We start from the raw sequence: 57,034 nt of genomic DNA on the forward strand, positions 1-57,034 counted from the left end.
CGCGCGGCTTGAGCCCGGCCGAGCGCAGCACGCCCGCGATCAGCTCGGTGGTCGCGTACTCGTGCCGCGACAGCTCCGGGTGCGCGTGCAGGTGCCGGCGCCAGGCGACGACCTCGGCCGCGTTGGCCGCCAGCCAGCCGTCCAGCCACGAGGGTCCTCGACCCTCACCGGGATCATCCACAGGGGCAATGCTGACCCCGTGCTCGGTCAACAGCACCTCGGCACCCTCCTCCGGCAGACGTGAGTCCACAACCGTCATGCCGCACCCACCAGCAGTCGAGAACGCTGCGCACCGTCGGTGGCAGCGGAAATTGTGGTCCAGGCCAGGGCGAGTGCCCCGTCGAGGACGGCACGGTCGGCCGAAGCCGACGCGCAAGCGGTCGCGAACTCGATTTGGTGGTTCACCGCGTCTCCGCAGTCGATGGCGATGGTCGGGTGGATGGCCGGCAGCGCACGGGTGATGTTGCCCATGTCGGTGCTGCCGATCTTCTCCTGGAGCTCCTGCTCGGGGCTCATCGGATGCCTGCCCAGCTCGACGGCGGCACGCCGGTAGGCGTCCGCCAGCCAAGGGTCCGGGGTCAGCTCGGCGTACACCGGCGAGACCTTCACGACCTCGTGGGTGCAACCGGTGGCGACCGCGCCGGCCTCGAAGCAGCGGTTGATCCGCTCCTCCAGCCGGCGCAGCGAGTCGAGGTCGTCGGCACGCAGGTCGAACATCGCCGACGTCCGCGCGGGCACCACGTTCGGGACGGTACCGCCGCGCGTGACGATGCCGCTCACCATCTGGCCCGGTTCGAGGTGCTGCCGGGCCAGACCGATGGCGACCTGGGCGACGGTGATCGCGTCCGCCGCGTTCACACCCAGGTGCGGCGCGGCGGCTGCGTGCGACGACTTGCCGGTGTAGTGGACCTCGACGTCGGTGATGGCCAGCGAGCGGGCGGCGACGGCCTCGTAGGGGGCCGGGTGCACCATCATCGAGAACGCCACATCATCGAATACCCCGCGTTCGAGCATCAGCACCTTGCCGCCGCCGACCTCCTCCGCCGGGGTGCCGATCACCCTGATCGTGAGGTCCAGCTCGTCGGCGAGGTCACGCAGCGCGAGGGCCGCGCCGGTGGACGCGGCGGCGATGACGTTGTGCCCGCACGCGTGGCCCACCTCGGGCAGCGCGTCGTACTCCGCGCACAGCCCCAGCACCAGCTCACCCGAGCCGAACGACGCGGTGAACGCCGTCTCCAGGCCCGCGACGCCGCGTTCGACCTCGAAGCCCTCGGCGGCCAGCAGGTCCGCGACCTTGGCCGCGCTGCGGTGCTCGGCGAACGCCTGCTCGGGCTCCGCGTGGATGCTGCGGGATAGGTCCACCAGCGCATCCGAGTACCGCTCGACGGCCGAGCGCGTGCTCATCTTGAAGTCGGTACCCATTTGCTTCCATCCTGCATCACGGCCCGGCGAGCACGACGCACCCCGGGTTGATCAACCGGCAACCGGTCGCGGGGCTGCGCCAAGCGGTGCGCGATGTTCGGTCAGACCGATCACGTCTGCGCAGGTCATGCTAGAAGCCGACCACAGGGCGCCGGAAAGCTCCCACCTGCTGGGAGTCACCCCTTCTTGCGGCCGGCCCGCCACTTCGACCACCGCTTCTTGTTCCGCCAGTAGACCAGGGCGAACAGCAGCACCGCGATGCCGCCGAGCCACATCTTCCGGCGGGTCTCGGCGCGCTCCTCGGCGGTCGGCTCCTGCGGCGCGTCGATGTCCGGACCGGGGGCGGGAGCGGGAGCGGGCTCGATCGTGCCGCCGGGTGCCAGGCTCTCCGTCTGCACGGCCGCGAGCTGCGACGATGTCGTCACGGCGGTCCCTGTCCCGGCTACGGTGAAGGCACCGGCCAGCACCAACAGGCACACCGCGAGCACTGATCGCCACATGGCCGCCAAGCCTAGCCACCGCCCCTACTGGTTACCACTGTCAGTGGTCATCCAAACCGGTGACCGCTCACGTCCCGTAATGGCCCAACTCGTTCACAGACCGTGTCCGAGCTCGCGGAACGCGGACAGGATGCGTTCGGCGGCCAGCGTGGCGGTCAGTTCGCCATCACGCACCTGCCGCTCGACCTCGGGCACGACCGCGCGCACGGCGGGCGCCGAGCGCAGGCTCCTGAGCAGCTGGTCGTGCACCATCGCCCAGGTCCAGTCCACCTGCTGGCGACGACGCCGTTCGGCCAGCTCACCGGCCTCTTCGAGGGCCGCCCGGTGCTTGCCGACCTGCTGCCACACGGTGTCCAGCCCGGTGCCGTCCAGACCGCTGCACGTCAGCACGGGCGGGTGCCACACGGCGTCCGGCGGGCGCAGCATCCGCAGCGCGCCGGCCAGCTCACGGGCCGCCTTGCGGGCGTCCATCTCGTGCGGCCCGTCGGCCTTGTTGACCGCGATCACGTCGGCCAGCTCCAGCACGCCCTTCTTGATGCCCTGGAGCTGGTCGCCGGTGCGCGCGAGGGTGAGGAACAGCGAGCAGTCCGTCATGTTCGCCACGGCGACCTCGGACTGGCCGACGCCGACCGTCTCGACCAGCACCACGTCGAAACCGGCGGCCTCGACCAGGACGATCGACTCACGGGTCGCCTTGGCCACGCCGCCGAGCGTGCCGGACGTCGGCGACGGCCGGATGAACGCCGCCGGGTCGACCGCGAGCCTGGCCATCCGGGTCTTGTCGCCCAGGATCGAGCCACCGGTCCTGGTGGACGACGGGTCGACCGCCAGCACGGCGACCCGGTGGCCCTGCGCGGTCAGCATCGAGCCGAACGCGTCGATGAACGTCGACTTGCCCACGCCGGGCACGCCGGTGATGCCGACGCGGTGCGCGCCACCCGAGTGCGGCAGCAGCTCGACCAGCAGCTCCTGCGCCAGCGCCCGGTGGTCCGCGCGCGTCGACTCGACCAGCGTGATGGCCTGGGCCAGCGTGCTGCGGTTGCCGGCGAGCACGCCCTTGGCGTACTCGCCGACGTCGATCCGCTTAGCCATCGTGTCCCGGCTGGTCAGCACCGGAGGCACCGAACTCCGGGTGGCCCAGCTGCACGGCGAGCTTGCGCAGCAGGTCGCCTGCCGCGTCGGCGATGACCGTGCCGGGCGGGAAGATCGCCGCCGCACCCGCCTCGCGCAGCGCGTCGAAGTCCTGCGGCGGGATCACGCCGCCGACCACGATCATGATGTCCTCGCGGCCGGACTCGGCCAGCGCCGAGCGCAGCGCGGGCACCAGCGTGAGGTGACCGGCGGCCAGCGACGACACCCCGACGATGTGCACGTCCGCCTCGACGGCCTGGCGGGCGACCTCGTCCGGGGTCTGGAAGAGCGGGCCGACGTCCACGTCGAAGCCGAGGTCGGCGAACGCGGTCGCGATCACCTTCTGGCCGCGGTCGTGCCCGTCCTGGCCCATCTTGGCGACCAGGATGCGCGGGCGGCGCCCCTCGGCCTCGGCGAACGCCGCCACGACCTCGCGCGTCGACTCCACGTTGGACACGGAACCGGCCTCCTCGCGGTACACGCCGGTGATGGTGCGGATCTGCGCGGAGTGCCGGCCCCACACCTTGCCCAGCGCCTCGGAGATCTCGCCGACGGTGGCCTTGGCGCGGGCCGCGGAGATGGCCAGCTCCAGCAGGTTCCCGTCCGCACCGGCCGCACGGGTCAGCGCGTCGAGCGCACCGTCCACGGCGGACTGGTCGCGTTCTTCGCGCAGCCGGGCCAGCTTCGCGAGCTGCTGCGCGCGCACACCGGCGTTGTCCACCTTGAGCACGTCGATGTGCTCGTCGAACTCCACCTGGTACTTGTTCACGCCGATCACCGGCTGCCGACCGGAGTCGATCCGCGCCTGGGTGCGCGCGGCGGCCTCCTCGATGCGCAGCTTCGGGATGCCCGCGTCGATGGCCTGCGCCATGCCGCCCGCGGCCTCGACCTCGCTGATGTGCGACCACGCGCGGTGCGCCAGGTCGTGGGTGAGGCGTTCGACGAACGCGCTGCCGCCCCACGGGTCGATCACCCGGTTGGTGCCCGACTCCTGCTGGAGCAGCAGCTGGGTGTTGCGGGCGATGCGCGCGGAGAAGTCGGTCGGCAGCGCCAGCGCCTCGTCCAGCGCGTTGGTGTGCAACGACTGCGTGTGGCCCTGGGTCGCGGCCATCGCCTCGACGCACGTGCGGGCGACGTTGTTGAACACGTCCTGCGCGGTGAGCGACCAGCCGGACGTCTGGCAGTGCGTGCGCAGCGACAGCGACTTCGGGTTCTTCGCGTCGAAGCCCTTCACGAGCTTCGCCCACAGCAGCCGGGCCGCGCGGAGCTTGGCGACCTCCATGAAGAAGTTCATGCCGACGGCCCAGAAGAACGAGAGCCGGGGCGCGAACGCGTCGATGTCCAGGCCCGCGTCGCGGCCCGCGCGCAGGTACTCCACGCCGTCCGCGAGCGTGTACGCCAGCTCCAGGTCGGCCGTCGCGCCGGCTTCCTGCATGTGGTAGCCGGAGATCGAGATGGAGTTGAACTTCGGCATCCGCTGCGAGGTGAACGAGAAGATGTCGGAGATGATCCGCATCGACGGCTGCGGCGGGTAGATGTAGGTGTTGCGGACCATGAACTCCTTGAGGATGTCGTTCTGGATGGTCCCGGCCAGCTGCTCCGGCGCCACCCCCTGCTCCTCGGCCGCGACGACGTAGAGCGCCAGGATCGGCAGCACCGCGCCGTTCATGGTCATCGACACGCTCATCTTGTCCAGCGGGATGCGGTCGAACAGTTGGCGCATGTCGTAGATCGAGTCGATGGCCACGCCCGCCATGCCGACGTCACCGGCCACCCGGGGGTGGTCCGAGTCGTAGCCGCGGTGGGTGGCCAGGTCGAACGCGACCGAGAGGCCCTTCTGGCCGGCCGCGAGGTTGCGGCGGTAGAAGGCGTTGGACTCCTCGGCGGTGGAGAACCCGGCGTACTGCCGGATCGTCCACGGCTGGTTCACGTACATCGTCGGGTACGGGCCGCGCAGGAACGGCGCGATGCCCGGGTAGGTGCCCAGGAAGTCGAGACCCTCGGTGTCCCCGGCCGTGTAGACGGGCTTGACGCCGATGCCCTCCGGCGTCTCCCACATCAGCGCGTCCGCGCCCTTGCCGGTCGCCTCCTGGAGCGCGGCCTGCCACTGCGCGGCGGTGGCGGTGGTGGGCTCGCCGAGGTCGACCTCGGCGAAGTTCGGGATCATCGCTGGACTCCGCTGGAGGTAGGGATGGCAAGTGCCTCGAACGCGTGCTCCAGCACGTCCAGTGCCGAGCAGCCCGTGAACACGTACTCGTCGACCTGCGCGTCCGATTTCCTGCCCGCCAGCAGGATGCGCTCGGCACCGGCGGCACGCAGCGCTTCCGCCACGGGCGCGGCCAGCTCCGCGTAGCTCGTCTCGCTGCCGCACAGGCACGCGATCCGGGCGCCGCTCTCGCGGAACCGCTCGACCACGTCCTCGACGGTCTTGGTGGGACCGGCGTTCGGCGTCTCGATGCCGCCCGCCTGGAACAGGTTCGCCGCGAACGACGCGCGCGCGGTGTGCGCGGCGACCGGGCCGAGGGTGGCGAGGAAGACCTTCGGGCGTTCCGGGGCGGCCTCCGCCGCGTCCCGCAGCACCTCGTACGGCTCGGCGTAGCGGATGCGCGGCAGGCCGCCGCCGGGCTCCGCCGGCGCGGGCGGGCGGATTACGGGCTGCTCGCCCAGGTTCGGGAACTCGCTGACGCCGGTGATCGCGTCGGACCGGTCGGCCAGGCGCGTCCGACGGTTCTCCCAGGTCAGGGCGATGCGCTCGGCGACGAGGTCGAACGCCGCCGGCAGCCCGCCCGCGGCCTCGATCTCCTGGAACCACGACCACGCGGCGTGCGCGAGGTCGTCGGTGAGCCGTTCCACGTACCAGGAGCCGCCGGCCGGGTCGATCACACCGGCCAGCCGGGACTCCTCCAGCAGCAGCGACTGGGTGTTGCGGGCGATGCGCCGCGAGAAGTCGTCGGAGAGGCCGATGGCCGCGTCGAACGGCAGCACGGTCACCGCGTCCGCGCCGCCGAGGCCCGCGCCGAAGCACGCCAGGGTGGTCCGGAGCATGTTCACCCACGGGTCGCGGCGGGTCATCATCGCGGGCGACGTGACCGCGTGCTGGAGCTGCGGGCTCGTCGCGCCGGCGACCTCGGTGACCCGCGCCCAGAGCCGCCTCCCGGCGCGGAACTTGGCGATGGTGAGGAACTGGTCGGCGGACGCCGCGTACCGGAACTCCAGCAGCCGCACGGCTTCCGCGACGCTCAGCCCGGTCCCGGTCAGGTGCCGCAGGTACGCGACACCGGCTGCGAGGGACGCGCCGAGTTCCTGCGCGTCCGAGCCACCGGCCTCGTGGAACGGAAGACCGTCCACGACGACCACACGCAGCTCGGGGAACGCCCGTGCCCTGCCCAGGAGATCGGTCAACGCGCCGAAGTCGGCGGGAAGTCCGGTGCGCGCCCGCACGCCCAGCGGGTCCGCGCCGAGGTTGCCCCGCACCTCGCTCGGCAGCACCGGCCGCTGGTCCCAGACCCGCAGCATGGCGCGGCCGGCGTCGAGGAAGTCCGCGCCCCCGTCGACCACCACCGGCGCGAGGTCCAGGTAGACGTCGGCCAGCACGTCGCCGTACGCGGACGGGTCGAGGCCCTTCAGCCACAGCGACGTGACGCCGTTCTCCAGGTCGGCCATGACCGCGTTGCGGTCCGCCACCCGGTGCTGTTGCCGCACGTCCCATCCCTCGACCGCGCCCTGCGGGCGACTGCCGCGGGTGAACGGCGCCAAGCCGGGGAAACCGGCGTCCGGCACCTGGTCACCGGCCGTGTAGAGCGGCTGGACCTCGATGCCGTCGTAAGTCGTGGTGATCAGTGAACCGAAGTCGGCACCCGACTTCCGCAGCACACCCTGGACCAGCTCCAGCCACTGCTCGCGGTCAGGGGTGGGGAACTCGGCGGCCAGCGCCAACTCGCCTGACGGCTCCATCATGCTCCGCAGTCTTGTTTACCGGTGAGTACGGCGGCTATGTGAGGTTCACCGCCGTGAACGATGCAGACGCCAGTCTTCCACGGGGGTGAATGATGGCGCAGTGGAAACGGAGCGTCTGATCGCCGGCCGCTACCGCCTGCTGCACGTGCTCGGGCGCGGCGCGATGGGCACGGTTTGGGCCGCACACGATGAAGTCCTGCGCAGGGACGTCGCCGTGAAGGAGATCCTGCGCCCTCCGGGCACGCCCGACGACGAAGCGGAGTTGCTTCGGGAACGCACACTCCGCGAGGCGCGCTCGGCCGCCGCCCTGGCCCATCCGAACCTCGTGACGCTCTACGACGTGGTGCAGGTCGACGGCGACCCCTACGTGGTGATGGAGCTGGTGCCGTCGTCGTCGCTGGCGGACGTGGTGCGGCAGCGCGGGCCGCTGACCGACGTGCAGGGCGCGGTCGTGGCGGACGCGGTCGCCGCCGCGCTGGAGGCCGCGCACCGGGCCGGGATCACGCACCGGGACGTGAAACCGGGCAACGTGCTGGTCGCGGACGACGGCCGGGTGAAGCTGACCGACTTCGGCATCGCGCGCAACGTCGCCGAGGCCACCCTGACCAGCCGCGGGATCATGCTGGGCACACCCGCGTTCATCGCGCCCGAGGTGGCGGCGGGCGGCGAGGTGTCGTTCGCGGCGGACCAGTGGTCGCTGGGCGCGACGCTGTTCGCGGCGATGACCGGGCAGCAGCCGTACGAGGGCGCGAACGTGCTCCAGACGATCAACGAGGTGGTGCACGGCGAGGTGCCGTCCGCGTCGGCGTGCGGCGCGTTGGAGCAGGTGGTCGCGGGCTTGATGACGAAGACGCCCGACGAGCGGATGTCCTTGGGCGAGGTGCGGCGGCTGGTCCGGCCGCTGCTGCCCGAGCTGGGGACCGACGTGTTCCCCGTTGCCGCCGCGCCCCGCCCGGTGGTGGAGATCGAACGGCCGCCGCCGGTCGTGCTCAAGCCGCCGATCGCGCCGGACACCCCGCTGGCGTCCGACCCCGGGCCCCTCCCGTTCGTCCTGGTGGAGCCGCCGACCCTTGAGCTGCTGCGGCGGCGTCCGACCGCGAGCGCGCTGGTGGCGCTGTCCGCGATGGTGCTGTTCGCCATCGGCAGCGCGTCTGGCTTCGCGCTGGCCAGGACCGTCGCCGGCGCGTCCCTGCTGCCGCCGCCCCCGCAGAGCACGCCGACCCTGCCCGTGATCACCGGGACGCCGTCGCTGCTGCCCGTCACCGCCTCGGCCGCCGCCGCGAACGGCGAGCAGGGCGCGGAGTTCACCATCGACGTCGGGCCGGACTGGACCAGCTTCCTGGAGCAGCGGACGAACAACGGGCTCGGACCGAGCACGGTCGTGCACCTGGTCGCGCCGAACGGGCTGTACGAGGTGGCGGTGCAGCGGTTCCCGGACTTCTACGACAAGAACACGATCACCGACTACGTGGAGCTGGTCCGGTCGAGGTGGGCGGAGGACCAGTACTTCGGCGAGTCGCTGGAGGCGACGGACGGCCTGCCGCAGGGTGGGCGTGAGCAGGCCCTCCAGTTCGGCTACCGGACCGTGGAACGGGCTACCACGTTGGCCCGCGGCGCCGCTCCCGCCGGCCCTGACCTGCGGCGCAGCCGGTATTCGCGGGTACTGCCACGGGGGAACGACCTGTGGGTGGTGGAGGTCGTGGTGCCGACCGAGCAGGAGGAGATGGGCCGGGACCGGCTGTTCGACACCATCGCCAACACGTTCACGGTGCGGGATTAGCGTCGGCGGCGACGGGCTGCGGGCAGCGCGCGGGGGCGGCTATTAGGCTCGCGGCCGTGACCGCCACCAGTGAGAGCACCACCCCCGAAGCCCTGGCCACCGACGCGGCGAAGGCCTTGGCCGAGCGGACCGGGGTGGCCAAGCACGACATCGCCGTGGTCCTCGGTTCGGGTTGGCGCCCGGCCGCCGACCTGATCGGCGAGCCCACCGCCGAGGTGCCGATGGGCGAGCTGCCCGGGTTCGAGCCGCCCACCGCCGTGGGCCACGGCGGCACCGTCCGCTCGGTGGTCGTCGGCGACAAGAACGTGCTGGTCATGCTGGGCCGCACGCACGGCTACGAGGGCAAGGGCGTGACCAAGGTCGTGCACGGCGTGCGCACGGCGGCCGCGGCGGGCGTCTCCACGGTCGTGCTGACCAACGCGGCCGGCGGCCTGCGCCAGGGCATGGCGGTCGGCCAGCCGGTGCTGATCGGCGACCACCTGAACCTGACCGCGTCGTCACCGCTGGTCGGCGCGCGGTTCGTGGACCTCACCGACCTGTACTCGCCGCGGCTGCGGCAGCTCGCGCGGGAGATCGACCCGTCGCTGGAGGAAGGCGTCTACGCGGGCCTGCCCGGTCCGCACTTCGAGACGCCCGCCGAGATCCGGATGCTGCGCACCATGGGCGCGGACCTGGTCGGCATGTCCACCGTGCTGGAGGCCATCGCGGCGCGCGCGGAGGGCGTGGAGGTGTTCGGCCTGTCGCTGGTGACGAACCTGGCCGCGGGCATCACGGGTGAGCCGCTCAACCACGAAGAGGTGCTGGAGGCCGGTCAGGCCGCGGCGAGCCGGATGGGCGCGCTGCTGCGCGACCTCGTGGAGCAGGCGTAGGACCTCCGGACGTTCCCCTCTCAGCGGAGGTTCGATGACGAACAGCCTGACCCCGGCCCTGCGTGACGCGGCGTTCCGCTGGATCGCCGACGACCCGGACCCCGTGACGCGCCTGGAGCTGCAATCCGTCCTGGCACGGGCGATGGGCGGCGACGCCTCGGCGGCCGACGACCTGGCGGACCGGATGGCGGGCCCGTTGACGTTCGGCACGGCCGGGCTGCGCGGGCCGGTGCGGGCCGGGCCGAACGGGATGAACCGGGCCGTGGTCATCCGCACCACCGCCGGGCTCGCCGCGTGGCTCAAGGCGAACGGGCACGTCGGCACGGTGTTCGTCGGCCGCGACGCGCGGCACGGGTCGGAGGACTTCGCCGCCGCGACGGCCGGTGTGCTGGCGGGAGCCGGGTTCACCGTGCGGGTGCTGCCGGGGCCGTTGCCCACGCCGATCCTGGCCTTCCTGGTCAAGCGGCACGACGCGGTGGCGGGCGTGCAGATCACCGCGTCCCACAACCCGCCCGCGGACAACGGCTACAAGCTGTACCTGGCCGGCGGTGGGCAGATCGTGCCGCCGGAGGACCGGGCGATCGAGGCGGCGATCCGGGGTGTGCCGGCCGCCGTGTCGGTGCCGCTGTCGGACGACTACCTGCCGGTGTCCGACGCGGAGGTGGACGAGTACCTGGACCGGGTCGCGTCGCTGCCGCGCGGTGTGGCGCGTGACCTGCGGGTGGTGTTGACGCCGATGCACGGTGTCGGCGGCGCGACGGCGGTGGACGCGTTGCGGCGGGCCGGGTTCAGCGACGTGCGGGTGGTGCGGGAGCAGGCCGTACCCGACCCGTCGTTCCCGACTGTGTCGTTCCCGAACCCGGAGGAGCCGGGGGCGGCGGACCTGGTGCTGGAGCTGGCGGCGGCCGAGTCGGCCGACCTGGCCATCGCGTTGGACCCGGACGCGGACCGGTGCGCGCTGGGCGTCCGGGAGCGGGACGGGTCGTGGCGGATGCTGCGCGGCGACGAGACCGGCGTGCTGCTCGGGTCGATGGTGTTGTCCACTGTGGACGTGCCTGATCCGTTGGTGGCCACGACGATCGTGTCGTCGTCGTTGCTGAAGTCGGTCGCGGCGGCGCGCGGCGCGCGCTACGCGGAGACGTTGACGGGGTTTAAGTGGTTGGTGCGCGCGGGCGAGGGGTTGGTGTTCGCGTACGAGGAGGCGTTGGGCAACTGCGTCGACCCGGCGTACGTGAACGACAAGGACGGCATCTCGGCGGCCGTGGTGGCGTGCGACCTGGCGGCCGGGCTGAAGGCGTCCGGGCGCACCCTGCTGGACGCGCTGGACCAGCTCGCCGTCGAGCACGGCCTGCACCTGACCGACCAGGTCTCACTGCGGTTCACCGACCTGAGTCGGATCGGGGCGCTGATGGCCCGGTTGCGCGCCGAGCCGCCGGCCGGCTTCGCCTTCGAGGACCTGCTGCCGGAGGCCGACGTCGTCAGGCTGACGGAGGAAGGCGTGCGGGTCGTCGTGCGTCCGTCCGGGACGGAGCCGAAGCTCAAGGCGTACCTGGAGGTCGTGGAACCGGTGTCCGACGACCTGCCGGCGGCCCGCGCGCGTGCCGAAGGTCGGTTGGCCGACCTGCGGGCTCAGGTGTCGGACCTGCTCACGACGCGATAGCGATCAGCAGGCAGAGCACGGCGACGGCGAGCGCACCGCCCGCCACCAGGTAAGGACGCCTGGTCGGCGGGCTCACCGGGCGGGACCGGTTCTGCGTGGCGGCGGCGACCGAGATCCGGCCCGCGATGTAGCTGACCGTGCACAGCGCCACACCGGCGGCCAGGATCATCGTGTTGACGTCCCACGGGCTGTGGTCGACCCCCGGCCACAGCGCGATGGCCACCAGCGGCAGGCCGATGAGCCCGACCCCGATGCCGACCCCGGCACCCCAGGTGATGCGCCGGTTCCGCTCCATCGTGGCGATACTTCGAGTTTCCATGACTCCCTCCCGTGCACTGCTACTACTGAAGACGCACAACGGCCCCGTCGGTTCCCGGCGGCTGAGAACCGGCTCGTCACGACGCGTGACCATGCTACCGAGCGGTTGCGCGGGGGGCCGGTGCGCGGCAGCCTGTCCCGCGTGCCCCGCCTGTTGATCGTGCACCACACGCCGTCACCCGCCATGCACGAACTGTTCGAGGCGGTCGTCAGCGGTGCGACGGACCCGGAGATCGAGGGTGTCGAGGTAGTCCGCCGGCCCGCGCTGTCGGCGACGGCGTCCGACGTGCTGGAGGCCGACGGCTACCTGCTCGGCACGCCCGCCAACATCGGCTACATCAGCGGCGCGCTGAAGCACTTCTTCGACACCGTCTACTACCCGTGCCTGGACGCGACGCGCGGTCGGCCGTTCGGGGCTTACGTGCACGGGAACCTGGGCACCGAGGGTGCGTTGAAGGCGTTGCGGGACATCACGACCGGGCTCAAGTGGAAGCCCGTGGTGGAGCCGCTGTCGCTCACCGGGGCGCCGGACGGCGCGGCGCGGCAGCAGTGCCGGGAGTTGGGCGCCACCATCGCGGCGTCCCTGATGTGACCTGTGTCGGCGCTGACGTGCCGCGTCAGCGCCGACGTGGTCGGTCGCGCCGTCCGTGATCGGCCCGGCGCTGTCGTGGCCTACCGGCCGAGCGAACCCATGATCTCCGCCGGGTAGCGGGTGCCGGCCACCGCGTCGGCGGGCACGGCGGCGGCGATGCGGGCCAGCTGCGCGTCGGTCAGGTCGAGGTCGGCCGCGGCCGCGTTCTCCTCCAGGTACTTGACCCGCTTGGTGCCCGGGATCGGCACCGCGCCCTGGTGGTGCACCCACGCCAGCGCGATCTGGCCGGGCGTCACGTCGTGCTCGCGGGCCACCTCGCCCAGCGACTCCACCAGCGCGAGGTTGCGCGCGAAGTTCTCGTCGGCGAACCGGGGCTGGGTCGCCGGGCGGAAGTCGCCGGCCGCGAAGTCGTCCTTCGACGTGTACCGGCCGGTGAGGAAGCCGCGGCCCAGCGGCGAGTACGCGACGATCCCGATGCCCAGCTCGCGGCACGTCGGCACGACCTCGGCCTCGATGTCCCGCGAGAACAGCGACCACTCGGTCTGCACGGCCGCGATCGGGTGCACGGCGTGCGCCCGCCGGATCGTCCCGGCGCCCGCCTCGGACAGCCCGATGTGCCGGACCTTGCCCTGCGCGACGAGTTCGGCCATCGCGCCGACGGTGTCCTCGATCGGCACGTTCGGGTCGACCCGGTGCTGGTAGTACAGGTCGATGTGGTCGGTGCCCAACCTGCGCAACGACGCCTCGGCGGCCTGCTTGACGTACTCCGGGTCGCCGCGCAGACCCCACTCGGAACGCGGTGCGCCCGGCTCGCGGACCACCGCGAACTTCGTCGCCAGCACCACCTCGTCCCGGCGCGTCGCGATGGCCCGGCCGACCAGCTCCTCGTTGGTGAACGGCCCGTACATGTCGGCCGTGTCGAGGAACCTGACGCCCAGGTCCAGGGCGCGGTGGATGGTGGCGGTGGACTCGGCTTCGTCACCGGGTCCGTAGAAGTCGCTCATGCCCATGCAGCCAAGACCTTGCGCGCTCACTTCGAGCGCGCCCAACCGGCGGTTCTCCACGGTGTCGCTCTTCCCCTCGGTGGAACTGCTGGATCGCTTCACTGGTTCGACAGCTTCAGGAACTCGGCCGGGTAGCGGTCGCCCGCGACGGCCGGCGCCGCGTCCTCGATCGCCCGGAGGTCGTCGCCGCTCAGCTCCAGGTCGGCGGCGGCGACGTTCTCCTCCAGGTACTCGACCCTCTTGGTGCCCGGGATGGGCACGACGTGCTCGCCCTGGTGGTGCACCCAGGCCAGCGCCAGCTGACCGGCGGTGACGCCACGCTCGGCGGCGAGTGCCCGCAGGGCGGTGACGATCGCCGTGTTGCGGGCGAAGTTCTCCTCGGCGAACCGGGGCAGGGTGCGGCGCATGTCGTCGTCGGCGAGGTCGGCGACGGACGTGACGCGGCCGGTCAGGAATCCCCGCCCGAGCGGCGAGAACGGCACGATGCCGATCCCCAGCTCGCGGCACGTCGGCGCGACCTCGGCCTCGACGTCCCGCGTCCACAGCGACCACTCGCTCTGGAGCGCGGTGATCGGGTGCACGGCGTGCGCGCGGCGGATCGTCCCGGCGCCCGCCTCGGACAGGCCCAGGTGGCGGACCTTGCCCGCGGCGACCAGCTCGGCCATCGCGCCGACGGTCTCCTCGATCGGCACGGCCGGGTCGACCCGGTGCAGGTAGTAGAGGTCGACGTGGTCGGTGTCGAGGCGGCGCAGCGACGCCTCGACGGCCTGCTCGACGTAGCCGGCGTCGCCGCGCGGGCGGCGGTCGGGGTCGGCGAGACCGAACTTGGTGGCGAGCACGACCTCGTCGCGGCGGGACTTGATCGCCCGCCCCACCAGCTCCTCGTTCAGGCCCGCGCCGTAGACGTCGGCGGTGTCGAGGAGCGTGACGCCCAGGTCCAGCGCGCGGTGGATGGTGGCGACGGACTCGCGTTCGACCCCCACGCCGTAGGACTGGCTCATGCCCATGCAGCCCAGGCCCTGCTTGCCGACCCGGAGTTCGCCCAGCAGCGTCACGCGGTGATCCCCTCGATGAAGGTCTGCTCGATCTGCTCGTAGTGCGAGATCTTGTACTCGAGCACTTCAAGGCACGACTGCAACTCGGCGATGCGCTCGCGCACGGACGTCCGGTGCTCGAAGAGGATCTGCTTGCGACGCCCGGCCGTGGTCGCGCCTCGGTGCCGGAGCTGCGCGTACTCGCGCATCATGCGAATGGGCATGCCGGTGGTGCGGAGACGGGTCAGGAAGACGAGCCAGCCGAGGTCGTCGTCGCTGTAGTTGCGCCGCCCGCCGGAGTCCCGAGCGGGCGGGTCGACCAGACCGATCCGTTCGTAGTAGCGCAGCGTGTCGATCGACAACCCGCTGTGCTCGGCCGCTTGGGCGATCGAGTAAGTCACGGTGTCGACGGTAGGAGCTGGAGTGCGCTCCAGGTCAACCCGATTCGCGCACTCGGCCCGATTCTCCTCGGGACTCGTCGTCCGGAGTCGTCAGGAGTCGGTGGGAGTCGTCGGCGGGGTTGTCCGGGCACCGGGCGACCGGCGGGGGTCAGTCGTCTTTGGGCATGCTCCAGGCCTCAAGGTGCGCGGCCATGCCGGAGACGTCTATCTGGTCCCGGCCCAGCGCCCGCACCAGGCCCAGGGCGTCGTCTTCCGCCGCGTCGATCCACCAGCCGTTGATGTCGCACAACGTCACCGCCGCGACCCAGCCCAGCCGCCAGTTGCCCTCGGCCAACGGGCGGGTGCGGACGATGGAATCGAGCAGCGCGGAAGCTTTCAGCCAGAGCGTGTCGTAAGCCTCGACCCCCAGCACAGTCGCCCTGGGGCGGTGGGCTGCGGAATCGAGGAGACCTAAGTCGCGCACGACCAGGTCCCCGCCCGTGACGGCGGTCGCCAGCACGAGCAAGTCGCCGGCGTCGAGGTAGTTGACCACTGCTTGACGCGCTCCCTGTCCTGAAGGCCCGGGACTCCGGTGCGGCCACGCCGCGTCCGGTATGCCTCTTGCGGCACCGCCCACCCCCTCAGGTCCGTATCGCCTCCCCGCCCGACAGGCGGCGAGGAACTTGTCGACCGCGTTGTGCACCGAGGTGCAACCTGGACGCAGTCTGATCTTCAACGGCGAACCATACCGGTGCGCTTCCGATCGCCGTGGCCGTTCACAGAGGTGGAGCGGTGAACAACCGGCATGATCGCGGTTGAGCTGCATGGATGGATCTTATCGAACATAAGTTCGAACGGCGAGGGCGCCATGATTCGATCACCCGAAGGTGTGGCGCGCGTCCTCGGCGGTGCGGGATCCCGCACTCGGCAGGCCGGTCGGATCAGGCGGAGCCAAGGCGGTCGAGCAGACCCCGGTACTTGGGGAGCACGCGCCCGAGGACCTCGGACAGCTGCTCCTCCTTCTGCAACCTGGCCCACCGCTCGGCCAACGCCAAGCGCACGACCTCCTGCTTCGAACGCCCCTCGGCCGCGGCGAGTTCGTCGAGCCGCCGGTTCTCCTCTTCGCTCAGACGCAGAGTCATCGCCATGGAAAAGACGGTACCAACTTGATACCACGTTGACTAGACCACGTTACATAACACTGTTGCGATACGATGGACGAGTGCCACGACCCAAGACCCACGACGACGCGCTCCGCGCCCGCCTGCTCGAACGCGCGGGAGAGCTGCTGTCCGCCGAAGGGCCTGGCGCTTTGAGCTTGCGCAGGCTCGCGGCCGATGTCAACACGTCCACGACCGCCGTCTACTCGCTGTTCGGCGGCAAGCCCGCGTTGCTGAACTCCGTGTACGAGGAGGCGTTCCGCCGATTCGGTGAACGTCTCGCCGCCGTGCCGCAGACCGACGACCCGGTTGAGGACATCGTCCAGATGGGCTTGGCGTACCGGGAGAGCGCCCTCGCCGACCCCCAGTTCTACCTGGTGATGTTCAGCAAGGTGGTGCCGGACTTCAAGCCTTCGGAGGAGACCGAGGACGCCGCCGTGCAGACGTTCCACCCGGTGGTCCGGGACGTCGGGCGCGCGGTCGAGTCGGGGATGTTCGTGCAGGAGCCGCACGAGCGGATCGCGGTGGCGATGTGGGGCATGGTGCACGGCCTGGTGAGCCTGGAGCTCAACGGCAACCTGCCGCCGGGCGTCGAGATCGCTCCGGTCTACGAGCGCGCGTTGCGTGCGTACGCGGACGGTTGGCGCAGGCGCTGAACGAGAAGGTGGGGCCCGGGGAGGCGGCCGCCGCGAAACCTCCCCGGACCCCGTGGACTGTCCGCGTTACCGGGACAGTCCGCTGGTGAGCGCCTTGATCAGCTCGCCGTCGGCGGTGTCGCCGTCGAGGGACCAGATCATCGCGCCGCCAAGGCGCCGTTCCGCCACGTAACGGCCCTTGCGCTTCATCTCGACCGGGTCGTCCCAGGTCCAGAACGTCGTGCCGTCGAACAGCCACGCGTGGCCGGCCTTGTTGTCCCGGTGCACGGTGAAGTTCGGCAGCTGCGCCTTGAGCACCCGGTAGTCCTCGTACCCGGCCTCGTAGGTCGCGGGGGCGGGGCCGGCGGCGGGCTGGAACAGGCCCTTGTTCTCGTTGCGCACGCCGGTCCAGCCCCGGCTGTAGAACGGCACGCCCATGACGACCTTGCTCTTCGGCGCGCCGGACTTCAGGTAGTGGTCGATCGCCACCTGGGAGCTGAACGGCGGCGCGGTCGGGTCGGCCGCGGGAGTGCGGATCGAGGACTGCTGGTTGGTCAGCGGATCCCAGGCCCCGTGGTAGTCGTAGCCCTGGATCGTGGCGAAGGTCAGCAGTCGGAAGACCTTGGCGACCTCGAAGCCCCGGTCCACCTGGCGCGGGTCGGCGGGCAGGAACGCGGTGAGGTCGTAGCGCTCGCCGGTCTGCCGGGTGAGCTTGCCGAGCTGCTTGCGGTACTCCACGAGGAGCGCGGTGAAGTTCTGCTTGTCCTCGGGGCGGACCACGTTGCCGGGTGCGGCTTCCGACGAAGGCCACTCCCAGTCGAGGTCCACGCCGTCGAACACGCCTGCCGCGGCGTTCGGTGCGGCGTCGGGGAAGTTGCCCTTGAGCCACATGTCGATGCACGAGGCGACGTGGGCGGCGCGGGACTCGGGCGTGAGGGCGGCGTTGGAGAAGTACTTGGAGCCGGTCCAGCCGCCGAGGGAGATGTTGACCCGCAGCCCGGGGTGCTTGGCCTTGAGCTGCTTGAGCTGGTTGAGGTTGCCGGACAGCGGTTGGCCGGCGACGTCGGCGGTGCCGTCGACGCTCTGCTCGGCGCTGAACGGCCGCTGGTAGTCGGCCCACGGGTCGGCGCTGACGCACTTGCCGGCCTCGTCCAGGAAGCCGAACGCGTAGTTCAGGTGGGTGAGGCGCGGCGCGCTGCCGTTGGCGACGAGGTCCTTGACCAGGAAGTTCCGGTCGTAGCCGCTCCACTGCGTGTAGTACCCGACCGTCAGCGCCTTGTGCTTGCCGCCGTGGCGGTCACCGCCGTGCCTGGCGTCCGCGTCGTGGGCGACGGCTTGTGGCGCGAGCGACACGGTCATCGCGGTGGCCAGGAGGGCGGGAAGCACCCATCTTCGACTCGACATGCTTCTCCTCGCGGGGGCGGCAGCTCTCAGCTGTGGTCCAGACCACGCTAACGATAAGGTCTAGACCACCTCTACCCCCGAACGGCCCAATCCGCCCACGTGAGTCCTGTGTCGGGAACGCGTGAGTCCTACGTCCCGAGCGCAGGACTCACGTGGGGTGGAGTCAGTGGACGGCGCCGTACTGGCGGTCGCCGGCGTCGCCGAGGCCGGGGACGATGAAGCCCGAGTCATTCAGGCGTTCGTCGATGCTGGCGGTGACGAGGCGGACGGGGAGGCCCGACCCCTCCAGGTGCTTGATCCCCTCGGGGGCGGCCAGCGCGCACACGGCGGTCACGTCCGTCGCGCCGCGGTCGGTGAGCAGGCGGATCGTGTACGCCATGGAACCGCCCGTGGCGAGCATCGGGTCCAGCACGAACACCGGACGGCCGGCCAGCGACTCGGGCAGCGACTCCATGTACGGCGTCGGCTGGAGCGTCTCCTCGTCGCGCGCCAGGCCGACGAAGCCCATCTGCGCGTCCGGGATCAGCTTGTGCGCCTGGTCCGCCATGCCGAGACCGGCACGCAGCACGGGCACCAGCAGGGGCGGGTTGGCCAGGCGGTAGCCGGTGGTCCGGGCGACGGGCGTGTGCACCCGCTCCTCCGCCACCGGCAGGTCACGCGTGGCCTCGTAGACGAGCATCACGGTGAGTTCCTGCAACGCGGCGCGGAAGGCCGCGTTGTCGGTGCGGGCGTCGCGCATGGTGGTCAGCCGCGCCCTGGCCAGTGGGTGATCGACAACGAGGACGTCCATGGTCGAACAGTATGTGGTACGTGTAGGCGATGCCCGACGGCTCGTTACCCACCTCCGTCGTCCGCCTGGCCGCCCGGGACGATCGAGGTCGACTTCCCGGCGCTGGACGGCGTCTCGGTGGCGGCACGCGTGCACTCGTGGGCTCCCCCGCCGCCGGCGGAAGGCCGGCCGGACGGCGCGTGGGTCCGGGCGGTGGTGCGCGGGTACGTCGGTGGACGGCTGTTCAGGTCGCCGGTGAGCACCACCAGATCAGGCCGCAGCTCGGCGAAGTCGCCCGGCGACCACACCTGCTGCCCAGATCCGGACTTCGTCCCGGCCACTGGCGATCTTGATGCACGGCGGTGAGGAGTCGGCGGTGTTGCTGCCGGATGGGCCGTACAAAGGCGATCCAGGCGGTGACCGGCTGTGGTGGGCGGTGAAGCAGGTGCGGTTCGAGGCGGGGGAACTGGATCCGTACTACCCGGGGATTCGGCGGCTCGGGCGTGACGAGGTGCTTCCCGGGGTAACTAGCGGGGCATGACGGACCACGTTCGGATCGGGGTTCTTGGGGCGGCGCGGATCGTGCCGGCCGCGTTGGTGCGGCCGGGGCGTTCGTCGGCGGCGGTCGAGGTTTCGGCGGTGGCGGCTCGCGACGTCGGACGGGCCCGGAAGTTCGCGGATCGGTGCGGGATCGCCCGGGTGCACGGGTCGTACGACGAGTTGTTGGACGATCCGAACGTGGATGCCGTCTACATCCCGTTGCCCAACGGGCTGCACGGGCAGTGGACGTTGAAGGCTTTGGCGGCGGGGAAGCACGTGCTGTGCGAGAAGCCGTTCGCGGCCAACGCGGAGGAGGCTGCGGAGGTCGCCGCAGCTGCCCGGAAGAGCGGGCTGGTGGTGATGGAGGCGTTCCACTACCGGTACCACCCGTTGGCGTTGCGGTTGCCTGAAGTGGTCGCGGAGTTGGGGGAACTGCGGCACGTGGAGGCGCGGTTGAGCTTTCCGCTGCCTCGCTTCAAGGACATCCGGTACTCGCTGGACCTGGCCGGTGGGGCGTTGATGGACGCCGGCTGCTACGCGGTGAACATGGTCCGTTTACTGGGCGGTGAGCCGGAGGTCCGGTCGGCTCGGGCGTTGGTCAAGGAGCCGGGTGTCGACCGGGCGATGCGGGCGCAGTTGAAGTTCCCCGAAGGCCACACCGGGACCGTGGTGACGTCGATGTGGTCGCGCTCGTTGCTGCGGTTGTCGGCGAAGGTGTTGGGGGCCAACGGGTCCATGCGCGTGTTCAACCCGTTCGCACCGCAGTTCGGGCATCGGCTCACGGTGAAGCTGGACGGACATCGGCGGGTCGAGCGGTTCGACCGGCGGCCGTCGTACGAGTACCAGCTGGAGGCGTTCGCGGACGCGGTGCTGCACGGCAAGCCGTTCCCGACGACCGCGGACGACGCGGTGGCCACGATGCGGGTCGTGGACGACATCTACCGGGCCGCCGGGCTGCCCGTGCGTCAACCGACCTGATCAGGTCAGCTGCTCCAGTTGCAGGTGCGCCTCGGTCATCTCGACCAGCGTGTGGAAGTGGTCGGCCAGGCCGTCGAAGTCCGGCCGTGGCTCGGGCAGGACGGGCGGCGGTCCGGTCAGGGGTTCGATGTCCGGCGGGAGGATGGCCACGGTCATCTTCCAGGTCGCGGCGGAACCGCTGATCTGCCAGGTCTTTTCCATGCTGGAACCGTCGCGCCTTGCTACGGGGTCTCGCAACGCTCCCCTTCGGGTGACACGACTTTCGTGCCCGCGTGGCAAGACGGGACAGTCGGACCCATGACACGCAAGGGGGCATCCGTCCGGCAGCGGCGGGTATCGACGGAACTGCGGGCGCTGCGGTTGGCCAGGCGTCTGAGCTGTGCCGATGTCGCCAAGGCGATCGGCTGCTCGGAGAGCAAGATCAGCCGGATGGAGACCGGGCACCGGGGACTGCGGGCCGACGAGGTCGCTGCCATCCTCGGCTTCCTCCGCGCGCCGGCCGCGTTGCGGCAAGAACTGGTCGAGCTGGTCCGCGCCGGAGAACACCGGAACTGGCATGCCATCCACGGCAAGCTGCCCTCGAACTGGAAGGACCTGATCGGTTTCGAGGCCGAAGCCACCGCCCTCTACAACTACGAGCCAGTCCTGATACCCGGCCTCGCCCAGACCCCCGACTACGCCCGAGCCATCATCCGAGGCGGCAACGGCACGCTGTCCGAAGCCGAGCTTGACGCGTTGGTCGCCACTCGGATGGGGCGACAGGTGATCCTCAGCCGAGCGGTGGTGCACCTGCTGATGGACGAGGCAGTGCTCCAGCGCCGACTGGGCGATCCGGACATGATGCGCTCCCAACTCCAGCACCTCCTGACCATCGGCGGTCGAGGGAACGTCGTTGTCCAGGTCGTGCCATTCGACTGCGCCGCCCACCCTGGGCTGGAAGGCCCCTTCCTGCGGCTGGAGTTCGCCGATCAGCCCAGCCTTGTCTACGTCGAGAGCCGCCACACCAGCACTTTCTTGGAGGAAGGGCGGTACATCGACTCCGCTAGGCTTGCCTGGCAGAGGCTGTGCGCCTTGGCGTTGTCACCTGAGGAATCACTCGGGCTGGTCGCCGGGCTCATCGGCAAGTTGACGTGATGCGAGGAGCGCACTCCATGGACCTCACCAACGCGAACTGGCGCAAGAGCAGCCGCAGCAGCAGTCAGGCGAACTGCGTCGAGATCGCCCAAGTCGCCGACCGCGTGGCCGTCCGCGATTCGAAGAACCCCGACGGCCCGGTCCTGCTCGTCGGCAAGGTCGATTGGTCCACCTTCACCCGGTGAGCCGTGTGCTCACGGTCGTCCTGTTGGCGGCAGTGGCGCTGGCGGGGTGCCAGGAACAGGCGTCCCAGCCGGCGGCCAGATCAGGCACCGGCGAGCTGCGCACGGACCTGGAACCGCTGGTGAAGCGGTTCCCCACGCTCGCCACCGCCACCGACGCACGGTGGATGTCCGGCACGTTCTGACGCCCGGACGTCCCGGCCCGTCCACTTACTGGATCGACGCAGTGGTGACGCTGGACCCGGCGGAGGTCGAGCGGCTGGTCTCGGCCCACTCGCCCACCGCCACCGGCGAGAAGCCCGACGCCGCTGTCCAGCACGAGGACTGGCGTGCGGACGCCTACCTCGACCGGGGATCCGGGGAACTCGTGCTCGTCGCCACCGGAGCCTGACCAAACAGCGGGCACCCTCCTAGACTCACGTCTGTGAGCGACGAGCTGGTGCCGGACCCCCGTCAGATGCGTGCCTCGGACGACGACCGAGAAAAGGTCGCCAAGGTGCTCCAGCAGGCGCACGGCGAAGGCCGGCTGGACCTCCACGAGCTGGACGAACGCCTGAGCGCGCTGTACGCGGCCAAGACGTACGGCGAACTCGTGCCCCTGACCGCCGACCTCGGCGTGCCGACACCGACCGTGCTGCCGGCGACCGTCCAGCACAACTTGCCGTCTTCGCGCATCGGCGGAACGCCCGGCTCCTCGGTCTCCTTCGCCTTCTGGTCGGGCGTGGAGCGCAAGGGCGAGTGGGTCGTGCCGCCGACGCACACGGCGGTGGCGATCATGGGCGGTGTCGAGCTCGACCTGACGAAGGCCCGGTTCGCGCAGGGCGAGACGACGATCCACGCCTACGCCCTGATGGGCGGGGTGGAGATCATCGTGCCGGAGGACATCACCGTGCGGGTCGAGGGCATCGGCTTCATGGGCGCTTTCGAGGACGTCACGCACAAGGGCGCGCCGACCATCCCGGGTGGACCGGTCGTGCGGATCATGGGTTTCGCGATGATGGGCGCGGTCGAGGTGAAGCGGCCGAAGAAAAAGAAGATCAAGGGCCAGAAGCGGGACCAGCTTGAGGGCTGATTCTCCTGACCCGTGAGGTCGGGGACATCGGTGCGGGTGATTGGCCGCTCGGTGCACGTCGACCACCTGGGCACGGTGGGCACGGCTCGGTTGGCAGGGCTCGGACGGCGGCGGAGTCGGGTCAGAGGCGGCTCGTGGCTGCGGCGAGCCGGCGTGCGCCAAGGTCACGGTGCCGCTGCTCGCCAACGTGCGGGCGGTCGAGGAAGAGGTCGCGAAACCCCGTCGCGTCGGCTGACGACCTCGCCGTTCCGGGTGACCCCCCGCTGCCCGTAGTACCGCTGACCAGGCCGAAGCCACTCACTTAGGACGGCCGTCCCATTCCGCCTAGACTCGGCGACATGGCTGCTCCATCGACATCGCCGTCGCTGCCCCCGGCGCTCGCGGACGCCGTCCGCGACGACGCGTCGCTGCGCCGGTTCCTGCACGGACTGCCCGGTGTGGACCAAGTCGGCGTCGAACAGCGCGCGGCAGGTCTGGGCACCCGCAGCATCAAGAAGGCCGGCAAGATGTGGGCCATCGACACCGCCATCAGCATGGTCGACCTGACCACGCTCGAAGGCGCGGACACCCACGGCAAGGTCCGGTCGCTGGCCGCGAAGGCCCGCCGACCCGACCCGGAACGCCCGGACGTGCCCAAGGTCGCCGCACTCTGCGTCTACCCCGACATGGTCGGGACGGCGGTCAAGGAACTCGCGGGCACCGGCATCAACATCGCCAGCGTCGCCACCGCGTTCCCGTCCGGCCGGTCGAGCCTGAAGGTGAAGCTGGAGGACACCGCCTACGCCGTCGACGCGGGCGCCACCGAGATCGACATGGTGATCGACCGGGGCGCGTTCCTGTCCGGCCGGTACGGCCAGGTGTTCGACGAGATCGTGCAGGTCAAGCACGCCTGCCGGGACGCGCACCTCAAGATCATCCTGGAGACCGGCGAACTCGCCACCTACGACAACGTGCGGCGCGCGTCGTGGCTGGGCCTGCTCGCGGGAGGCGACTTCATCAAGACCTCCACCGGCAAGGTGTCCCCCGCCGCGACGCTGCCCGTCACGCACGTGATGCTGCAAGCCGTCCGCGACTGGCACACCCAGACGGGCGAGTTCAGAGGCGTGAAGCCGGCCGGCGGCATCCGCACGACCAAGGACGCGATCAAGTACCTGGTCGCGGTGCACGAGGTCGCGGGGCCGGAGTGGCTGACCGCAGACCTGTTCCGCTTCGGCGCCTCCACGCTGCTCAACGACCTGCTGATGCAGCGGCGCACCCAGTTGGAGGGCCACTACAGCGGCCCCGATTACGTGACGGTGGACTGACCATGTGGGAATACGCTCCCGCGCCAGAATCGCGGGACATCGCGAACCTCAAGCCGAACTACCGGATGTTCGTCGACGGCCAGTTCGTCGAAGGCGCCGGTGAACCGCTCAAGACCGTCAACCCCGGCACGGAAGAGGTGCTGGCCGAGGTCAGCACCGCCGCGCCGGCGGACGTGGACAAGGCAGTGAAGGCGGCCCGCCGCGCCTACGACCGGGTCTGGGGCAAGATGCCCGGCTCGGAGCGCGCCAAGTACATCTTCCGGATCGCCCGGCTGATCCAGGAACGCGGTCGTGAGCTCGCCGTCCTCGAAAGCCTGGACAACGGCAAGCCGATCAAGGAATCGCGTGACGTGGACGTGCCCACGGCCGCCGCGCACTTCTTCTACCACGCGGGTTGGGCGGACAAGCTCGGCTACGCCGGCTACGGCCCGGACCCGAAGCCGCTGGGCGTCGCTGGCCAGGTGATCCCGTGGAACTTCCCGCTGCTGATGGCCGCGTGGAAGATCGCGCCCGCGCTGGCGTGCGGCAACACGGTGGTGCTCAAGCCCGCCGAGACGACGCCGCTGACCGCGCTGGTGCTGGCGGAGATCATCCAGCAGGCCGACCTGCCGCCCGGTGTGGTCAACATCCTTCCCGGAGCGGGTGACGTCGGCGCTGCTGTCACCTCGCACCCGGACGTGGACAAGGTCGCGTTCACCGGGTCGACCGAGGTCGGCAAGCTCATCCAGCGGCAGCTCGCGGGCACCGGCCGCAAGCTCACGCTGGAGCTGGGCGGCAAGGCCGCGAACATCGTGTTCGACGACGCGCCGCTGGACCAGGCGGTCGAGGGCATCGTCAACGGCATCTTCTTCAACCAGGGCCACGTGTGCTGCGCGGGTTCCCGGCTGCTGGTGCAGGAGTCGGTGGCCGAGGAGCTGCTGGAGAAGCTGCGCGTGCGCATCTCCACGCTGCGCGTCGGCGACCCGCTGGACAAGAACACGGACGTCGGCGCGATCAACTCGCGCGAGCAGCTGGCCAAGATCCAGCAGCTGGTCGAGTCGGGTGACGCCGAGGGCGCGGAGCGCTGGACGTCCGCGTGCCCGTTGCCGGACAAGGGCTTCTACTTCGCGCCGACCGTGTTCTCGAACGTGTCGCAGGCGATGCGGATCGCCCGCGAGGAGATCTTCGGGCCGGTGCTGTCGGTGCTCACGTTCCGCACGCCGGACGAGGCGGTGGCCAAGGCGAACAACACGCCGTACGGGCTGTCCGCCGGCATCTGGACCGAGAAGGGGTCGCGCATCCTGTGGGCGGCGCAGAAGATGCGCGCCGGCGTGGTGTGGGCCAACACGTTCAACCGCTTCGACCCGACCGCCCCGTTCGGCGGCTACCAGGAGTCGGGCTTCGGCCGCGAGGGCGGTCGCACCGGGCTGGAGGCGTACCTCGATGTCTGATCGGATTTCGCTCGGCAAGGCCGAGAACCGGATCTCGGTCGCGAAGACGTACAAGCTGTACATCGGCGGCGCGTTCCCGCGTTCCGAGTCCGGCCGGTCGTACCCGGTGGTCGACGCGAAGGGCGCGTTCCTGGCCAACGCGGCGCAGGGGTCGCGCAAGGACGCCCGGGACGCGGTCGTGGCGGCGCGCAAGGCGTTCCCGGGCTGGTCCGGAGCCACGGCGTACAACCGCGGGCAGGTGCTGTACCGGGTGGCCGAGGTGCTGGAGGGCCGCCGGGACCAGTTCGTCGCCGAGGTGGCCGCGTGCGAGGGCGTCGCGGTGAAGAAGGCGCAGTCGCTGGTGGACGCGGCGATCGACCGGTGGGTCTGGTACGCGGGGTGGACCGACAAGGTGGCCACCGTGCTGGGCGGGACGAACCCGGTGGCGGGGCCGTACTTCTCGTTCTCGATGCCGGAGCCCACGGGTGTGGTCGCGGTGCTCGCGCCGCAGCAGTCGTCGCTGCTGGGGCTGATCAGCGCGGTGGCGCCGGTGATCGCGACCGGCAACACGGCGGTGGTCGTCAGCTCGCAGGACCGGCCGTTGCCGGCGGTGACGTTGTCGGAGGTGCTGGCCACGTCCGACCTGCCCGGTGGCGTGGTGAACGTGCTGACCGGGCGTACGGCGGAGATCGCGCCGTGGCTGGCTTCGCACGGTGACGTGAACGCCCTGGACCTGACCGGTGCGCCGGAGGCGACGCGGGCGGACCTGGAGCGGACGGCGGCCGGGACGGTGAAGCGCGTGCTGCGGACGCGGCCCTCGGAGGACTTCACCCGTGAGCCGGACCTGGGCCGGTTGCGGGCGTTCCTGGAGACGAAGACGGTCTGGCACCCGATGGGCGTCTGACCGGTTCAGCGGCGGCAGCCGAACACGCTGTAGCCGAGCAGGCCGGTGCAGCCGAGCACGATCGCGGTGATGGTGGCCGAGGTCGTGCCGGTCGGTTGCACCGGCCAGCTCAGCAGGCGGCTGAGCCAGTGGTCGTGCCCGGGTGGGACGACGAGCGTCATGCCGGTCCAGCCGATCGGCAACACCCACGCGGCGCGTGAGCCGAGGAGCAGCGCGCCCAGTGCGGCCAGGCCGCCGAGTCCGACGACGTCCCGGAGCACGAACGCGTCCGGTGCGATCGGGTCGGCGACCACGTCGGCGGCGAGCAGGAGCCCCGTGACGAGCGCGCCGCCGAGCAGCAGGTGCGCGGCCCGGCGGGGCGGCCAGCCGAACGCGGCCGTGCGGTCGAGCGCCCGGTCGTGCCCGCCGAGGCCGGTCCCGAGGGCGGCGACCCCGATGGCCGCGGCGAAGGCGGCGAACTGCGGGCCGCCGTCGACCGGGGCGAGGGCGGCAAGCCCGGTGACGACCGCCGTCACGACGGCCGCCGTCACCGGAACCTGCCGCGAACGCGCGTAGAGCAGCAACCACCGGGTCACGCCGCACCCCGTCCTGAGCGTTGAACTCGGGTGTTCCGAACGGAGGACTCGCGCGTCCTGAACGGAGGACTCACGGGGGTCATGAGGTCAGGGCGGTGAGGGCGTCGCCGCTGCACGCGGCTTGGACCTCTCGCGCCGCTTGGACGCGGGCCGTCTGAGTGGCTTCGGGGAGTGCGCGCAGCTCCGCCCAAGCCTTCCAGGCCAGCGCGTCGACCTCCTCGCCCAACCAGGCCCGGTACAGCGGCAGCGGCTCCAGGCGACCGGTCAGCCACGACGTCATCACCGTGCGCGCGGCCACCTCGCGTGCCACGGACTCCGGGATGAGATCGCCGTAGCACGTCCGCGTGCCCGCGCCGGCGAGCATGTACCTCGTCACCTGCTCAGGCGTCGGCGGCACTCGGCGGAAGTACGTGAACTCGTCCAAGTCGAGCCACACGGCGTCCGTGGGCTCCGGGCCGCGCCCTTCGAGCTGCACCACGCCCGTCTTCGTCCCCACCACTTCCCGCACCGACGTCGGCGGCGAGGGCAGCTTCGCCAGCAACCGCAACGCCTCGCGGGCCGGCCCCGCCAACGCCGCCCGCTCGTGCTCGTGCGCTCGCATCAGGCACAACTGCTCCGCGCACACGAGTTCAGCGGCCACCGGATCAGGTGAGATCGCCTCCTCCGCCGTGGCGGGCAGCAGCGGCACGGCGACAGCGCCCGCCACCAGCACCGGCAGCACCGCCGGCCACCGACGCCGCAGCGCCACCAGCAGGAACCCCGTCAGCGCCACCCCGACGAACCACACCGCCTGCACCGCGCTCACCGAACCGGCCACCGACGCGAACACCGACCTCGGGAACGGCAGCGACGGCAGCAACGCGGTCCACGGCAGGCCGTCCCCCGGCTGCCCCACCCCGAGCGACGTCAGGGCCAGCCCGCCGACCGCCACCACGGGCGGCACCAACGGCGACGGCACGAGCCGGCCCAACCCGACGCCCAACCACGCCGCCGCGACCAGCGCCAACGCGCCCACCAGCGCGGCCGGCACCCAGCCCCGGTGGAAGTAGTCCGTCGCCGAAGGCACCTGCACCGCACCGACCGCGAACACCAGCGCGTACCCACCGACCACCCCGACCGCCAGCGCGCCGAGCGTCCACCCCACCCGCTGCGCACGCGGCCGCGGCGTGGACGCGAACAGCTCCTCCACCCCGGACCGCCGGTCCCGCAACCCCTGCAACGCACCCGCGCCGAGCACCAGCGGCCACGAGAACACCAGCATGAACCGGATCCACTCGGCCAACGTCGTCCACTGCCGGGTCCACGCCGTGCTGACCTTCGTCGACGGCCCCCAGGTCAGCAGCCCCAGCATCACCACGGCGACCAGCGCACCGACCAGCAGCGCGGTGGTCCGCTTCAACTCGATCCCGAGGACCCTCACCAGCCACCAGCCTCACCGAGCAGGGCCGAGTACCCGCGTTCCAGCGGGCTGTCGCCGACGTGGTCCGGTCCACCGGCGGCGGCCAGGTCGTCCGGCGTGCCCTGGAACACGAGCCGACCGGCGTCGACCAGCACCACGTCCGTGCAGGCCGCCGCGACGTCCTCGACCAGGTGCGTCGACACGACCACGCACGAGTCGGAGCCCAACTCCTGCACCAGCTCCCGGAACCGGACCCGTTGACCGGGGTCGAGCCCGGCGGTCGGCTCGTCCAGCAGCAGCACCTCGGGGTCGTTCACGATGGCCTGCGCGATACCGGCCCGCCGCACCATGCCGCCGGACAGCGTCTTCATCCGGTGGTCCGCGCGGTCGGCCAGGCCGACCCGTTCGACGGCACGCTGCACCGCGCCGGGGATGTCCCGCTTGGGCATCTCCTTGAGCCACGCCATGTACTCGACGAACTCCCGCACGGTGAACCGCTTGTAGTAGCCGAAGTCCTGCGGCAGGTACCCGAGCGACCGGCGCAGCCCGCGCAGGTCGACCTGGCCGGACACCGGCGAGCCGAGCACCTCCAACGTCCCGGACACGGGCCGCAGCACCGTCGCCAACGACCGGATCAGCGTGGTCTTGCCCGCGCCGTTCGGGCCGAGCAGCCCGTGCACTCCGCGGCCCAGCCGCAGGTCGAGCCCGTCCACCGCCATCGTCCGGCCCGCACGCACGCGCAGGCCCTCCGCCTTGACCTGCCAGGCGTACTTCGTCGGCGCGACTTCCGCCGCGTTCACCGCACGTGCCACGTCCCCTACCTCCGTCACAGTCGCGCGTAGGCCGCGGACCTGAAGAACACGGCGGCGGCGCCCCCGACGAGCACCGCCGCCCACGCGGGCGACGCACCGGGCGCGAGCACGCCGGGCACACCGCCGAGCACCACTGCCGGGCCGATCACCAGCACCGCCCACGTGGCGGCGGTGGCGACGGCGGCCCGGCGAATCCCGATCACGCCGCCGAGCGCGAGCGTCGCGGACGTGACACCCAGGCACGGCAGCAGCCAGTACGCGGGTGACGCGCCGGCCAGCCAGCCGCCCACCAGCAACGCGGGCAGCACCGCCACCAGCACCACGACCGTCCGGCGCAGCACGAGTCGCAGACCGGCCCGCGCGGTCGACACGACCAGTTCGTAGGCCGGGTCCATGGCCCGCGACCAGGCCGCGGCCACGCCCAGCACCGGCACGATCGGCGCGATCAGCAAGACGGCGGACGACACCGAGCCCGACTGGAGCAGCCCTTCCAGCGACAGGGCCGCCAACACCACGAACGCGGTCATGGCCAGCCACGGCAGGAACGCCGGCGTCGCCCACCGCGCGAACCGACCACGTCCGCGCACCGGTGTGCCGGTCGGCTCCAACCCCGCCCACACGGCTTCGGTCAACGCCGTGACCTGCGGTGGAGCCACATCAGCCAGTCGCAGCCGGCACAGCTCGCAGGTCTCCAGGTGCGCTTCGACCGACCACAACCGGTCAGCGGGCAGGTCGTCGCCCGACGCGTAGCGGGCGATCAACTCGGCGGACGCGTGCTCGCTCATGACAGTGCCTCCCGCATCGCGATCCGAGCCCGCCTCGCGCGGGTCTTGACGGTGCCCTCCGGCACCCCGAGCAGCACCGCGGTCTCCCGCACGCTCAGCCCGTCCAGCACCATCGCCTGGAGCACTTGTCGCAGCTCGGGCGCCAGGTCGCGCAACGCGCCGCCGACGTCGTCGCTCAACGTCCCCGCCAGCACCTCGTCCTCGGCGGCGGGCGCGGTCCCGACGACCGGCACCGGCCGGGCCTGGTGCGCGCGGCGGCGGAACGCGTCGACCAGCCGGCGGGCCGCGATCGTCCACAGCCAGCCGACCGCCGTGCCGTCGACCGCCGCGCCCGCGAACGACCCCGCCGCCCGCCACACGGCCAGGTACGTCTCCTGCATGACCTCGGCGACGACCTGCTCGTCCGCGCACCGGCGGCGCAGGCGCACCGCCAGCCACGGGGACGTTCGGCGGTACAGCTCTTCGAACGCGGCACGGTCGCCACGGGCCACCGCGCGGACCAGCTGCTCCTCGTTCACACCCGGCAAGACGCCGCGCCCGCCGTGGAGGTTCTCACGCCGAAGTGATTCAAGTCACATCAATACCAGGCGTTGCCGTTGTCGGCGGCGTTCAGCTCGGCCTCGGCCGTCGCCCGGTGCGAGATCGCCGCGACCGCCTCCTCCAGGTCCCGGCGCACGTCACCGGGCTCGTCGGTTTCCACCGCGATCGAAACTTGGCTGCGCCCCGCGCCGTCGTCGACGACCGTCAGCTCGCCCCGGTAGCGGTTCTCCTCCCACGAGACGCTGCGGCGGTCGTGGTCGATGCGCGGGGTCGAGGTGGACAGTCCCGGCAGGTGCTGGGGCAGGCTCTCGGGACGTGCCAGGAACTCGAACAGCTCCCGGGCCGACATCTCGACCGGCGCCTGGTACTCGTAGCTGGTCATGGCTGCGGATACCCGGTCAGGCCGGGCTCAAGACGCCGCTGAACGGGTCGCGCGGCGCATCGTTCGAACGGGTCATGCCCTGCTCGCACGCCCTATGGTCATGGGTCACCTGTCCAACCGACCGCCCGGCCGACCAACCGCCGGGCCGTCAGCTGCGGCGGTCGCGGAGCCTGGTGAGCGCGAGGGCGATCCCGCCGGACAGGACGAGCAGGACGCCCGACGTCAGCAGGCCTCGGACGGAGGCGCCGGTGTCAGCGAGTTGGTCGTCGTCGCCGCCCGGTTGAACGGCTGTCGGGTGGGTGGTGGTCCCGACGCCGGAACCGGGTGTCGTGGTGGTCGCCCCGGTGGTGGTGCTCGCCCCGGTGGTGGTGGGCACCGTCGTGGTCGACGGGGTCGGGCCTGGCGTGGTCGTCGTCGGCACCGTCGTGGTCGGGCCGCTGGTCGTCGTGGTTGGCCCGGCGGTGGTCGTGGTCGGTTCGGCGGTGGTGGTGGTCGGCTGCGTGGTGGTGGTCGGCTGGGTCGTCGTCGAGGGCTCGGTCGTGGTCGTCGGCTCGGTCGTGGTGGTGGGCGTGGTGCCGCAGGTGGTGACGATGTCGTCGAACGGGGCGTTGTGGATCTCGCCACCGCTGCCTGCGGTCTCACCACCGTGCACCAGCGACCGGACCACCACAGCGCCCTCGATGTTGGACGGGCTGAGGTCCACCAGGGTCGCGTTCGGCGCGTAGACCGTGCCCCACACCGTGGGCGACTCCGCCGGCAGCGTGATGGTCCCCGACGTGGTGAAGTTCCACAGCACGTGCCGCGACGGGCCGGCGCCCTGCCAGCTCACGTTCGGCACGTCCCAGGTGTAGTCACCGGCCACCTCGACGTTGATGATCAGCCACGCCCCGACGCCGGGCTGGGAGTAGCCGTTGCGCGGGTTGACGCTGTCCAGGGCGGTCATCTGCGCGGGCGTCAGGGTCAGCACGTTCTGGCCCGGCCGCAGACCGATCGTCGCGTTCGGATCGGTGCCGTTCCACGGCCCCTGCCCGTTCTGGTCCGTCAACGTCACGGTCGACGGGCACGCGAACATCTCCGCGTTGAGCCCCCGGTACGTGGCGAACAACGACGCGAAGTCGAACCCACTGGCTCCCCCGACCGACTCGGCGGGCTGCGAGGTCTGGATCGAGATGCCGGGCTGGTCGGCCGGCGCGGCGCCGTCGGGCACCACCCACGTCACGCCGCCGGACGGCAGCACGTCCGCCCCGCTCAAGTCGCCGATCTTGGCGTAGGAGTTGCCGAGCACGCTCAGGACGCCCGTGCTCCCGGCGAAGTCCGGCGCGCCGCCGATGACGAGGCTGGTCGGCTGGGTGTCACCGGGCAGCGCGTACGTGCCCGGGTTGTTGGACCCCGCGTTGTACTGGCGGAACCGGACGTCGCCGCCGATCGCCATCGGCCCCTCGGTCTCGTTCTCGTACAGCCCGGCGTCGCCTTCGACCAGCACGAGGAACCCGTGGCTCGGGTCGGCGTGCACATCTCCGGGCGCGACCGGCCGCAACGGGTTCACCACCGCCTGGAGCCTGGCCGCGGACTGCCCGGGGCTCGCCCACCCGATCGCCAGGGCGGCGACGCCCGCGGCAAGACCGACTGCTCCGACGCGCCTGATCAGCATGTCCGGCTCCCGGGGAGGATCGACAACCCTCCAGCAGCCAACGTCAACTCCCCGGCAGCGGCGCGCCGGGACACCGGGATTCACTCGCCGGAGTGATCTTCCGTCAGTCGGTGCGCCACCCGAGCCGGCCGTCCGTGGTGACCAACGGCTCGCAGTGGCCGAGCCGCCCCCGGTGCTCCAGCGCGGTGGCGACCTCGTCCAGCATCTCGTCCAAGCTGGTCCACTCCGGCTTCAGCATCTCGCCCGCCTGCCGGTCCCACTCGACCACGCACCCGCACAGCACACCCGGACGCAGGTCGACCGCCAGCGCGTCACCGCACCCGTCGAACGCGATCGGCAACCACATCGGGTGAAAGCCCGCGGTCGGCGTGCCGGCTTCCGAGTCGAGGTCCGCCGGCCAGAACCGCTCCTTCAGCCGCCACGACCGCAGCGCGTTGGACGGACCGAGAGGCGTGTAGAACGGCGGCAGCACCTCGGCGAACGCCAAGTTCGCCGTCCCGCCGCACACCGCCCACCACGAACGCAGGTCGGCCGGCGGTTCCAGCCCGCTCGCATGCGCCAGCGCCTCGACCGCGGCGTGGTCCTCAGGGGGCACGAACGCCGACACGGTCGAGGGGGCGTGGTGGTCCAACCACGCCACGATCCGTTCCCAATGGCGCAAAACACCCACGTACACATGATCAGGTAGCGACACCGCCCGTGGTACCGCCCATCGGGGCAGGATCTCGCCGAACGCCGCACAACCCGGTTCCGGATGCGGCAGGATCGCCACCGCACGGCACCAAAAGGGGGACGAGGGTGGAACGGGGTTTCGGCGTCGACACCGCCGCGCTGTCGGCGTACGGCGGCACGGCCGCGGGTCTGGCGAGCGAGGTCGGCGCGATCGGCACGTCGACGTTGGCGGGCACGACGTCGTTGGCGGCGGGCAGTTTCGGCGAGATCGGCGACGAGGTCGGGTTGGGCGCGGCGTTCCAGCGCGCGGCACAGGCCCAAGTGGACGGTGTGGCCGCCGCGTCGGCCGGGCTGTCCGCGTTCGCCGAGGCCGTGCGGAAGGCCGGCGAGGCGTACGTCGAGCAGGAGGCGCGGAACAGCGCCGACCTCGACCGCGCGACCCAGGTCTGACGTGGACGTCGGAGGCTTCCTGGCGGCCCTGGTCCAGCCCATGGAGGACCACCTGGCCAAGCTCGACGGCGACACCGGCGGCGCGACGAGCGCGGCGGACGCGTTCGGGCGGGCGTCCTCGGCGTTGACCGAGATCGACGGCAGGCACACGGGTGCGGCGAACTCCGCGCTGGCGAGTTGGTACGGCGAGAGGGCGAACGCGTTCCAGGCTCGCGCGTCGACCTTCTCCGGCGGCGTGGGCACGTTGGCGCGCAACGCGACGGCCACCCAGCAGGCCGCGACCACCGCCGTGAGCGCGGTGACGTCCGGCAAGACCGCGATCCAGGGCCTGATCGACGAGTTCACCGGCTGGGCGTGGCCCCGGCTGGCCGCGGCTGCGGCGGCGGGCGTGTTCGGCGGGGTGGGAGCGGTGCTCGCGGTGGCGGCGGAGGTGACCGCCAAGGCCCGTGACTACGAGGGCAGGACCGGGCGAGAACTGGAGAAGGTCCGCACCGAGCTGACCGCCGTCGTCACGCAGTTGCAGGGCTTGCAGCAGCCGGACTTCGCCGGGCTCGGCGATCCGCTGGGCGCGGAGAGCGGCGGCACCACGTCCACGTCGTCGGCGAGCGGTGACGGCGGCGGGCGCCAGTCCTCTTCGACCGGCGGCAGCGGCGGTGGTGGTGACACCGGTGGTGGCGGCGGAGGCGGTAGTGGCGGCGGAGGTGGAGGAGGCGGCGGAGGTGCCGTGGGGCCGCGTCTGCCGGTGGCCATCCCGCCGCAGCCCGGCACCGGCGTGGGCGTGAACCTGCCGGACGGCAGCTCCGCCGAGGCCCCCAACGAGACCGCCGCACGGGCCGTGCGCAACGCGTTGTCCGCCTTGGGCACCCCGTACGTCTGGGGTGGCGCGAACCCGCCGCAGGGCACCGATTGCAGCGGCCTGACCCAGTGGGCCTACGCGGGCGCCGGGTTCGACATCCCCCGGCCGGCGTCGTCGCAGGCGATGGGCGCGTCCGTGCCGCCGGACCAGCTGCTGCCCGGCGACCTCGTGGTGTGGGACGGGCACGTGGCGATGGTGATCGGCAACGGGCAGATGGTGGAGGCGGGCGACCCGGTGCAGGTGGGCCCGATCCGCACCGGCAACAGCGGCATGGGTTTCATGGGCTTCTACCGACCGACGGGCTGAGGGCGTGGACGAGACGGAGCGGGCGGCCCGGCGGGTCGCGGACACCGGGCGGCAGGTCGCCGAGCACGTGGCGCGCACCGGGCCGGTGCGCGGGCGTGCGTCGTCGCCGGACGGCGCGGTCACGGTCGTGGCGGCGCCCGGCGGGCCGCCGCAGGAGGTCAGGATCGCGCCCGGGGCGTTGGCCATGGGGCCGCGGGCGCTGGCGGACGAGATCCTGCGCGTGTCGGCACGGGCCTCCCGTGACGCCGCCACCCGGATGCACCGGACGGTGGAACGGGTGGCGGACCCGGCGGTGGTGCGGGCGTTGGGCGAGATCGGCTTCGAGCGCGGTCCGGACGACGACGACTTCGACGGCTCGTACCTGAGGGGTTCGCGGTGACGCAGGAGCAACGACTCGCGGCGGCCGAGGGTCTGACCGACGTGCTGGCCCGCACGACCGGCGCGGCCCAGCACCCGACCGGACTGGCCCGCGCCACGGCGACCGCGACGGGTGAGCTGAAGGCGCTCGACCTGCACCCGAACGCGTTGGCCCGGGGGCCGGACGCGGTCGGCCGCCTCGTCGTGGAGACGGCCCGGCTGGCGACCGACGCGGCCGTGCGGAAGAGCTACAACGAGCTGGCCAAGTCGTTGGGCGACAGCATGGCCATGGCGGTCGAGGCCTTCGCCGGTCCACCACCCCTCAAGGCCGCGGTCCCGACCCCGCACCAACCCGGTGACCAGGGCGGACGTGGCGATCAGGGCTCGTCCGGAGGACGATCGCGGACGGCCGCGACGCCCGCCGGCCCACCGTCGCCACCGTGGGCCGGGCAGCGGCGGGGTCGGCCGGCACCCCGTCCGGAGCCCGCGGAAACGGACGACGACGACTACTTCGCCGACCCTTTCCGTGGTCAACGGCAGTAGCGCGTGATCGACCCCGTAGTCTTGCCCCGCATCGCAAAGGGGCATGGCGTGACCGGGAGGTCGGATGGCACAGGACATCGTCCCGATCGAGCTGGGGCTCACTCAGGGTGATGTTGTCACCCTATGGGCTCCGCGCTGGCGGGAAGAGGGCGAGGAGTGGGAGGCATTCCTCGGCCACGAGGAGGACCTGTACGCCTTTCCGGATGCCGCGCACCTCGCGGCGTTCGTGCGCAAGGCCGAAGAGCACGACCTGACCGACCACCCGGCGTGGCACGTGGTGCCCGCGCTGTCGGTCGGTGAGCTGTCGCCGGACGACAACCACCAGTTCGACCTGGTCGGTGTGCCGGAGCTGGTCGCCGAGGAGCCCGACACGTGGGTCATCGGCGAGCTGGCGGACGTGGTGTCGATCGTGCGGTCGCTGGCCGACGTGTGCGACCTGGAGAAGGTGCACGAGATCCTGGACTCGGCGGAGGGCTTCTCGCTCCTGCCGCAGGGCACGCTGCCGTTCACCGGCCGCGAGGGCCAGGCGCTGTGGACCGAGATCGCCGAGGTCGTCTCCGAGAAGTGGGACGAGGTGCTGGACGCGATCGACGAGGTCGTGACCACGCCGGACATCGACGAGGCCGAGCTGAAGACCGCCCAGGAGGAGTTGGCCGCCTTCGAGGAGGCCAACGCCGCGGCGGCGGTCGCCAAGTCCGAGTCGGAGGACGACGAGGACGAGGACGAGGAGTCGGTCGGGTTCTGGGCCGAGGTCGGCATCGACCCGATCAAGATCATCACCAGTGCGGGCGAGTACTACACGCTGCGCTGCTACCTGGACGACCAGCCGGTGTTCCTCGGCCGCAAGGGCAAGATCGACGTGTTCGGCTCGCCGCGCGCGTTGGCCCGGTTCATCGTCGAGGCCGACGACAACGACCTGGCCGAGGTCTCGACCTGGGGCGAGCTGGTGACCAAGGCGACCGGCGGCGACCTGGAGGTCGAGGTCGACCCGGACAACGTCTACGTGCTCACCGGCCTGGACGAGGACATCGCCGACGGCCCGGACGGGATCGACGCGACGCAGCTCGACCTGGTGGTGGAGCTGCTCGAGGACGCGGGCGAGTGGGCGAACGACGACACCGTGAAGGTGGCGCTGAACCAGTCCGAGCGGCTGGGGTGGCTGGTGTCGTACGTGCTCAAGCCCGACCCCACCCGGTTGGCGCCCAGCGCTCCGTTCGACGACGAGCAGCAGGCGTGGCGGAACCTCGTGGCGTCGTTCGAGGACCGGCTCAAGGTGCACTAGCACCGGTAGGCGCTGAGAAGCAAGAGGTCGCGGGCTCCGGTGGAGCCCGCGACCTCTTGCATTGCCGTGCTCGCCGCCGGCGGGCTTCCTGCTGGAAGACCTACTGCTGGAGGGCGGCGTACGCGGGCTCGATGACGTCCTGGATCAGGGCGCGGCGCTCGTCGTGCGTGATGAACGCGGCCTTGGCGGCGTTGACCGTGAACTTGCGCAGGTCGTCCCAGCCGAACCCGAAGTGCTCGACCACGGTGGCGAACTCGCCGGTCATCGACACCTGGCTCATCAGCCGGTTGTCGGTGTTCACGGTGACCCGGAAGCCCAGGTCGGCCATCCGCCGGATCGGGTGCTCGGCCAGCGACGCCACCGCGCCGGTGTGCACGTTCGACGTCGGGCACATCTCCAGCGCGATGCGCCGGTCCCGCACGTAGGCCGCGAGGTGGCCGACCTCGTCGCCCTTGATGTCCTCGGCCAGCCGCACGCCGTGGCCCAGCCGCTCCGCGCCCGCGAGCTGCACGGCCTCCCAGGCCGACTCGGCGCCCGCGGCCTCGGCGGCGTGGATGGTGAAGTGCGCGTTCTGCTGCCGCAGGTACTCGAACGCGGACAGCTCCTTGCTGGGCGGGAAGCCGATCTCGGGGCCGGCGATGTCGAAGCCGACCACGCCCGCCTCCCGGTAGCGGACCACCAGGTCGGCGATGCGCTGCCAGCCGTCGTTCTGGCGCATCGCGCACAGCAGCGTGCCGACCTTGATGCGACCGCCGGACGCGGCCTCACCCTGGCGGAAGCCCTCCTGCACGGCCTCGACGGCCTGCTCCAGGCTGAGGCCCTTCTCGGTGAACAGCTCCGGGGCGTAGCGGATCTCGGCGTAGACGACGCCGTCGTCGGCGAGGTCCTGCACGGCTTCGGAGGCGACGCGGACCAGCGCGGACTCGTCCTGCATGACGCCGCAGGTGTGGGCGAAGCCCTCGAGGTAGCGGACCAGCGAGCCGGAGTTGGCGTTGTCTCGGAACCAGGAGCCCAGTGCCACCGGGTCGGTGGTGGGCAGGCCCTGGTGGCCACAGGCTTCGGCGAGTTCGATCACCGTCTGGGGGCGGAGGCCACCGTCGAGGTGGTCGTGCAGCAGCACCTTGGGTGCGCTGCGGAGGGCCTCCTGGGTAAGCGGGGTCGACATGGTCGTCACCGTATACCGGTGACACGCCGTGTCGGTCCGCGACGGAATGATCTTGTCAAGGTATGATCAGCTCGGAGTCACGCGATGTGTGGAGAACCACTCGCTTGGGTGCCTCCTCACCGTTGTGCACTCGTGATGCAGAACTTTGCGCTACCGCTACCACGGCTTTAGTCACTCGCACGGCGGATGCTCGCACGACGCTCTCCCGAACCTGCCGTCCGTTACCTTCAGGTGTGCCCGCTCGTTGTCACTCGAACGGACTACACGCAAGGCCGGTACGGGCGGCCCCTGGCGGGGGGCGCTACTGCGCACCGCCCCAACCTGGCTAGGCTCCCGGAGGTCTCCCCTCCCCTGGACGAAGGCACCCGAGCCGTGAACGAGAACAACAACTCCACGATGTCCTTCGATCGGATGCGCAACATGCTCACGCGCGCCGCGGAGATTCGTGAGAGCGAACAGCAGCAGATCTTCGACGCACTGGACGAGATCCACGCGAGGATGTCCCCGCTCGAATCGCTGGGTTCCGTTCGCAAGCGCCTGTCCGAGCTGCCCGACCGGAACGAGGTCAGCGTGCTGGCCGAGCGCCTGGACGAGGCGCTGGCCAGGCTGGAGGCGCAGGACAACGCGGTCCAGGGCATCGGGCGGGCCGTCGAAGGCCTGGTCGACAAGCTGGCCAAGCCGTTCGCGCAGCTCGACGGTCGGCTCGACGGGGTGGCGGGCCGGTTCGAGGGTGTCGCCGGGCGGATGGACGGGCTGGAGGACAAGCTCTCCCACATCCACAAGCGCCTCGACGACCTCGACGGGCACCTGGACAAGCAGGACGGCAAGGTCGAGCAGGTGCCGGCGGCGGTGACCGGGCCGCTGCGCGAGCGCATCGAGGCGCTGGAAGCCGCGCTGCGCGGGCGTCTGGACGAGGTGGACGAGGGCGTCCACGAGCACCTCGACGGCACGCGCGAGGCGTTGCAGCGGTCCGTGACGGAGTCGAACAACACCCTGCACGGCAAGCTGGACGAGACGCGCGAGAACCTCAACACCACGCGCGACGGCCTGCACGCGACCCTCACCGAGACCCGCGACTCGCTGGCGGCGTCGTTGACGGACACGCGCACGACGATGAACGGCAAGCTGGACGAGGCCCGCGAGGCGCTGCACGCCGCGCTGGACGAGACCCGCGAGCAGGTCGACGCGACGGACCGGCTGGAGGCGTTGGCGCAGCGCTTGGAGCAGGTCACGTCCCGCCTCGACACCATGACGACGCGACTGGACTCGGTCGAGGACGACTTCGCGGCGCGGCTCGGCGAGCTGTCCGGTGTGGTGGAGCAGGGGATCGCCAAGGTCGAGGGGACCTTGGCCACCCGGCCGGACACCGATTCGCTGGCCGGTCTGGTGCGCAGGAGCAACCAGGAGTCGGAGCAGCGCATCGGCGGGCAGTTGGACGAGGCGATGGCCACCTTCGCCGAGCTCATCCTCGGCGGCGGCTCCCCCACCCCGCCCCCGCCCCCCACCGCCCTGCCCCGGCCGCAGCGGCGCACCCGGAAGAACGGGCCGAAGACGAACGACAACCGGAACGTGGACGACGACGACCTGACCGCCGAAGGCGCCTGATCGCCCGTACCCGACAAGGCCCGGTCCGCTTCGCGCGGGCCGGGCCTTGTTCCGCTCTTCTGCCAGAAGGAGGGCGCGGGTGAACCGCTCGTCAGCCCCGGATGGTTTCGATCACCAAGGGGCCGCGGGCGGGTGGGGCGTCGCCGACCTCGTAGCCGCCGGTCAGGGATTCCAGGGCCGCGGGGATGGCGTCCGGCGTTTCGGTGCGGAGTTCCAGCAGTGGCTGGCCCTTGGCCACCTCGTCGCCCGGTTTGGCCAGGCAGAGGATGCCGGCGCCGGCCTGCACCGGGTCTTCCTTGCGGGCACGGCCGGCACCCAGCCGCCATGCCGCCACACCCACCGCGTAGGCGTCCAACGTGGTCAGGTAGCCGTCGTCCGGGGCCGTCACCACGTGCTTGTGCTCGCCGACGGGGAGGGGCGCGTCGGGATCGCCGCCCTGTGCCCTGATCATGCGCGCCCACGTCTCGTACGCCTCGCCGGACGCCAGGACGTCGCGCGGTGACGCGGTGATGCCTGCCCGGGAGAGCATCTCCTCGGCCAGCGCCACCGTCAGCTCGACGATGTCGGCCGGCCCGCCACCGCGCAGGACCTCGACCGACTCGACCACCTCCACCGAGTTGCCGACCGCCCGTCCCAGCGGCACGGACATGTCGGTCAGCAGGGCACTGATCTTCAGCCCGTGGTCCACGCCGATCGACACCAACGCCGAAGCCAGAGCCCGCGCCTGGTCCAGGGACTTCATGAAGGCCCCGGATCCGACCTTCACGTCCAGCACCAGCGCTTCGGCGCCCTCGGCGATCTTCTTCGACATGATGGACGACGCGATCAGCGGGATGGCCTCGACCGTGGCCGTCACGTCGCGCAGCGCGTACAGCTTCTTGTCCGCCGGGGCGAGCCCCGACGTGGCCGCGCAGACCACCGCGCCGACCGACCGGAGCTGCGCCGTCACCTCGTCCACCGACAACTGCGCCCGCCAGCCGGGGATGGACTCCAGCTTGTCCAGCGTCCCGCCGGTGTGGCCCAGGCCGCGCCCCGACAACTGCGGCACGGCCGCGCCGCAAGCGGCCACCAGGGGCGCCAGCGGGAGCGTGATCTTGTCGCCCACGCCGCCGGTCGAGTGCTTGTCCACGGTGGGGCGGCCGACGTCCAGGGACAGCCTCTCGCCGGAGTCCACCATCGCCCGCGTCCACCGGGCGGTCTCGGCCGAGTCCATCCCGTTCAGGAAGATCGCCATGGCCAGCGCCGACATCTGCTCGTCGGCCACCGCCCCGCGGGTGTAGGCGTCCACCACCCAGTCGATCTGGCCATCGGTCAACCGGGCGCCGTCACGCTTCGCCCGGATCACGTCCACAGCGCTGTGGGTCATGGGAGGTCCTCCGGGCCGAACGCGTCGGGCAGCACCGATGTCATCGGCAGGACGCCGGACGGCGTGTCGATCAGGCACGACCCGCCGCCCAGCTCGTAGATCACCTGGCGGCACCGGCCGCACGGCATGAGCAGGTCGCCTGCGCCGCTGCGGCACGCCAGGGCCACCAGCTTGCCGCCACCGGTCAGGAAGAACTGGCCCGCCAACGTGCACTCGGCGCACAGGCCGACGCCGTAGGCGGCGTTCTCGACGTTGCAGCCGACCACGATCCGCCCGTCCGAGCAGACCGCCGCGGCGCCGACCCGCAACCCGCTGTACGGGCAGTAGGCGGACTGGGCGGCCTCGACGGCACGCGCCCGCAACGCGTCCCAGTCAACGTCAACCACGGCGGTACACCACCCCGTTCGCGGCGGGCATGCGCAATCGTTGCGACGCCACCGCCAGCACGATCAGCGTCACCAGGTGCGGCGCGTACGTCGTCAGCTCGCTCGGCACCTCGTCCACCGAGTAGTACACGGCGTACAGCAGGCCGGCGGCCACCATGCCGAACGCGGCGGCGAACCAGCGGCGGCGGACCAGCTGCCAGATCACGATCACGAGCAGCAGCAGCACCGCGCCGTAGACCAGCGCCAGGAACGTCTTGCCACCGGACCGCAGCTGCAACCCGTCCGCGTACCCGAACAGGGCCGCGCCGCCGAGCAGCCCACCGGGCCGCCAGTTGCCGAAGATCATCGCGGCCAGGCCGATGAAGCCGCGCCCGTTGGTCTGGCCCTCCAGGTAGCCGGGCTGGCCGGGGTTGAGCACGAGCGCCGCGCCACCGATGCCGGCCAGCGCGCCCGACGAGATCACCGCGACGTACTTGTACAGGTAGACGTTGACGCCCAACGACTCCGCGGCCACCGGGTTCTCGCCGCACGACCGCAGCCGCAGGCCGAACCGGGTCCGCCACAGCACCAGGTAGCTGGCGATCACCAGCAGCACCGCGAGCATGGTCAACGGCGACACACCGGTGATCAGGCCGCGCAGGATGCCGGCGACGTCCGACAGGCCGACCCGCTGCTGCGCCTCCAGCGTCCCGAGCCAGTCCGACAGCCCGGAGGCGGAGTACGTGTCGAACTTCGGCACGGCCGGCGACTCGCGCGGGTTGTTCGACAGGGGGAAGAAGATCAGCGTGGACAGGTACTTGGTCAGCCCCGCCCCGAGCAGGTTGATCGCCACACCGGACACGATGTGGTTCACGCCGAACGTCACGGTCGCGATCGCGTGCAGCAGCCCGCCCAGCGCGCCGAACACGGCGGCCGACACCAGCGCCGCCCACGGGCCCCACTGGTACCCGGCCCACGCCGCGCCCCACGTGCCCATGATCATCATGCCTTCGAGGCCGATGTTCACCACGCCCGCGCGTTCGGCCCACAGGCCACCCAGCGCGGCCAGCAGGATCGGCAACGCCAGCCGCACGGCGGTCTGGATCGTGCCGGTGGACGTCAACTGCGGCACACCGGTCAGGTACGACGTGGTGGACAGCAGCACGACCGCACCGGCCACGCCCAGCGCGCCGATCGCCCAGCCGGGTATCCGGCGGGGACGACGAGGCGGCGGAACGGCCAGCGGAGCGTCGGCCGGGTTCATCAGAGAAGTGCTCATGCCGCATCCACCGTCCCGAGCTGCCGGCCGACCTGCCGCTGTTGCGCGGCCAGTTCGAACCGGCGGACCACCTCGTACGCGACGACGACCGACAGCACGATCGCCCCCTGCATGATCGTCACGATTTCCCGGGGCACGCCCACGTTGTCCAAGGCGAGGCCCGACTTGTCCAGGAACGCCCAGAGCAGCGCGCCGAGCGCGATGCCTCCGGGGTGGTTGCGCCCGAGCAACGCGATCGCGATGCCGGAGAACCCGATGCCGGCCGGGAAGTTCAGGTTGTAGGTGTGGTCGCGGCCCAGGATCTCGGGCATCGACACCAGACCCGCGATCGCGCCGGACAGCAGCATCGCGATCAGGATCATCTTCTTGGCGTTCACACCGCCGGCGGCGGCGGCCGTGGACGACTCGCCGGACGCCCGCAGCTCGAAGCCGAACCGGGTGCGGTTCATCATCACCCAGTAGCCGATGCCGAGCAGCGCGGCCAGGAACACCAGCCCGAACACCGTGCCGGACGAGCCGAACGAGATGCCGGGCACCCAGCCGCTCTGCGGGATCTCCGGGGTGCGGATGTTGTTGCCCCGCAGCTCGCCGAAGACGTCCGCGCCGATCAGGTACGCCGCGAGGCCCAGCGCCAGGCCGTTCATCATGATGGTGGAGATGACCTCGTTGACGCCTCGCGTGACCTTGAGGATCGCCGGGATCGCCGCCCACAGCGCGCCGGCGACGGCGGCCGTCAGGATGATCACCAGGGCGTGCAGGCCGGGCGGCAGCACGATCGAGCCGCCGACCACGGCCGCGACGACCGCCGCGACCCGGTACTGGCCCTCGACGCCGATGTTGAACAGGTTCATCTGGAACCCGATCGCCACCGCCAGTCCCGCGATGTAGTACGTGCCGGTGCTGTTGACGATGTCGACCGCGGTGGTGCCCTGACCGATCTGGCCCAGCATCACACCGAACGCCCGCAGCGGGTTCGCGCCGGACACCACCAGCGCGACACCGCACAGCAGGGCGGAGAACAGGATCGCCAGCACGGGCGGCAAGAGCTTGCCGCGCAACATTCCCATTACTCGCCTTCCGATTCCGACGCCTTCTCGGCGTCAGGGACGTGCTCGGCGACGGCGGTGCTCGTGGCGCCCACGCCGGTCATCGCACTGCCGAGGTCTTCCGGGGTGACCGTGGCCGGGTCGGCGTCCGCGACCAGCCGACCGCGCAGCATCACCCGGATGGTGTCGGACAAGCCGATCAGCTCGTCCAGGTCCGCCGAGATCAGCAGCACGGCCAGGCCGCGCGCGCGGGCGTTCTTGATCTCGTCCCAGATCAGGGCCTGCGCGCCGACGTCCACGCCGCGGGTCGGGTGGGACGCGATGAGCAGCACCGGGTCACCGGACAGCTCACGGCCGACCACGAGCTTCTGCTGGTTGCCGCCGGACAGCGCGACGGCGGCCACTTCGATGCCCGGCGTGCGCACGTCGAAGTCCTCGACGATGCGCGTGGTGTCGGCCTTCGCGCCCGCGATGTCGAGCCACTGGCCGTTCGACACGGGACGGCGGGTCTGGTGGCCGAGGATGCGGTTGGCCCAGAGCGGCTGGGTGAGCAGCAGGCCCTGGCGGTGCCGGTCCTCGGGGATGTAGCCGACGCCCGCCTCGCGCCGCGCCAGCGTGCCGAGCCTGGTCAGGTCGCGGTCGCCGAGCAGCACGCGGCCGTGGTGGGCCTTGCGCATGCCCATGATCGTCTCGACCAGCTCGGTCTGCCCGTTGCCCTCGACGCCCGCGATGCCGACGATCTCGCCCGCCCGCACCACCAGGTCGATGCAGTCCAGCACCGGCCGGGTGCCCTCGGCCGCGACGAGACCCAGGTTCTCCACCCGCAGCACGACGCGGTCGGTGACGGTGGACTCGCGCGTCTCCGGGCTGGGCAGCTCGCTGCCGACCATCATCTCGGCCAGCTGGCGCGAGCTGACGGTCTTCGGGTCCGCGGTGCCGACCGTGGTGCCGCGACGGATGATCGTGACGGAGTCCGCGATGGCGCGGACCTCGTCGAGCTTGTGCGAGATGAACAGGAACGTGAAGCCCTGCTGCTGCATGCCGCGCAGGGTGGCGAACAGCTCGTCCACCTCCTGCGGCACGAGGACCGCGGTCGGCTCGTCCAGGATGATCACCTTGGCGCCGCGGTACAGCACCTTCAGGATCTCCACCCGCTGCCGGTCGGCCACGCCGAGGCGTTCGACCAGGACGGCGGGGTCGACGGTCAGGCCGGTGGCCGCCGCCAGCTCCTGGATGCGCTTGCGGGCCTTGCCGCCGATGCCGTTCAGCGACTCCGCGCCGAGGACGACGTTCTCCTGCACGGTCAGGTTGTCGGCCAGCATGAAGTGCTGGTGCACCATGCCGATGCCGGCCCTGATCGCGTCGGCGGGGGTGCGGAACCGGACCTGCTTGCCGGCCACCTCGATGGTGCCCTCGTCGGGCTGCTGCATCCCGTACAGGATCTTCATCAGGGTGGACTTGCCGGCGCCGTTCTCGCCGCACAGCGCGTGCACTTCGCCGACCTGGACGCTGAGGTGGACGTCGCTGTTTGCGACTACACCCGGGAAGCGCTTGGTGATGCCCGACAGGACGACGGCAGGCGTGGAGGTACTCATGGAAGCTCCGTCTGATCTCCGGCTGCGCCGGGGCTAACCACGCACTGGGCCCCGCGAGGGTGCTCGCAGGGCCCAGTGCGCCGGAGGCTGGATGGGGTTACGGCGCGGACTTGACCTTGATGTCGCCCGCGATGATCTGGGCCTTGTAGCCCTCGAGGACCGCCTTCAGGTTCTCGTCGATCTTGCCGCCGGAGGTGGAGTAGCCGACACCGTCCACGGACAGGTCGAACACCTTCGGCAGGCTCGCCAGGTCGTCCTTGGCGACCGCGCGGACGAACTCGTACACCGCGACGTCGACCCGCTTCAGCATGGACGAGACGATGACGTCCTTCGACTCCTCGACCGTCTTCTGGTTGTACTGGTCGGAGTCGACGCCGATGGCCTTGACGTCGGCCGCCTTCGCGGCGGAGAACACACCCTTGCCGGACGCGCCGGCAGCGTGGTACAGCACGTCGGCGCCGGCCTCGATCTGGCCCCTCGCGGCCTCCTGACCCTTGGTCGGGTCCTGGAAGCCGGTGAAGTCGCCCGCCGGGGTCAGGTACTTCTTCTCGACCTTGATGTCCGGAGCGGCGGTCTTGGCGCCCTGCTCGTAGCCCGCGTCGAACTTCTGGATCAGCGGGATCTGCACACCGCCGACGAAGCCGACGTGGCACTTCTTGGACTGGTAGGCGGCGATGACGCCGGCCAGGAAGGAACCCTGCTCCTCGGCGAACAGCAGCGGCGTGACGTTCGCCGCACCCTCGACCGCACCGTCCACGATGGCGAACTTGACGTTCGGGAACTCCGGCGCGACGACGGCCAGCGACTCGGCGTAGGCGAAGCCGACACCGATGATCGGGTTGATGCCCTCGCTCGCCATCTGGCGGAGCCGGGTGAGCTTGGCGTCCTCCGGCTCGTTCGGCGCGGCGGTCAGCTCCTTGACGTTCTCCGGCTTGATGCCCAGATCGGCCTTGGCCTTGTCCAGGCCGGCCGCGGCGGAGTCGTTGAACGACGCGTCGCCCCGACCGCCGATGTCGTAGGCCAGGCCCACCTTCAGGGCGCTGCCGTCGACCTTCTCGTCCGAGGCGGCCCTGCTGGAGGTCGCGGCGGCTGCCGGCGGCTTGTCAGCCAGCTTGCAGCCCTCGGCGGTGTTGGTCGACCCGGACCCGGTGTTGTCCCCACCGGTGTCCTTGGCGCAGGCGGCCATCGACAGAACGCTGGTCAGCGCGATCGCGGCCACCGCGGTGCCACGCATTCGACGACGCACGGCTCGTCTCCCTCCCTGCTCGTCTAGGAGCAGACAAATGCCGACGGCGAGGCCGTCGGGGCTTCCGAGTGGCGAACCGTACCCCGTAGTAACGGGACCCGCGCACGCACCGGTCCGCCGTGACCTAATCGTTGGTGGGATCACCCCGCACCGCCACTCGGGGTGATTCACCGACTACCGCGTCGGACTACCACTTCGGCTGATCGCCGCTGGTCCACGGACGGCCGCCGGCCGGATCGGCCGGCGGGGCGACAGGGGTTCGGTAGACCGCAGGCTCACCCGTTGGTGAGGCGTTGGGGCGGCGTTGGCGGGTTCCGGTCGACTCCAGGCTGCACCGCTTTCCACCCCAGGAGGTTGACCTTGGACCCCCAGCAGTGGCTCGACAACTTCGAGGCCAAGCTGGCCGATCTCCAGCGGAAGTCGGCGGACCTCCAGGAGAACGTCGAGAACTCGCAGGCCACGGCGAGCAGCCCGGACGGCGCGGTGACCATCACGGTCGGCCCCAACGGCGGCCTGGTCGACATCCGGCTCGGCCACCGCGCCACCGAACTCGGCTCCGCCCGCCTCACCGCGCTGATCATGCAGACGGCCAAGGTCGCGCAGAAGCAGGCCGCGCTGAAGGTGATGGCCGCGTTCGAACCGCTCGGCGAGGGCACCGAGGCCATGCGGATGGTGAGCGACGCCATCCCGGACGACGACGAGCCGCAGGACGACGCGCGCGACTACGTCGAGCCCGAGCCCGTCGAGCCGGAGCGACCCGTTCGCGCCGCGCCCGTGCCCCAGATGCAGATGCCGTCGCGGCCGGTGCGCAGGACGCACGCCGGTGACGACGAGGACGACGAGAACCACCCCTGGTGACGAGGAGAGCCTGAAAGATGACCGCGCCGGACACCCCGATCGCCTCGCCACCGGGCATGGAGATCACCGAGGAGAACAAGCTCAAGGGCACCCTGTTCATCTCGGCGTACGACGAGATGATCTCCAGCATCGGCAAGGACGCCGAGACCGAGACCGAGAAGGCCCTCGACATCACGTTCGGGGTCATCGGGGCGGCGTCGTCGACGGCGATGCTGGCGATGGACCCGCTCGGCTCGATCATCGGCGCGGGCATCGGCTGGCTCATCGAGCACGTGTCGTTCCTCAAGGAGCCGCTCGACCAGCTGATGGGCGACCCGGAGGAGGTCAACGCCAACGTCGAGGCGACCAAGGCCCAGGCCGCCGAGCTGCGGGTGCTGGCCGAGGACCACCGCAAGGGCCTGGTCACGTTCGACGGGTGGACCGGCTCGTCGTCCGAGGCGTTCCAGAAGAGCATGGACGCCCTGGGCCAGGAGCTGGACACGCTGGCCAACGCGGTCGAGCAGAAGGCCAAGATCGTCGCCATCTGCGGTGTGCTGGTGTCGGTGCTGCGGGACATCGTGCGCGACCTGATCGCCCAGCTGCTGGGTTCGCTGATCGGCGGCGCGCTGATCGCGGCGGCCACCATGATCCCCACGTTCGGCGCCTCGATCCCGGTCTTCATCGGTTTCGCGGTCGGCAAGGCGGTGGCGCTGGCGACCAACATCGCGTCCCGCATCGCCCGGCTCCTGGCCTCGCTCGGTCGGCAGATGGGCCGCATCAAGAACCTGGACGAGATCACCGAGAGCGTCGGCAAGAACTGGAACCGGTTCGAGAACGTCGCCGACGTGGCCGAGGTGGGCTACGAGTCGTGGAAGGCGCAGAAGGGCGTCGACCGCGCCATCGACAAGGCGTTGGCGAAGGACGTCGAGGACGACAAGGTCTCCGCCGCCAACACCAAGGCCGACGAGGCCAACGAGAGGTACGCCAAGCTGAAGGAGTCGGAGGCGGCGGCGGCCGAGGAGGCCAAGAAGGCCACCGAGGACCTGAACGCGGCGTCCAAGAAGGCGGGCGAAGCCAACGAGAAGGCCAACGGTTTCGTCGAGGAGGCCAACGCCGCCGCCGCTCGCGGTGACCAGGCCGGTGTGGACGCCGCGATGGTGAAGTACGAGGCGGCCAAGGTCGAGGCGGACGCGGCCCGCGGTGAGGCGGCACGGCTGGCGGAGAAGGCGGCGCAGGAGTCGCGTGACGTCGCCAACGCGGCGAAGGCCAGCAACGAGGCGTTGCTCGCGGCTAAGCCCGCCGACGAGGCCGCGAAGGCCGCGTACGAGGAGTACAAGAGCAACAACGCCGGACCGGTCGACGAGGCGCGCACGTCGGCGGAGAACGAGCTGGCGGCGAAGAACGACGCGGCGAAGGTGGCGAACGCCCAGTACTCGCAGGCGAACGTCGACTTCGCGGCGGCCAACGCGGCGGCGGCCGAGGCCAACGCGGCGGCGTTCGCCTCCGGCAGCGAGGCCGACATCAAGGCGGCCGAGGAGGCTTCGCGCAAGGCCGAGCAGGCGGGCACGAACCTGGAGAAGGCCGTGAGCGACTCGAAGTCCGCCGGTGAGGCGGCGAAGTCGAGCTACGAGTCGTACCAGTCGAAGTACGCGGAGCCGAGCACGGCGTCCGCCGGCAACGTCCAGGTCAAGTAGAACTCCGGAGAGCAGACATGGCACGCGGTGGTGGCGGCGACGCGAACCCGGGCTCCAGCCCATCGGGCACCTCGTCCACCCCACCACCGCCCCCGCCCCCGCCCTCGTCATCGGCCGGTGGGCCGACGGGCAACTCCGGGTTCGGCATGAACGAGTCGTCACTGCAGGGGTTGCAGAGCAAGGCGGGCGACTTCCAGTCCCGGTTGGCGGCCATCTCGACGGGGCTCCAGGGCCTGAAGCTGGCGCCGAACGCGTTGGGGCCGATCGGGTTGGCCGCGGTGCCGGCGTTGAACAACTCGAACGACGCTTCGGTGGCGCAGGCGAACAAGGCGTCGACGGCGATGGGGAACGTCCAGTCGGGGTTGAAGGCCACCGCTCAGACCCACGTGCAGAACGACCAGTTCAGCCGTGATCAGTTCAGCAAGATCGATCCGAACTCGAACGCCCAACGGCCGCCTGGTGCACCGGGTGGTGGGGCGGGGGGCGTGAAGGGTCCGGGTGGTCCTTCCGTTACTCCGGTGACGAACGTTCCGGGCGGTTCCGGGGCTAATGGGTCCGGCGGCACACGCGGAGCCGGCGGGCCATCGGTCACCCCCATTACCAACGTTCCCGGCGGTACCGGGACTAACGGTCCCAGCAGCACACGCGGAACCGGCGGGCCTCCCGTTACGCCGATCACCAACGTCCCCGGCGGCACCGGGACTAACGGATCGGGTAGCACCAAGGGAACCGGTGGGCCGTCGGTCGGGCCGATCGCCGGTGTTCCGGGGGCCGGTGGGCTCAACACGGCCAGTGGCACTCGCGGTACCGGTGGACCGGGGGTCGGCCCGATCACGAGCGTCCCCGGTGCTGTCGGACCCACCACGGCCGGTGGTTCGCGTGGCACTGGCGGACCGGCTGTCGGGCCGATCGCGGGTGTTCCCGGTGCCGCTGGCACGTCTGGCGGCTCGCGCGGCGGCGGTGTGCCGAGTGGCGGCGGTGTCCCGGGCGGCTCCAATGTCCCGGGCGGCGCTGGTGTTCAGGGTGGGTCGGCGGCCAAGGGCGGACCGGCTCCGAGTGCCGGTTCGGTATCCGGTGTGTCAGCGCCTCCCGGCGGGAACACGGCGGCACGCACCATCTCTGGTGCGCTGTCCGGTGGCCCGGGAGCGACACCGCCCCCGATGGGTGGCGCTCCGATGGCGGCCGGCGGTGCTCCGGGTGCGGCGGCAGGCGGGTCGGACCGTTCCAGCAAGTACACGGGCGGACCGGCCAAGGGCGTGTTCGACGCCCCGAAGGCGCCGAGCAGCGACGGGAACATCAAGGCCCCGGCCACCTCGACCTCCACGCCGCCCCCGGCTCCCAAGCCGACCACCGGCGGACCGAACACGCCGTCCACCACCCAGCCCACCACCGTTCCGCCGACGGCCACTCCACCAGCGACTTCACCGCCCTCGAACCCGAAGTCCACGCCGGCCACGACACTCCCGCCGAACGCCCCCGCAGTCGGCGCACCGCCCGTGGCCGGACCGATGGCGGGTGCTCCTGGGGCGAGCACGTCAACGGACCGTTCGACCAGGTACACCGGTGGCCCGGGGAAGGGCGTGTTCGACGCGCCCAAGCCTCCGACCGGCGACAGCACCATCACCAAGGCACCGCCCACATCACCCTCGACACCGGCCGCAGCTCCCAAGCCCACCCCGACCACCAGCGCGCCCGCTCCATCGGCAGCACCAGCGACCGCACCGCCGCCGCCCGTCAGCGCCCCTCAGCCCCAGAACGCACCGACCAGCGCCCCGGCAACGCCGAAGCCCACGCCCACCGCACCACCGACCGCACCCGTGGCGGCCCCCAACGCACCGGCCACCAACGCACCAACCACCAAGACACCACCGGTCAGCACACCCCTGACCACCACACCCCCGGCCAACGTGCCGCCGGTCAACGTGACGCCGGTCAACACCCCATCCACCACCGTCCCCACAGCCACACCACCAGCCGTCAGCACACCGCCGGCCGGTGCGCCACCAGTCAGCACACCCCGTGCCAGCACGCCGCCGGTCACCACCGTGCCCGCCAACGTCCCCCCAGCCACACCACCGGCCGTCAGTGCAAAGCCAGTCAACCCACCGCCGGTCGGCGCACCCCTCGTCAGCGCACCATCAGCCAACACGCCCTCGGCCGGCGCGCCCTCGGTCAGCGCACCGCCGATCGGTGTGCCGCCCATCAGCCCGCCACCGGTCAGCGCACCACCGGCACCACCCAAGACAGACCCGGCAGCGGCACCCCAGCCCAACACCCCCACCGTCGTCCCGATCCTCGTCACCCCACCAACCACCCCCCAACTGCCCAACGCGCCGAAGTCCAAGCGACCCACCACCCCAGGCATCACCCCTGCCCAACAGGGCATGCTGAACACCCACGGCATCGTGGTCACACCGGTCACCGGCGCCACCCCCGCCGACAGCCTGGTCAACGCCATCACGACCACCTTGGGCGTCGACCCGGCTCCCGTTCGGCAGAACCTCCAGCACACCCCCGACCCCACCCCGCACCAGATCGCCGAAGCGGCCGGCGTCCGCGTGCACGTCCTCGAACCGAACGGCACATTCACCTCGTACGGCAAGATCACGGGCATCCCGGTCCACGTCGTCCGGAACGCCACCACCCCGCTCTTCGACGCGACGACGGAGGCCGTCCACATCGGACGCCCCGGCGTCGCCTACCCGGGCCCCACAACGGTGGTGGACAAGAAGGGCGTCAAGCAGACCGTCCACCGCGGTGAGTTCGAGGTCGAGACGATCGCCGGCCAGCACCACGTCCGCGTCTACACCGCCGTCGTCAACCCGGCGACGTTCGACACGAGCGTCCCCGGCAAGCCCAGCTCACCGTTCAAGGACATCCAGCAGGACCCGACCTCCGGCGCCCTCACCATCGCGCCCGGCAGCAACGCCCAGCTCTGGGCGGGCGGCGGGCGTCCCCAGCGGGCCGTCCAGTGGCTGACCAAGTACCACCACTCCGACGGCGGCAAGCCGGTCGCTCCCAACAACCCCGAGCTGAAGCGCCCGGTGCTGCGCTCCTTCCTGGTGCCGCTCGCCGTGTTCAACGAGATCACCTCGGAGTCGACGGTCGAGGGCGCGCCCGGCACGGACTCCACGACCCACACCTACAACGTCGACCAGCGCGGCGAGCCGAACCAGTTCGGCATCGGCGGCCCGCACCTCGACGCCCTGGTCACGCACGCCACACCGGGTTCCCTGGTCACCTACTCGTCGCCCGAGCACTCGTCCTTCGCCCACCCGGACCAGGCAGGCCGGGTCGCGCCGATCGCCACCCTCCACGAGCGGCTGGGCCTCGACCCCGACTTCAAGTCCGACGGCCTGGGCAAGGAGTACGACCCGTGGTTCTCCTGGACCCAGGACGGCTCCGGCAACTGGAAAGCCGCCTTCAACAACAACCCGCAGAAGCTCCGCGACATCGCGATCGACCTGCGGGAACACCACGTCACGTGGCAGCAGGTCAAGCAGGACCCCGCTGACCGCAAGCCCGACGCGCTGATCGAACCCGATGCCGAGAGCGCACCCCGCACCAGCCCCGACGCACCGCGCGACACGAGCTACGCCGCACGCCATGAACGGCTGAACCAGTTCCTCAACTCGGTCGGCCCGCCCTCGGCCAACGTCGCCGAGATCACCACCGGCGTGCTGTCCACGGCTCCCCCCGTGCTCACCGCCGAACTGGCGGCCAGGACCGTGCCGCCGGTCACCCCGGACGCGCTGCGCAAGGTGCTGAACGAGCAGGTCGTGCCGAAGTCGCTCGACGCGGCCATGAACGACCTGGCCAAGACCATCAAGCAAGCCAGCGGTGGCACGTTGCCGCTGGACAAGGCCGCCTTCACCGCCGCCGTCAAGGACGGCATCACGGCCGGGAAGGGCGCGAACCAGCGGAAGAAGCCCTGGGACGAGAACGTCACCACGAACCTCGTGACGGCCTTCGTCAAGGACGTGACCGGCCAGGAAGGCCTGGGCCTGCTCACCGACCAGAGCCGGAACGACGTCGCCGCGGACCTCGGAGTCCGGGTGGACGCCGCGCTGAAGGCCGAGTTCGCCGCCTTGGACTCGTTCCCGGACCTCGAAGGCGGCCGGGGCAGGAACGCGAGCTGGCTCAGCGGTCCGCGGCTCGCGGAGTTCAAGCAGCGCGTCGCGCAGAGGCTCCAGGACCCGCCGAACGTCCAGGCCGAGATCGACCCGCAGCGGTTCGCCGACGTGGCGCAGCAGAAGGTGCTCGGCCCGGTGGTCGACCAAGCGCTCGGCGCGTTCACCGCCAAGGACCTCGTCAACACCTCACCGGCCGACCTGAAAGCGGTCGTGCGCAACGAGGTGCTGCCCGCGTTGACCACCGACATCGAGACGAGCCTGCGCGAGCACCCCGCGCTGGACCTGGTCGACCCGAACCTCCGCGACTCGATCGCGCACGACGTGGCTGTCGGCGCGACCGCGCAGTCCGAGGTGGCGCTGGCCGGGTTCGCGTTCACGCCCGTCGACCCCGCCGAGGTCGACGCGTTCATGGCCAAGGTGCCCGGTGTCGCCGCCCAGGCCGCGATCGGCGCGCTCATCGCGGCGGACTCCGACCGCATCGCGATCGACTTCAACACCCGTCCGCAGGGAGACGGCCCGTTCCCGAACGACTACGACCTGTGGAGTTCCCAGGCCACGGCCACGTTCGAGGCGCAGCGGGAAGCCGGCGACAAGCTCAGCACCGCGATCGACACCGTGCCCGTCGTGAACGGCAAGCCGAACCCGTTCCCGGTGGTCGACCAGCTGATCGGGCAGTTCCCGGAGCTGGGGCCGAAGTTCGACGAGGTGGCCACGAAGCCGCAGGCCGAGCCGTACCGCGCGCCGAAGTCCAAGGACGGGTTCACCTTCCACGAGCACGCCCAGATGGTGCTCGGCCAGTACCTCGACCTGACCAAGGCGGAGAACCCGGACACCCGGTTCATCTCGACCGACGCGATGGCCAAGGCGATCCTGTTCCACGACATCGAGAAGAACAACGCCAAGAACCAGTTCGGCGACGGGAAGGGTCGGCACGACGCCGAACCCGAGCACAAGCTCGCGGTGCAGATGATGGACCGCTACCAGGGCCTGTGGTCGAGCCGGCGCGAGTTCGACGCGGTCAGGTCGATCGTCGACTCCGACCCGATCGGCTTCTACCTGCGCGGCAAGATCTCCGCCGACGAGGCGTTCACGTTCATCCACGACCTGGCCGAGCGCGTCGGCGACCCCGATCCCGCGCACGCCGGCCCGCCGAACCCCGACAACGCGCGCAAGCTGTTCGACGAGTTCCACCAGTACTACCAAGCGGACTTCTCGTCGTACACGACGCACAGCAAGTACACCGACGCCAACGGCGACCTGAAGTCCGGCCCGAACCACTTCACGAACCGCTTCGAGACCGGTCCCGACGGCATCGCCCGCACCGACGACGGGCGGCACTTCAAGTACACCGGCGACTCGGCCACGAAGATCGACCAGCTGCGCGCCATGTTCGCGGACCCGGACACCATCACCGCGAACCGCGACCAGATCAGGCAGGCCGAGGCCCGGAACCAGACGGCCCGGCTGGCCGACCCGGCACATCCCGGCACCCCCGCGCCGAACACCCCGAACGCCCCGAACGCCCCGACCAGCCGTAACACCCCGGGCAGCCCGTCCGCCCCACCCGCCAAGCCGAGCGAGCGCGCGACGCGCGGTCCGTCACCCGAGCTGTCGCTGGACATCCCGCCGACCTCGTCGCCGGACCCGCGGCACACCGCCCGGCTCGACTCGCTGGCCGCCGACCTCGCCGAGTCCAACGCCATGCGCGACAGGAACGGCTACCGGCCCGCCGTGGTCGAGGTGTCCGGCCCGCACGCGCAGACCGTCGCCGACGCCTTGGCCGCCCGCGGCGTCGACGCCACCGTCCGCGACACCAACGGCGCCACCACCGACGTGCACGTGGACCACGACCTCCGGCGCCCCGACGCTTGGACGCCACCCGAAGCGCCCCGGGGCACGAAGGTCACCGACACCCTCATCACCTCACCCGAACCCCGCGGACCCCACCCGGTTTTGGACGACCCGGGCTGGCGGCACAGCACCGCCCCGAGCGCCCCCTGGTTCGACGCGAACCCGAACGCGGCGTCCTCCGCCGACATCCGGGAGGCGGCCCGGAACGCGCCGGTCACCAGCACCGTTCGCGGTGAGGACGGCGGTGTCCTGGACAGCACGACCATCAGCCGCGACGGAATCGGCATGCGGGCCTGGCGCGGGCCGATCGCGTACGACACCAGGTCGCTGGACGTCGACGGCGTGCCGGTGCGCGACTTCACCGTCCGGGTCTTCCTCGACCCAGGGAACGCCACCCCGGGCCGGCTCGCCGACATCAAGGCGAACACCAGGCAGGGCGTCGACGCCTTCTACAACCACGGGAACCGGCTGCCGAGCGGCGAGCAGTTCCACGTCACCGTCGAGTTCACCGACAACCCGGCCGATGCGCACGGCACCGTCACCGTCACCGACCCGGACGGCCGCGCCAACCAGCTGAACTGGCCGGTCGACTCCGACCCCATGACGCTCGGCCACGAGGTCGGCCACTTCCTCGGCCTGCACGACGAGTACCTGGAACAGGACTCGCCGGTGAAGCCGATCTTCCAGCACCAGGACGGCAAGGGCCGCGTCGTCGACGACATCGGACCCATGACGCGGCAGTTCGACACACCGGGCGCGACCGTCAAGCCGCGCAACCTGTGGCTGATCGAGAACCGGATGCACGCGCTGGAGTCGTTCAACCCGCCCGGCATCGACACCGCCCCGGACACCGCCCCGGCCGCCGACGTCCAGCCGCCGAACGTGCCGTTCCGCCGCACCACCCCGAACCCGGTCGTCCCGCTGGCCACGATCACCCCGCACCGACCTGCCCGGGTGCTCGCCGACACCGACCTCCCGCGCTTCTTCCAGGACAACCAGGCCCTCGGCTCGATCGCCGCCGTCGACGTCAAGGGCGCGTCCCGGGTCACCGGCGCGGTCAACGGCATCGCACCGGCCGACGCCGCCCGCATCGACACCGCGCTGACCAGCGACTTCGAGTCGTTCCTCGGTCACGGCCGCAACTTCCAGGTGCAGATCGGCGGCAACTGGTTCGAGGCGAACGTGCGGGCCACGATGATGCCCCCGGCCGACCCGGGCACGGCGGGCAAGACCCCGACGACCAGCACCAAGGTCGACATGACCGCGCAGAGCGGCACGAGCACGTCCACCACCGACACCCTGGCCACCGCGAACGACGTCGGCGGCGCGGTGACGGCCGGTGTGCCGGTCGGCCCGTACGGTTCGCTCGGCGGCAAGGCGCAGCTCGCCACCCCGGCCACCGCCACCACCAGCTCGACGTCCGCGGTGGACCAGCGGGCGATCCGCTCCGGTGAGTTCTCCACCCTGGCCACGGTCCCGGTGAGCTACGAGATCACCCTCACCGACGCCCGGGGTCAAGTCCAGCCGTCGATCACGGTGGACACCACCGACCCCGCCGACCCGGTCGACGTCACGCTCCAGATCCCGGACGACCTGTCCACGATCACGGGCTCGAACCCGACCATCGCCCAGAACCCCGACCTCCCGCCCGCCGACTGGGGCGCGCGGATCGAGCACCCGGTGCCCGAGGCGGTCGCGGTCACCGATCCCGGCAAGGCGTTCACCGACGTGGCCGCCAAGCTGCACCCGTCGATCACCAAGATCGGCTCACCCGGACGCACCGCGCTCCAGACGTTCCTGAGCCCGACCACGGTCCGGGACAACCTGGGCGCGATGCTCACCGGCTGGGTCACGTCACCCGACCTGGTGAGCCCGCACGCGAGCAAGGGCGCCGCGGTCCAGGTGCACGCGACCCTTCGCACCGCCGAACTCGTCGGCGTGCACGACTCCGCCCAACTGCGCCTGCACGAGTCGACGGCGTTCGGCACGGGTGTCACCGCGACCACGAAGACCGGCTTCGACGTGACCGGCGGGTTCGGCGGCAACCTCGGCGTGCCGGGCGCGGTCGCCGGCCAGGTCGGCGCGACGCTGGGCTACTCGGCCC

General features: G+C 71.2%; 57 protein-coding genes (2 of these 57 running past the window's edge). 23 read left to right on the plus strand and 34 right to left on the minus strand.

The window, feature by feature from the left end:
• The 6 genes from ACRAKI_RS32605 to ACRAKI_RS32630 form a co-directional block, all read right to left on the minus strand.
• Nucleotides 1–259, minus strand: the start of a protein-coding gene (locus tag ACRAKI_RS32605) for an amidohydrolase (RefSeq protein WP_447004324.1). 1,004 nt of this gene lie to the left of the window's left edge; the window shows 259 of its 1,263 coding nt (coding positions 1–259); its start codon is at nt 257–259; its stop codon lies off the left edge, out of view.
• Nucleotides 256–1,422, minus strand: a complete 1,167-nt coding sequence (locus tag ACRAKI_RS32610) for a M20 family metallopeptidase (RefSeq protein WP_447004325.1) — start codon at nt 1,420–1,422, stop codon at nt 256–258. The genes ACRAKI_RS32605 and ACRAKI_RS32610 overlap by 4 nt, the downstream gene beginning before the upstream one ends.
• A 176-nt stretch (nt 1,423–1,598) precedes the next feature.
• Nucleotides 1,599–1,922, minus strand: coding sequence for a hypothetical protein (locus tag ACRAKI_RS32615; protein WP_447004326.1), 324 nt, complete (start codon nt 1,920–1,922; stop codon nt 1,599–1,601).
• 93 nt (nt 1,923–2,015) lie between these two features.
• Nucleotides 2,016–3,014: a methylmalonyl Co-A mutase-associated GTPase MeaB gene (gene meaB, locus ACRAKI_RS32620; protein ID WP_447004327.1), complete on the minus strand. Its 999-nt coding sequence runs from the start codon at nt 3,012–3,014 to the stop codon at nt 2,016–2,018.
• Entirely contained in the window at nt 3,007–5,220 is a 2,214-nt protein-coding gene (scpA, locus tag ACRAKI_RS32625) for a methylmalonyl-CoA mutase (RefSeq protein ID WP_447004328.1), read from the minus strand. Before scpA ends, meaB begins: the two co-directional genes overlap by 8 nt.
• Nucleotides 5,217–7,007 carry a methylmalonyl-CoA mutase family protein gene (locus tag ACRAKI_RS32630; protein WP_447008581.1) on the minus strand — a complete coding sequence of 597 codons (1,791 nt, stop codon included), beginning with the start codon at nt 7,005–7,007 and terminating at the stop codon, nt 5,217–5,219. The genes scpA and ACRAKI_RS32630 overlap by 4 nt, the downstream gene beginning before the upstream one ends.
• 103 nt (nt 7,008–7,110) lie before the next feature.
• On the opposite strand from ACRAKI_RS32630, the gene ACRAKI_RS32635 reads away from it, so the two are divergent.
• Genes ACRAKI_RS32635 through ACRAKI_RS32645 form a run of 3 tightly spaced genes read left to right on the plus strand, consistent with a single transcriptional unit; the run spans nt 7,111 to nt 11,319 of the window.
• Entirely contained in the window at nt 7,111–8,790 is a 1,680-nt protein-coding gene (locus ACRAKI_RS32635; protein WP_447004329.1) for a serine/threonine-protein kinase, read from the plus strand.
• A gap of 56 nt (nt 8,791–8,846) precedes the next feature.
• A complete protein-coding gene (locus ACRAKI_RS32640; RefSeq protein ID WP_447004330.1) occupies nt 8,847–9,659 on the plus strand; it encodes a purine-nucleoside phosphorylase in 813 nt (270 codons plus the stop codon).
• 34 nt (nt 9,660–9,693) lie between these two features.
• Nucleotides 9,694–11,319, plus strand: a complete 1,626-nt coding sequence (locus ACRAKI_RS32645) for a phospho-sugar mutase (protein ID WP_447004331.1) — start codon at nt 9,694–9,696, stop codon at nt 11,317–11,319.
• Here ACRAKI_RS32645 and ACRAKI_RS32650 read toward each other — a convergent pair.
• Nucleotides 11,306–11,638, minus strand: coding sequence for a hypothetical protein (locus tag ACRAKI_RS32650; RefSeq protein ID WP_447004332.1), 333 nt, complete (start codon nt 11,636–11,638; stop codon nt 11,306–11,308). The two genes, ACRAKI_RS32645 and ACRAKI_RS32650, sit on opposite strands and share 14 nt — an antisense overlap.
• A gap of 141 nt (nt 11,639–11,779) precedes the next feature.
• Here ACRAKI_RS32650 and ACRAKI_RS32655 point away from each other — a divergent pair, with 141 nt between their 5' ends.
• Complete coding sequence (locus tag ACRAKI_RS32655) at nt 11,780–12,229, plus strand: flavodoxin family protein (protein WP_447004333.1); 450 nt, start codon at nt 11,780–11,782, stop codon at nt 12,227–12,229.
• 80 nt (nt 12,230–12,309) lie between these two features.
• Here the strand turns inward: ACRAKI_RS32655 and ACRAKI_RS32660 are convergent, their stop codons facing one another.
• The 5 genes from ACRAKI_RS32660 to ACRAKI_RS32680 all read right to left on the minus strand — a co-directional run bounded on the left by ACRAKI_RS32660 (nt 12,310) and on the right by ACRAKI_RS32680 (nt 15,795).
• Entirely contained in the window at nt 12,310–13,239 is a 930-nt protein-coding gene (locus ACRAKI_RS32660; protein ID WP_447008582.1) for an aldo/keto reductase, read from the minus strand.
• A 92-nt stretch (nt 13,240–13,331) separates the two neighbouring features.
• Nucleotides 13,332–14,240 carry an aldo/keto reductase gene (locus ACRAKI_RS32665; RefSeq protein ID WP_447008583.1) on the minus strand — a complete coding sequence of 303 codons (909 nt, stop codon included), beginning with the start codon at nt 14,238–14,240 and terminating at the stop codon, nt 13,332–13,334.
• Between the two features lie 44 nt (nt 14,241–14,284).
• Entirely contained in the window at nt 14,285–14,668 is a 384-nt protein-coding gene (locus tag ACRAKI_RS32670; RefSeq protein WP_447004334.1) for a MerR family transcriptional regulator, read from the minus strand.
• A gap of 148 nt (nt 14,669–14,816) precedes the next feature.
• Entirely contained in the window at nt 14,817–15,200 is a 384-nt protein-coding gene (locus ACRAKI_RS32675) for a type II toxin-antitoxin system death-on-curing family toxin (protein ID WP_447004335.1), read from the minus strand.
• Nucleotides 15,201–15,588: 388 nt separating this feature from the next.
• Nucleotides 15,589–15,795 (minus strand): type II toxin-antitoxin system VapB family antitoxin, encoded by a 207-nt coding sequence (locus ACRAKI_RS32680; RefSeq protein ID WP_184925023.1) that lies wholly within the window; start codon nt 15,793–15,795, stop codon nt 15,589–15,591.
• Nucleotides 15,796–15,869: 74 nt separating this feature from the next.
• Here ACRAKI_RS32680 and ACRAKI_RS32685 point away from each other — a divergent pair, with 74 nt between their 5' ends.
• Nucleotides 15,870–16,463, plus strand: a complete 594-nt coding sequence (locus tag ACRAKI_RS32685; RefSeq protein ID WP_447004336.1) for a TetR/AcrR family transcriptional regulator — start codon at nt 15,870–15,872, stop codon at nt 16,461–16,463.
• A gap of 66 nt (nt 16,464–16,529) precedes the next feature.
• On the opposite strand, the gene ACRAKI_RS32690 is transcribed toward ACRAKI_RS32685, so the two are convergent.
• From ACRAKI_RS32690 to ACRAKI_RS32700, 3 genes are all read right to left on the minus strand, one after another.
• A complete protein-coding gene (locus ACRAKI_RS32690) occupies nt 16,530–17,846 on the minus strand; it encodes a glycoside hydrolase family 18 protein (RefSeq protein ID WP_447004337.1) in 1,317 nt (438 codons plus the stop codon).
• A gap of 163 nt (nt 17,847–18,009) precedes the next feature.
• Nucleotides 18,010–18,636, minus strand: coding sequence for a uracil phosphoribosyltransferase (upp, locus tag ACRAKI_RS32695; protein ID WP_447004338.1), 627 nt, complete (start codon nt 18,634–18,636; stop codon nt 18,010–18,012).
• A gap of 44 nt (nt 18,637–18,680) precedes the next feature.
• On the minus strand, nt 18,681–18,956 hold the full coding sequence (locus ACRAKI_RS32700; RefSeq protein WP_447004339.1) for a hypothetical protein: 276 nt from the start codon (nt 18,954–18,956) through the stop codon (nt 18,681–18,683).
• Between the two features lie 196 nt (nt 18,957–19,152).
• Here ACRAKI_RS32700 and ACRAKI_RS32705 point away from each other — a divergent pair, with 196 nt between their 5' ends.
• Nucleotides 19,153–20,133 carry a Gfo/Idh/MocA family protein gene (locus ACRAKI_RS32705; RefSeq protein WP_447004340.1) on the plus strand — a complete coding sequence of 327 codons (981 nt, stop codon included), beginning with the start codon at nt 19,153–19,155 and terminating at the stop codon, nt 20,131–20,133.
• On the opposite strand, the gene ACRAKI_RS32710 is transcribed toward ACRAKI_RS32705, so the two are convergent.
• Nucleotides 20,134–20,334, minus strand: a complete 201-nt coding sequence (locus ACRAKI_RS32710) for a hypothetical protein (protein WP_447004341.1) — start codon at nt 20,332–20,334, stop codon at nt 20,134–20,136.
• Nucleotides 20,335–20,430: 96 nt separating this feature from the next.
• Here ACRAKI_RS32710 and ACRAKI_RS32715 point away from each other — a divergent pair, with 96 nt between their 5' ends.
• The 8 genes from ACRAKI_RS32715 to ACRAKI_RS32750 all read left to right on the plus strand — a co-directional run bounded on the left by ACRAKI_RS32715 (nt 20,431) and on the right by ACRAKI_RS32750 (nt 26,138).
• Nucleotides 20,431–21,267 carry a helix-turn-helix domain-containing protein gene (locus ACRAKI_RS32715; protein WP_447004342.1) on the plus strand — a complete coding sequence of 279 codons (837 nt, stop codon included), beginning with the start codon at nt 20,431–20,433 and terminating at the stop codon, nt 21,265–21,267.
• 17 nt (nt 21,268–21,284) lie between these two features.
• Nucleotides 21,285–21,452, plus strand: a complete 168-nt coding sequence (locus ACRAKI_RS32720) for a DUF397 domain-containing protein (protein WP_447004343.1) — start codon at nt 21,285–21,287, stop codon at nt 21,450–21,452.
• Nucleotides 21,449–21,634 (plus strand): hypothetical protein, encoded by a 186-nt coding sequence (locus ACRAKI_RS32725; RefSeq protein WP_447004344.1) that lies wholly within the window; start codon nt 21,449–21,451, stop codon nt 21,632–21,634. Before ACRAKI_RS32720 ends, ACRAKI_RS32725 begins: the two co-directional genes overlap by 4 nt.
• Before the next feature lie 44 nt (nt 21,635–21,678).
• Nucleotides 21,679–21,840, plus strand: coding sequence for a hypothetical protein (locus ACRAKI_RS32730; RefSeq protein ID WP_447004345.1), 162 nt, complete (start codon nt 21,679–21,681; stop codon nt 21,838–21,840).
• Nucleotides 21,841–21,873: 33 nt separating this feature from the next.
• A complete protein-coding gene (locus tag ACRAKI_RS32735) occupies nt 21,874–22,521 on the plus strand; it encodes a DUF1707 SHOCT-like domain-containing protein (protein WP_447004346.1) in 648 nt (215 codons plus the stop codon).
• 338 nt (nt 22,522–22,859) lie between these two features.
• A complete protein-coding gene (gene deoC / locus ACRAKI_RS32740) occupies nt 22,860–23,825 on the plus strand; it encodes a deoxyribose-phosphate aldolase (protein WP_447004347.1) in 966 nt (321 codons plus the stop codon).
• Entirely contained in the window at nt 23,822–25,255 is a 1,434-nt protein-coding gene (locus ACRAKI_RS32745; protein ID WP_447008584.1) for an aldehyde dehydrogenase family protein, read from the plus strand. Before deoC ends, ACRAKI_RS32745 begins: the two co-directional genes overlap by 4 nt.
• Nucleotides 25,248–26,138 carry an aldehyde dehydrogenase family protein gene (locus ACRAKI_RS32750; protein WP_447004348.1) on the plus strand — a complete coding sequence of 297 codons (891 nt, stop codon included), beginning with the start codon at nt 25,248–25,250 and terminating at the stop codon, nt 26,136–26,138. The genes ACRAKI_RS32745 and ACRAKI_RS32750 overlap by 8 nt, the downstream gene beginning before the upstream one ends.
• Nucleotides 26,139–26,143: 5 nt before the next feature.
• On the opposite strand, the gene ACRAKI_RS32755 is transcribed toward ACRAKI_RS32750, so the two are convergent.
• The 8 genes from ACRAKI_RS32755 to ACRAKI_RS32790 form a co-directional block, all read right to left on the minus strand.
• A complete protein-coding gene (locus ACRAKI_RS32755) occupies nt 26,144–26,713 on the minus strand; it encodes a hypothetical protein (RefSeq protein WP_447004349.1) in 570 nt (189 codons plus the stop codon).
• Between the two features lie 79 nt (nt 26,714–26,792).
• Complete coding sequence (locus tag ACRAKI_RS32760) at nt 26,793–28,133, minus strand: hypothetical protein (protein WP_447004350.1); 1,341 nt, start codon at nt 28,131–28,133, stop codon at nt 26,793–26,795.
• Nucleotides 28,130–28,924 carry an ABC transporter ATP-binding protein gene (locus ACRAKI_RS32765; RefSeq protein WP_447004351.1) on the minus strand — a complete coding sequence of 265 codons (795 nt, stop codon included), beginning with the start codon at nt 28,922–28,924 and terminating at the stop codon, nt 28,130–28,132. The genes ACRAKI_RS32760 and ACRAKI_RS32765 overlap by 4 nt, the downstream gene beginning before the upstream one ends.
• Before the next feature lie 14 nt (nt 28,925–28,938).
• Entirely contained in the window at nt 28,939–29,709 is a 771-nt protein-coding gene (locus ACRAKI_RS32770) for a zf-HC2 domain-containing protein (RefSeq protein ID WP_447004352.1), read from the minus strand.
• Entirely contained in the window at nt 29,706–30,227 is a 522-nt protein-coding gene (locus ACRAKI_RS32775) for an RNA polymerase sigma factor (RefSeq protein ID WP_447004353.1), read from the minus strand. The genes ACRAKI_RS32770 and ACRAKI_RS32775 overlap by 4 nt, the downstream gene beginning before the upstream one ends.
• 59 nt (nt 30,228–30,286) lie before the next feature.
• A complete protein-coding gene (locus ACRAKI_RS32780) occupies nt 30,287–30,631 on the minus strand; it encodes an SRPBCC family protein (RefSeq protein WP_447004354.1) in 345 nt (114 codons plus the stop codon).
• A 148-nt stretch (nt 30,632–30,779) separates the two neighbouring features.
• Nucleotides 30,780–32,282 (minus strand): collagen-binding domain-containing protein, encoded by a 1,503-nt coding sequence (locus tag ACRAKI_RS32785; RefSeq protein WP_447004355.1) that lies wholly within the window; start codon nt 32,280–32,282, stop codon nt 30,780–30,782.
• 103 nt (nt 32,283–32,385) lie between these two features.
• A complete protein-coding gene (locus ACRAKI_RS32790) occupies nt 32,386–32,922 on the minus strand; it encodes an SMI1/KNR4 family protein (protein WP_447004356.1) in 537 nt (178 codons plus the stop codon).
• Between the two features lie 158 nt (nt 32,923–33,080).
• Here ACRAKI_RS32790 and ACRAKI_RS32795 point away from each other — a divergent pair, with 158 nt between their 5' ends.
• The 5 genes from ACRAKI_RS32795 to ACRAKI_RS32815 all read left to right on the plus strand — a co-directional run bounded on the left by ACRAKI_RS32795 (nt 33,081) and on the right by ACRAKI_RS32815 (nt 36,748).
• Nucleotides 33,081–33,404 (plus strand): hypothetical protein, encoded by a 324-nt coding sequence (locus tag ACRAKI_RS32795; RefSeq protein ID WP_447004357.1) that lies wholly within the window; start codon nt 33,081–33,083, stop codon nt 33,402–33,404.
• A gap of 1 nt (nt 33,405) precedes the next feature.
• Nucleotides 33,406–34,566, plus strand: coding sequence for a C40 family peptidase (locus ACRAKI_RS32800; RefSeq protein WP_447004358.1), 1,161 nt, complete (start codon nt 33,406–33,408; stop codon nt 34,564–34,566).
• A 4-nt stretch (nt 34,567–34,570) separates the two neighbouring features.
• Complete coding sequence (locus tag ACRAKI_RS32805; RefSeq protein WP_447004359.1) at nt 34,571–34,945, plus strand: YbaB/EbfC family nucleoid-associated protein; 375 nt, start codon at nt 34,571–34,573, stop codon at nt 34,943–34,945.
• Nucleotides 34,942–35,466, plus strand: a complete 525-nt coding sequence (locus tag ACRAKI_RS32810) for a hypothetical protein (protein ID WP_447004360.1) — start codon at nt 34,942–34,944, stop codon at nt 35,464–35,466. The genes ACRAKI_RS32805 and ACRAKI_RS32810 overlap by 4 nt, the downstream gene beginning before the upstream one ends.
• Nucleotides 35,467–35,530: 64 nt before the next feature.
• On the plus strand, nt 35,531–36,748 hold the full coding sequence (locus ACRAKI_RS32815; RefSeq protein ID WP_447004361.1) for a primosomal protein: 1,218 nt from the start codon (nt 35,531–35,533) through the stop codon (nt 36,746–36,748).
• Between the two features lie 100 nt (nt 36,749–36,848).
• On the opposite strand, the gene ACRAKI_RS32820 is transcribed toward ACRAKI_RS32815, so the two are convergent.
• Nucleotides 36,849–37,913 carry an adenosine deaminase gene (locus tag ACRAKI_RS32820; protein ID WP_447004362.1) on the minus strand — a complete coding sequence of 355 codons (1,065 nt, stop codon included), beginning with the start codon at nt 37,911–37,913 and terminating at the stop codon, nt 36,849–36,851.
• A 396-nt stretch (nt 37,914–38,309) separates the two neighbouring features.
• Between ACRAKI_RS32820 and ACRAKI_RS32825 the strand changes: the two genes are divergently transcribed.
• Nucleotides 38,310–39,518, plus strand: a complete 1,209-nt coding sequence (locus ACRAKI_RS32825) for a hypothetical protein (protein ID WP_447004363.1) — start codon at nt 38,310–38,312, stop codon at nt 39,516–39,518.
• Nucleotides 39,519–39,609: 91 nt separating this feature from the next.
• Here ACRAKI_RS32825 and ACRAKI_RS32830 read toward each other — a convergent pair whose 3' ends face one another.
• The 6 genes from ACRAKI_RS32830 to ACRAKI_RS32855 form a co-directional block, all read right to left on the minus strand.
• Nucleotides 39,610–40,884: a thymidine phosphorylase gene (locus tag ACRAKI_RS32830; RefSeq protein ID WP_447004364.1), complete on the minus strand. Its 1,275-nt coding sequence runs from the start codon at nt 40,882–40,884 to the stop codon at nt 39,610–39,612.
• Entirely contained in the window at nt 40,881–41,270 is a 390-nt protein-coding gene (locus ACRAKI_RS32835; protein WP_447004365.1) for a cytidine deaminase, read from the minus strand. Before ACRAKI_RS32835 ends, ACRAKI_RS32830 begins: the two co-directional genes overlap by 4 nt.
• Complete coding sequence (locus ACRAKI_RS32840) at nt 41,263–42,528, minus strand: ABC transporter permease (RefSeq protein ID WP_447004366.1); 1,266 nt, start codon at nt 42,526–42,528, stop codon at nt 41,263–41,265. The genes ACRAKI_RS32835 and ACRAKI_RS32840 overlap by 8 nt, the downstream gene beginning before the upstream one ends.
• A complete protein-coding gene (locus tag ACRAKI_RS32845) occupies nt 42,525–43,595 on the minus strand; it encodes an ABC transporter permease (protein WP_447004367.1) in 1,071 nt (356 codons plus the stop codon). Before ACRAKI_RS32845 ends, ACRAKI_RS32840 begins: the two co-directional genes overlap by 4 nt.
• Complete coding sequence (locus tag ACRAKI_RS32850) at nt 43,595–45,169, minus strand: ABC transporter ATP-binding protein (protein ID WP_447004368.1); 1,575 nt, start codon at nt 45,167–45,169, stop codon at nt 43,595–43,597. The genes ACRAKI_RS32845 and ACRAKI_RS32850 overlap by 1 nt, the downstream gene beginning before the upstream one ends.
• Before the next feature lie 97 nt (nt 45,170–45,266).
• Nucleotides 45,267–46,403 (minus strand): BMP family lipoprotein, encoded by a 1,137-nt coding sequence (locus ACRAKI_RS32855; protein ID WP_447008585.1) that lies wholly within the window; start codon nt 46,401–46,403, stop codon nt 45,267–45,269.
• Nucleotides 46,404–46,769: 366 nt separating this feature from the next.
• Between ACRAKI_RS32855 and ACRAKI_RS32860 the strand changes: the two genes are divergently transcribed.
• Together ACRAKI_RS32860 and ACRAKI_RS32865 are read left to right on the plus strand one after the other, a co-directional pair.
• Complete coding sequence (locus ACRAKI_RS32860; protein ID WP_447004369.1) at nt 46,770–47,273, plus strand: YbaB/EbfC family nucleoid-associated protein; 504 nt, start codon at nt 46,770–46,772, stop codon at nt 47,271–47,273.
• 17 nt (nt 47,274–47,290) lie between these two features.
• Entirely contained in the window at nt 47,291–48,946 is a 1,656-nt protein-coding gene (locus tag ACRAKI_RS32865) for a hypothetical protein (protein WP_447004370.1), read from the plus strand.
• On the opposite strand, the gene ACRAKI_RS32870 is transcribed toward ACRAKI_RS32865, so the two are convergent.
• The 3 genes from ACRAKI_RS32870 to ACRAKI_RS32880 form a co-directional block, all read right to left on the minus strand.
• Nucleotides 48,939–49,319 (minus strand): hypothetical protein, encoded by a 381-nt coding sequence (locus ACRAKI_RS32870; RefSeq protein ID WP_447004371.1) that lies wholly within the window; start codon nt 49,317–49,319, stop codon nt 48,939–48,941. The two genes, ACRAKI_RS32865 and ACRAKI_RS32870, sit on opposite strands and share 8 nt — an antisense overlap.
• 645 nt (nt 49,320–49,964) lie before the next feature.
• The gene (locus ACRAKI_RS32875) at nt 49,965–50,621 is read right to left on the minus strand and encodes a hypothetical protein (RefSeq protein ID WP_447004372.1); all 657 of its coding nucleotides are present in this window, start codon (nt 50,619–50,621) and stop codon (nt 49,965–49,967) included.
• 69 nt (nt 50,622–50,690) lie between these two features.
• Nucleotides 50,691–51,248, minus strand: a complete 558-nt coding sequence (locus ACRAKI_RS32880) for a hypothetical protein (protein ID WP_447004373.1) — start codon at nt 51,246–51,248, stop codon at nt 50,691–50,693.
• 82 nt (nt 51,249–51,330) lie between these two features.
• Here ACRAKI_RS32880 and ACRAKI_RS32885 point away from each other — a divergent pair, with 82 nt between their 5' ends.
• On the plus strand, nt 51,331–57,034 hold the 5' portion of the coding sequence (locus tag ACRAKI_RS32885; RefSeq protein ID WP_447004374.1) for a hypothetical protein. It continues 5,006 nt past the right edge of the window; the window shows 5,704 of its 10,710 coding nt (coding positions 1–5,704); the start codon lies at nt 51,331–51,333; its stop codon lies beyond the right edge, outside the window.

The sequence above is a fragment of the Saccharothrix isguenensis genome (genome assembly GCF_052936305.1).

Coding starts and splice junctions, on each gene's coding strand:
- ACRAKI_RS32610 (WP_447004325.1), bottom strand. CDS start 1,422: ATGGGTACCGACTTCAAGATGAGCACGCGCTCGGCCGTCGAGCGGTAC.
- ACRAKI_RS32615 (WP_447004326.1), bottom strand. CDS start 1,922: ATGTGGCGATCAGTGCTCGCGGTGTGCCTGTTGGTGCTGGCCGGTGCC.
- meaB (WP_447004327.1), bottom strand. CDS start 3,014: ATGGCTAAGCGGATCGACGTCGGCGAGTACGCCAAGGGCGTGCTCGCC.
- scpA (WP_447004328.1), bottom strand. CDS start 5,220: ATGATCCCGAACTTCGCCGAGGTCGACCTCGGCGAGCCCACCACCGCC.
- ACRAKI_RS32630 (WP_447008581.1), bottom strand. CDS start 7,007: ATGGAGCCGTCAGGCGAGTTGGCGCTGGCCGCCGAGTTCCCCACCCCT.
- ACRAKI_RS32645 (WP_447004331.1), top strand. CDS start 9,694: ATGACGAACAGCCTGACCCCGGCCCTGCGTGACGCGGCGTTCCGCTGG.
- ACRAKI_RS32650 (WP_447004332.1), bottom strand. CDS start 11,638: ATGGAAACTCGAAGTATCGCCACGATGGAGCGGAACCGGCGCATCACC.
- ACRAKI_RS32660 (WP_447008582.1), bottom strand. CDS start 13,239: ATGGGCATGAGCGACTTCTACGGACCCGGTGACGAAGCCGAGTCCACC.
- ACRAKI_RS32665 (WP_447008583.1), bottom strand. CDS start 14,240: ATGGGCATGAGCCAGTCCTACGGCGTGGGGGTCGAACGCGAGTCCGTC.
- ACRAKI_RS32680 (WP_184925023.1), bottom strand. CDS start 15,795: ATGGCGATGACTCTGCGTCTGAGCGAAGAGGAGAACCGGCGGCTCGAC.
- ACRAKI_RS32690 (WP_447004337.1), bottom strand. CDS start 17,846: ATGTCGAGTCGAAGATGGGTGCTTCCCGCCCTCCTGGCCACCGCGATG.
- upp (WP_447004338.1), bottom strand. CDS start 18,636: ATGGACGTCCTCGTTGTCGATCACCCACTGGCCAGGGCGCGGCTGACC.
- ACRAKI_RS32705 (WP_447004340.1), top strand. CDS start 19,153: ATGACGGACCACGTTCGGATCGGGGTTCTTGGGGCGGCGCGGATCGTG.
- ACRAKI_RS32710 (WP_447004341.1), bottom strand. CDS start 20,334: ATGGAAAAGACCTGGCAGATCAGCGGTTCCGCCGCGACCTGGAAGATG.
- ACRAKI_RS32715 (WP_447004342.1), top strand. CDS start 20,431: ATGACACGCAAGGGGGCATCCGTCCGGCAGCGGCGGGTATCGACGGAA.
- ACRAKI_RS32720 (WP_447004343.1), top strand. CDS start 21,285: ATGGACCTCACCAACGCGAACTGGCGCAAGAGCAGCCGCAGCAGCAGT.
- deoC (WP_447004347.1), top strand. CDS start 22,860: ATGGCTGCTCCATCGACATCGCCGTCGCTGCCCCCGGCGCTCGCGGAC.
- ACRAKI_RS32750 (WP_447004348.1), top strand. CDS start 25,248: ATGTCTGATCGGATTTCGCTCGGCAAGGCCGAGAACCGGATCTCGGTC.
- ACRAKI_RS32770 (WP_447004352.1), bottom strand. CDS start 29,709: ATGAGCGAGCACGCGTCCGCCGAGTTGATCGCCCGCTACGCGTCGGGC.
- ACRAKI_RS32780 (WP_447004354.1), bottom strand. CDS start 30,631: ATGACCAGCTACGAGTACCAGGCGCCGGTCGAGATGTCGGCCCGGGAG.
- ACRAKI_RS32785 (WP_447004355.1), bottom strand. CDS start 32,282: ATGCTGATCAGGCGCGTCGGAGCAGTCGGTCTTGCCGCGGGCGTCGCC.
- ACRAKI_RS32815 (WP_447004361.1), top strand. CDS start 35,531: ATGGCACAGGACATCGTCCCGATCGAGCTGGGGCTCACTCAGGGTGAT.
- ACRAKI_RS32820 (WP_447004362.1), bottom strand. CDS start 37,913: ATGTCGACCCCGCTTACCCAGGAGGCCCTCCGCAGCGCACCCAAGGTG.
- ACRAKI_RS32825 (WP_447004363.1), top strand. CDS start 38,310: ATGTCCTTCGATCGGATGCGCAACATGCTCACGCGCGCCGCGGAGATT.
- ACRAKI_RS32830 (WP_447004364.1), bottom strand. CDS start 40,884: ATGACCCACAGCGCTGTGGACGTGATCCGGGCGAAGCGTGACGGCGCC.
- ACRAKI_RS32840 (WP_447004366.1), bottom strand. CDS start 42,528: ATGAGCACTTCTCTGATGAACCCGGCCGACGCTCCGCTGGCCGTTCCG.
- ACRAKI_RS32845 (WP_447004367.1), bottom strand. CDS start 43,595: ATGGGAATGTTGCGCGGCAAGCTCTTGCCGCCCGTGCTGGCGATCCTG.
- ACRAKI_RS32850 (WP_447004368.1), bottom strand. CDS start 45,169: ATGAGTACCTCCACGCCTGCCGTCGTCCTGTCGGGCATCACCAAGCGC.
- ACRAKI_RS32855 (WP_447008585.1), bottom strand. CDS start 46,403: ATGCGTGGCACCGCGGTGGCCGCGATCGCGCTGACCAGCGTTCTGTCG.
- ACRAKI_RS32865 (WP_447004370.1), top strand. CDS start 47,291: ATGACCGCGCCGGACACCCCGATCGCCTCGCCACCGGGCATGGAGATC.